This is a genomic window from Massilia sp., assembly GCF_032106685.1.
Lineage (GTDB): Bacteria > Pseudomonadota > Gammaproteobacteria > Burkholderiales > Burkholderiaceae_D > Telluria.
In genome coordinates this window covers 1-55,791 of sequence record NZ_DAMCPG010000022.1, presented here as the reverse complement: position 1 = coordinate 55,791, position 55,791 = coordinate 1, and the positions used below count along the sequence as shown (strand labels likewise).

53 protein-coding genes and 1 other RNA gene (1 of these 54 only partly in view) are annotated in these 55,791 nt (G+C 65.7%); 22 read left to right on the top strand and 32 right to left on the bottom strand.

Annotation, left to right across the window (positions count from 1 at the left end; translation table 11 throughout):
- The 5 genes from RT688_RS13745 to RT688_RS13725 form a co-directional block, all read left to right on the top strand.
- On the top strand, positions 1-701 hold the 3' portion of the coding sequence (locus tag RT688_RS13745; RefSeq protein ID WP_313705420.1) for a MoxR family ATPase. 220 nt of this gene lie to the left of the window's left edge; only the last 701 of its 921 coding nucleotides appear in the window; the start codon falls outside the window, past its left edge; the stop codon is at positions 699-701.
- Between the two features lie 8 nt (positions 702-709).
- Positions 710-1,762, top strand: coding sequence for a DUF58 domain-containing protein (locus RT688_RS13740; RefSeq protein ID WP_313705419.1), 1,053 nt, complete (start codon positions 710-712; stop codon positions 1,760-1,762).
- Positions 1,759-3,771: a DUF3488 and transglutaminase-like domain-containing protein gene (locus tag RT688_RS13735; RefSeq protein ID WP_313705418.1), complete on the top strand. Its 2,013-nt coding sequence runs from the start codon at positions 1,759-1,761 to the stop codon at positions 3,769-3,771. Before RT688_RS13740 ends, RT688_RS13735 begins: the two co-directional genes overlap by 4 nt.
- Positions 3,768-5,027 carry a lytic murein transglycosylase B gene (gene mltB, locus RT688_RS13730; RefSeq protein WP_313705417.1) on the top strand — a complete coding sequence of 420 codons (1,260 nt, stop codon included), beginning with the start codon at positions 3,768-3,770 and terminating at the stop codon, positions 5,025-5,027. The genes RT688_RS13735 and mltB overlap by 4 nt, the downstream gene beginning before the upstream one ends.
- Positions 5,028-5,478: 451 nt before the next feature.
- The gene (locus tag RT688_RS13725) at positions 5,479-5,835 is read left to right on the top strand and encodes a hypothetical protein (RefSeq protein WP_313705416.1); all 357 of its coding nucleotides are present in this window, start codon (positions 5,479-5,481) and stop codon (positions 5,833-5,835) included.
- A gap of 122 nt (positions 5,836-5,957) precedes the next feature.
- On the opposite strand, the gene cysM is transcribed toward RT688_RS13725, so the two are convergent.
- From cysM to RT688_RS13710, 3 genes are all read right to left on the bottom strand, one after another.
- Positions 5,958-6,860 carry a cysteine synthase CysM gene (cysM, locus tag RT688_RS13720; protein WP_313705415.1) on the bottom strand — a complete coding sequence of 301 codons (903 nt, stop codon included), beginning with the start codon at positions 6,858-6,860 and terminating at the stop codon, positions 5,958-5,960.
- A gap of 429 nt (positions 6,861-7,289) precedes the next feature.
- Positions 7,290-8,660, bottom strand: a complete 1,371-nt coding sequence (locus RT688_RS13715) for a M28 family peptidase (protein ID WP_313705414.1) — start codon at positions 8,658-8,660, stop codon at positions 7,290-7,292.
- 149 nt (positions 8,661-8,809) lie between these two features.
- Positions 8,810-9,178, bottom strand: a complete 369-nt coding sequence (locus RT688_RS13710; protein ID WP_313705413.1) for a helix-hairpin-helix domain-containing protein — start codon at positions 9,176-9,178, stop codon at positions 8,810-8,812.
- Positions 9,179-9,386: 208 nt separating this feature from the next.
- Here RT688_RS13710 and RT688_RS13705 point away from each other — a divergent pair, with 208 nt between their 5' ends.
- On the top strand, positions 9,387-10,112 hold the full coding sequence (locus RT688_RS13705) for a hypothetical protein (protein WP_313705412.1): 726 nt from the start codon (positions 9,387-9,389) through the stop codon (positions 10,110-10,112).
- 205 nt (positions 10,113-10,317) lie between these two features.
- On the opposite strand, the gene rfaE1 is transcribed toward RT688_RS13705, so the two are convergent.
- From rfaE1 to gyrA, 13 genes are all read right to left on the bottom strand, one after another.
- Positions 10,318-11,295 (bottom strand): D-glycero-beta-D-manno-heptose-7-phosphate kinase, encoded by a 978-nt coding sequence (gene rfaE1, locus RT688_RS13700; RefSeq protein ID WP_313705411.1) that lies wholly within the window; start codon positions 11,293-11,295, stop codon positions 10,318-10,320.
- Between the two features lie 75 nt (positions 11,296-11,370).
- Entirely contained in the window at positions 11,371-12,546 is a 1,176-nt protein-coding gene (gene lapB, locus RT688_RS13695) for a lipopolysaccharide assembly protein LapB (protein ID WP_313705410.1), read from the bottom strand.
- 41 nt (positions 12,547-12,587) lie between these two features.
- Positions 12,588-12,926: a LapA family protein gene (locus RT688_RS13690; protein ID WP_313705409.1), complete on the bottom strand. Its 339-nt coding sequence runs from the start codon at positions 12,924-12,926 to the stop codon at positions 12,588-12,590.
- A 267-nt stretch (positions 12,927-13,193) separates the two neighbouring features.
- Positions 13,194-13,499 carry an integration host factor subunit beta gene (locus RT688_RS13685; protein ID WP_056344442.1) on the bottom strand — a complete coding sequence of 102 codons (306 nt, stop codon included), beginning with the start codon at positions 13,497-13,499 and terminating at the stop codon, positions 13,194-13,196.
- Between the two features lie 28 nt (positions 13,500-13,527).
- Entirely contained in the window at positions 13,528-15,204 is a 1,677-nt protein-coding gene (gene rpsA, locus RT688_RS13680; RefSeq protein WP_312549002.1) for a 30S ribosomal protein S1, read from the bottom strand.
- A 158-nt stretch (positions 15,205-15,362) separates the two neighbouring features.
- On the bottom strand, positions 15,363-16,025 hold the full coding sequence (gene cmk, locus RT688_RS13675) for a (d)CMP kinase (protein WP_313705408.1): 663 nt from the start codon (positions 16,023-16,025) through the stop codon (positions 15,363-15,365).
- 48 nt (positions 16,026-16,073) lie between these two features.
- Entirely contained in the window at positions 16,074-17,405 is a 1,332-nt protein-coding gene (aroA, locus tag RT688_RS13670) for a 3-phosphoshikimate 1-carboxyvinyltransferase (protein ID WP_313705407.1), read from the bottom strand.
- Positions 17,406-18,308: a prephenate dehydrogenase/arogenate dehydrogenase family protein gene (locus tag RT688_RS13665; RefSeq protein ID WP_313705406.1), complete on the bottom strand. Its 903-nt coding sequence runs from the start codon at positions 18,306-18,308 to the stop codon at positions 17,406-17,408. It lies immediately after the preceding gene.
- On the bottom strand, positions 18,309-19,412 hold the full coding sequence (hisC, locus tag RT688_RS13660; RefSeq protein WP_313705405.1) for a histidinol-phosphate transaminase: 1,104 nt from the start codon (positions 19,410-19,412) through the stop codon (positions 18,309-18,311).
- A gap of 25 nt (positions 19,413-19,437) precedes the next feature.
- A complete protein-coding gene (pheA, locus tag RT688_RS13655; RefSeq protein WP_313705404.1) occupies positions 19,438-20,508 on the bottom strand; it encodes a prephenate dehydratase in 1,071 nt (356 codons plus the stop codon).
- A 246-nt stretch (positions 20,509-20,754) separates the two neighbouring features.
- Positions 20,755-21,843 (bottom strand): 3-phosphoserine/phosphohydroxythreonine transaminase, encoded by a 1,089-nt coding sequence (serC, locus tag RT688_RS13650; RefSeq protein WP_313705403.1) that lies wholly within the window; start codon positions 21,841-21,843, stop codon positions 20,755-20,757.
- Positions 21,844-21,860: 17 nt separating this feature from the next.
- Positions 21,861-22,406: a DUF2059 domain-containing protein gene (locus RT688_RS13645; protein WP_313705402.1), complete on the bottom strand. Its 546-nt coding sequence runs from the start codon at positions 22,404-22,406 to the stop codon at positions 21,861-21,863.
- A gap of 178 nt (positions 22,407-22,584) precedes the next feature.
- Positions 22,585-25,200, bottom strand: coding sequence for a DNA gyrase subunit A (gyrA, locus tag RT688_RS13640; RefSeq protein ID WP_313705401.1), 2,616 nt, complete (start codon positions 25,198-25,200; stop codon positions 22,585-22,587).
- A 397-nt stretch (positions 25,201-25,597) separates the two neighbouring features.
- On the opposite strand from gyrA, the gene ompA reads away from it, so the two are divergent.
- The 8 genes from ompA (at position 25,598) to RT688_RS13600 (ending at position 31,018) form a co-directional block, all read left to right on the top strand.
- Positions 25,598-26,308 carry an outer membrane protein OmpA gene (gene ompA, locus RT688_RS13635; RefSeq protein ID WP_313705400.1) on the top strand — a complete coding sequence of 237 codons (711 nt, stop codon included), beginning with the start codon at positions 25,598-25,600 and terminating at the stop codon, positions 26,306-26,308.
- A 117-nt stretch (positions 26,309-26,425) separates the two neighbouring features.
- Complete coding sequence (ubiG, locus tag RT688_RS13630) at positions 26,426-27,130, top strand: bifunctional 2-polyprenyl-6-hydroxyphenol methylase/3-demethylubiquinol 3-O-methyltransferase UbiG (RefSeq protein WP_313705399.1); 705 nt, start codon at positions 26,426-26,428, stop codon at positions 27,128-27,130.
- 13 nt (positions 27,131-27,143) lie between these two features.
- Positions 27,144-27,851 (top strand): HAD-IA family hydrolase, encoded by a 708-nt coding sequence (locus RT688_RS13625; RefSeq protein ID WP_313705398.1) that lies wholly within the window; start codon positions 27,144-27,146, stop codon positions 27,849-27,851.
- 279 nt (positions 27,852-28,130) lie between these two features.
- Positions 28,131-28,760 carry a glycine zipper 2TM domain-containing protein gene (locus tag RT688_RS13620; protein WP_313705397.1) on the top strand — a complete coding sequence of 210 codons (630 nt, stop codon included), beginning with the start codon at positions 28,131-28,133 and terminating at the stop codon, positions 28,758-28,760.
- A 180-nt stretch (positions 28,761-28,940) separates the two neighbouring features.
- Positions 28,941-29,299: a transfer-messenger RNA gene (gene ssrA / locus RT688_RS13615) on the top strand.
- Positions 29,300-29,718: 419 nt separating this feature from the next.
- Positions 29,719-30,210: a type VI secretion system tube protein Hcp gene (locus tag RT688_RS13610; RefSeq protein WP_313705396.1), complete on the top strand. Its 492-nt coding sequence runs from the start codon at positions 29,719-29,721 to the stop codon at positions 30,208-30,210.
- Positions 30,210-30,632 carry a Rap1a/Tai family immunity protein gene (locus RT688_RS13605; protein WP_313705395.1) on the top strand — a complete coding sequence of 141 codons (423 nt, stop codon included), beginning with the start codon at positions 30,210-30,212 and terminating at the stop codon, positions 30,630-30,632. The genes RT688_RS13610 and RT688_RS13605 overlap by 1 nt, the downstream gene beginning before the upstream one ends.
- Positions 30,629-31,018, top strand: a complete 390-nt coding sequence (locus RT688_RS13600; RefSeq protein WP_313705394.1) for a T6SS effector amidase Tae4 family protein — start codon at positions 30,629-30,631, stop codon at positions 31,016-31,018. The genes RT688_RS13605 and RT688_RS13600 overlap by 4 nt, the downstream gene beginning before the upstream one ends.
- Before the next feature lie 237 nt (positions 31,019-31,255).
- On the opposite strand, the gene RT688_RS13595 is transcribed toward RT688_RS13600, so the two are convergent.
- The 6 genes from RT688_RS13595 to RT688_RS13570 all read right to left on the bottom strand — a co-directional run bounded on the left by RT688_RS13595 (position 31,256) and on the right by RT688_RS13570 (position 35,466).
- The gene (locus RT688_RS13595) at positions 31,256-32,191 is read right to left on the bottom strand and encodes a restriction endonuclease (protein ID WP_313705393.1); all 936 of its coding nucleotides are present in this window, start codon (positions 32,189-32,191) and stop codon (positions 31,256-31,258) included.
- Positions 32,192-32,516: 325 nt separating this feature from the next.
- A complete protein-coding gene (locus RT688_RS13590; protein WP_313705392.1) occupies positions 32,517-33,026 on the bottom strand; it encodes a type II toxin-antitoxin system YhaV family toxin in 510 nt (169 codons plus the stop codon).
- Positions 33,023-33,352, bottom strand: a complete 330-nt coding sequence (locus RT688_RS13585) for a type II toxin-antitoxin system PrlF family antitoxin (protein WP_313705391.1) — start codon at positions 33,350-33,352, stop codon at positions 33,023-33,025. The genes RT688_RS13590 and RT688_RS13585 overlap by 4 nt, the downstream gene beginning before the upstream one ends.
- A gap of 173 nt (positions 33,353-33,525) precedes the next feature.
- On the bottom strand, positions 33,526-34,155 hold the full coding sequence (locus RT688_RS13580; RefSeq protein ID WP_313705390.1) for a type 1 glutamine amidotransferase domain-containing protein: 630 nt from the start codon (positions 34,153-34,155) through the stop codon (positions 33,526-33,528).
- An 82-nt stretch (positions 34,156-34,237) separates the two neighbouring features.
- Positions 34,238-34,549 (bottom strand): chaperone modulator CbpM, encoded by a 312-nt coding sequence (locus RT688_RS13575; RefSeq protein WP_313705389.1) that lies wholly within the window; start codon positions 34,547-34,549, stop codon positions 34,238-34,240.
- Between the two features lie 11 nt (positions 34,550-34,560).
- The gene (locus RT688_RS13570) at positions 34,561-35,466 is read right to left on the bottom strand and encodes a DnaJ C-terminal domain-containing protein (protein ID WP_313705388.1); all 906 of its coding nucleotides are present in this window, start codon (positions 35,464-35,466) and stop codon (positions 34,561-34,563) included.
- Positions 35,467-35,692: 226 nt separating this feature from the next.
- On the opposite strand from RT688_RS13570, the gene RT688_RS13565 reads away from it, so the two are divergent.
- From RT688_RS13565 to RT688_RS13555, 3 genes are all read left to right on the top strand, one after another.
- A complete protein-coding gene (locus tag RT688_RS13565) occupies positions 35,693-37,099 on the top strand; it encodes an MATE family efflux transporter (protein ID WP_313705387.1) in 1,407 nt (468 codons plus the stop codon).
- Between the two features lie 102 nt (positions 37,100-37,201).
- Positions 37,202-39,421, top strand: coding sequence for a S9 family peptidase (locus RT688_RS13560; protein WP_313705386.1), 2,220 nt, complete (start codon positions 37,202-37,204; stop codon positions 39,419-39,421).
- A gap of 370 nt (positions 39,422-39,791) precedes the next feature.
- Positions 39,792-40,991 (top strand): hypothetical protein, encoded by a 1,200-nt coding sequence (locus tag RT688_RS13555; RefSeq protein WP_313705385.1) that lies wholly within the window; start codon positions 39,792-39,794, stop codon positions 40,989-40,991.
- Positions 40,992-41,118: 127 nt separating this feature from the next.
- On the opposite strand, the gene RT688_RS13550 is transcribed toward RT688_RS13555, so the two are convergent.
- Entirely contained in the window at positions 41,119-41,304 is a 186-nt protein-coding gene (locus tag RT688_RS13550) for a CsbD family protein (RefSeq protein ID WP_312553585.1), read from the bottom strand.
- Between the two features lie 205 nt (positions 41,305-41,509).
- Here RT688_RS13550 and RT688_RS13545 point away from each other — a divergent pair, with 205 nt between their 5' ends.
- A complete protein-coding gene (locus RT688_RS13545) occupies positions 41,510-42,604 on the top strand; it encodes an AI-2E family transporter (protein WP_313705384.1) in 1,095 nt (364 codons plus the stop codon).
- Positions 42,605-42,806: 202 nt separating this feature from the next.
- On the opposite strand, the gene RT688_RS13540 is transcribed toward RT688_RS13545, so the two are convergent.
- Genes RT688_RS13540 through RT688_RS13525 form a run of 4 tightly spaced genes read right to left on the bottom strand, consistent with a single transcriptional unit; the run spans position 42,807 to position 48,508 of the window.
- Positions 42,807-42,983: a CsbD family protein gene (locus RT688_RS13540; RefSeq protein ID WP_313705383.1), complete on the bottom strand. Its 177-nt coding sequence runs from the start codon at positions 42,981-42,983 to the stop codon at positions 42,807-42,809.
- Between the two features lie 37 nt (positions 42,984-43,020).
- Positions 43,021-43,689: a class I SAM-dependent methyltransferase gene (locus RT688_RS13535; protein WP_313705382.1), complete on the bottom strand. Its 669-nt coding sequence runs from the start codon at positions 43,687-43,689 to the stop codon at positions 43,021-43,023.
- A gap of 56 nt (positions 43,690-43,745) precedes the next feature.
- A complete protein-coding gene (locus tag RT688_RS13530; protein WP_313705381.1) occupies positions 43,746-45,851 on the bottom strand; it encodes a M13 family metallopeptidase in 2,106 nt (701 codons plus the stop codon).
- A complete protein-coding gene (locus tag RT688_RS13525; RefSeq protein WP_313705380.1) occupies positions 45,848-48,508 on the bottom strand; it encodes a M1 family metallopeptidase in 2,661 nt (886 codons plus the stop codon). The genes RT688_RS13530 and RT688_RS13525 overlap by 4 nt, the downstream gene beginning before the upstream one ends.
- Before the next feature lie 319 nt (positions 48,509-48,827).
- On the opposite strand from RT688_RS13525, the gene RT688_RS13520 reads away from it, so the two are divergent.
- The gene (locus RT688_RS13520; RefSeq protein WP_313705379.1) at positions 48,828-49,085 is read left to right on the top strand and encodes a flagellar protein FliT; all 258 of its coding nucleotides are present in this window, start codon (positions 48,828-48,830) and stop codon (positions 49,083-49,085) included.
- Between the two features lie 515 nt (positions 49,086-49,600).
- On the opposite strand, the gene RT688_RS13515 is transcribed toward RT688_RS13520, so the two are convergent.
- Positions 49,601-50,839 carry a hypothetical protein gene (locus RT688_RS13515; protein WP_313705378.1) on the bottom strand — a complete coding sequence of 413 codons (1,239 nt, stop codon included), beginning with the start codon at positions 50,837-50,839 and terminating at the stop codon, positions 49,601-49,603.
- Between the two features lie 88 nt (positions 50,840-50,927).
- Between RT688_RS13515 and fumC the strand changes: the two genes are divergently transcribed.
- The 3 genes from fumC (at position 50,928) to RT688_RS13500 (ending at position 53,143) form a co-directional block, all read left to right on the top strand.
- Positions 50,928-52,322: a class II fumarate hydratase gene (gene fumC / locus RT688_RS13510; protein WP_313705377.1), complete on the top strand. Its 1,395-nt coding sequence runs from the start codon at positions 50,928-50,930 to the stop codon at positions 52,320-52,322.
- A 100-nt stretch (positions 52,323-52,422) separates the two neighbouring features.
- Positions 52,423-52,635, top strand: coding sequence for an RNA-binding S4 domain-containing protein (locus RT688_RS13505; protein WP_313705376.1), 213 nt, complete (start codon positions 52,423-52,425; stop codon positions 52,633-52,635).
- A 220-nt stretch (positions 52,636-52,855) separates the two neighbouring features.
- Entirely contained in the window at positions 52,856-53,143 is a 288-nt protein-coding gene (locus RT688_RS13500) for a DUF883 domain-containing protein (RefSeq protein WP_313705375.1), read from the top strand.
- A 169-nt stretch (positions 53,144-53,312) separates the two neighbouring features.
- Here the strand turns inward: RT688_RS13500 and RT688_RS13495 are convergent, their stop codons facing one another.
- The 4 genes from RT688_RS13495 to RT688_RS13480 all read right to left on the bottom strand — a co-directional run.
- Positions 53,313-53,513, bottom strand: coding sequence for a YjfB family protein (locus RT688_RS13495; protein ID WP_313705374.1), 201 nt, complete (start codon positions 53,511-53,513; stop codon positions 53,313-53,315).
- Positions 53,514-53,548: 35 nt separating this feature from the next.
- Positions 53,549-54,109: a molybdopterin-guanine dinucleotide biosynthesis protein B gene (gene mobB / locus RT688_RS13490; RefSeq protein ID WP_313705373.1), complete on the bottom strand. Its 561-nt coding sequence runs from the start codon at positions 54,107-54,109 to the stop codon at positions 53,549-53,551.
- Positions 54,096-55,025 carry a general secretion pathway protein GspB gene (locus tag RT688_RS13485; RefSeq protein ID WP_313705372.1) on the bottom strand — a complete coding sequence of 310 codons (930 nt, stop codon included), beginning with the start codon at positions 55,023-55,025 and terminating at the stop codon, positions 54,096-54,098. Before RT688_RS13485 ends, mobB begins: the two co-directional genes overlap by 14 nt.
- A 1-nt stretch (position 55,026) precedes the next feature.
- The coding region (locus RT688_RS13480) for a peptidoglycan-binding domain-containing protein (protein WP_313705371.1) at positions 55,027-55,791 on the bottom strand (765 nt) is incomplete at its 5' end.

Genomic DNA, 55,791 nt, shown 5'->3' with positions numbered 1-55,791 from the left:
ACGTGGCCGGCATTTCGGTCTACGAGCGCGAGAAGAACGGCTTCGTGTTCCACCCCGGCCCGATCTTCACCCAGGTGCTGCTGGCCGACGAGATCAACCGCGCCACGCCCAAGACCCAGTCCGGCCTGCTCGAGGCGATGGAGGAGCGCCAGGTCACGGCCGACGGCGTCACCCGGCCCCTGCCCGAGCCCTTCTTCGTGATCGCGACCCAGAATCCGGCGCACCAGATCGGCACCTTCCCGCTGCCCGAGTCCCAGCTCGACCGCTTCCTGATGTGCCTGTCGCTGGGCTACCCCGACCCGGCCGCCGAGCGCGCCCTGCTGATGGGCGAGGACCGGCGCGCCATGCTGCGCACCCTGCGGGCGGCCATGAACCCGCTCGAGTTGATGGATGCGCAGGCCTCGCTGCGCCGCATCCACGCCTCCTCCGCCCTGATCGACTACGTCCAGGCCCTGGCCCAGGCCTCGCGCCAGGGCACCCTGTTCGCCGAGGGCCTGTCGCCGCGCGCCACCCTGGCGCTGCTGCAGGCGGCGCGCGCCTGGGCTGCGCTGGAAGGGCGCGACCACGTGCTGCCCGAGGACATCCAGGCGGTGCTGGTGCCGGTCTGCGCGCACCGCCTGCGGCCGTTGAAGTCGGCCCAGGGCATGGCCCTGGCCAGCCGCGACCTGGTGCTGCAACTGCAGAAATCGGTGCCGGTATAAGGAGCGACATGGCGCAGGCGTCCGCGGGATCGAGCGCAGAGTCGGCCACGACATCGGCCACGGATTCGTCCGCCGGCTGGCTGGCGCGCAAGCTCGGCGGCCGGCGCCACGGCCGGCGCGACGCCGGCGCCCTGGTGCTCGGCCAGCGCCGCATCTACATCCTGCCCACCGGCCCGGGACTGGGCTTCGGCGCGCTGATCCTGGTGCTGCTCATCGGTTCGATCAACTACAACCTCGGCCTCGGTTACGCCCTCACCTTCATGGCGCTGTCCTGCGCGCTGGTCGACATGGTGCTCACCTGGCGCAACCTGGCTTACCTGGTGCTTTCGCCCGGCCGCGCGCCCAGCGTGTTCGCCGGCCAGGAAGCGTCGTTCGAACTGCTGCTGACCAATCCCGGGCCGCGTGCGCGCTACGCGATCCGGATCGACCTGGCCGGCGCCGGCGAAGAGCGCCACGTGGCCGACGTCCCGGCCTCGTCCAGCGCCGGCGTGCGCATCGCGGTGCCCACCAGCGCGCGCGGCTGGCTGGCGGCGCCGCGCCTGGTCCTCTCCACGCGCTTTCCGCTCGGGCTGTTCCGCGCCTGGGCCTACTGGCATCCAGAAGCGCAGGCCCTGGTCTATCCCTTTCCCGAGGAAGGCGCGCCGCCGCTGCCACGGGCCAGCGGCGCGCGCGGCGACGGCGCCGGCCACCCCGGCAGCGAAGACTTCGCCGGCGTGCGCGCCTACCAGCCGGGCGACCCGCTGCGGCGCCTGGCCTGGCGCCAGATCGCGCGCCTCGATCCAGGCGAGGGCGGACAGCTCGCGACCAAGCATTTCGAAGGCGGCGCGCGCGAAGAACTGGTGCTCGACCTGGCCGCGCTGCCGCCGCGCGACGACCTGGAACTACGCCTGTCGCGCCTGACGCGTTGGGTGCTGGAAGCCGAGGGCCGCGCCCTGCCCTATGCGTTCCGCCTCGGCGCCCAAGCCTTCGACGCCGGGCTGGGCGCGGCGCACCAGGCCGCCTGCCTGCGCGCGCTGGCGCTGTACGGAAGCGGCGCCCACGGCGGCGGGAGCGCGCAATGAAGGCCATGCTGGCCCGTATCTCGAACCTGCCGCGCGACAAGGCAGACACCCTGCTGCTGCTCGCCAGCGCGCTGCTGGTGCTCATCCCGCACACGGCGCACCTGCCGTTGTGGGTGTCGCTGCTGTGCGGCGCCACATTGGCCTGGCGCGCCGCGATCACCCTGCAGGGCAAGCGCATGCCGCCCAGCCTGCTCCTGCTGCCGCTCGCCGGCGGCGCGATGCTGGGCGTGATGCACAGCTACCAGACCCTGCTCGGGCGCGACGCCGGAGTCGCGATGCTGGTGCTGCTGGTGGCCTTCAAGATGCTCGAGATGCACGCGCGGCGCGATCTGTTCGTGGTGGTCTTCCTGTGCTTCTTCCTGGTCCTGACCAACTTCTTCTACGAGCAGGGCATCGTCACCGCGCTCCTGATGGCGCTCTCGGTGCTGCTGCTGTTCACGGCCCAGATGAGCTTCCAGTTCGCCGGCGCGGTGCCGCCGCTGCGCGAGCGCTTCCTGATGAGCGCGCGCATGCTGGGCCTGGCCGCGCCGCTGGCGCTGGCCCTGTTCTTCCTGTTCCCGCGCATCCAGGGGCCGCTGTGGGGCCTGCCGGGCGACGCCGGCGGCGCGCGCACGGGCCTGTCCGAGACCATGGCGCCGGGCATGATGGCGAACCTGGCGCAGTCGCAGGAAGTGGCCTTCCGCGTCAAGTTCGAGGGCGCGCCGCCTCCGCGCGAGCAGCTCTATTGGCGCGGCCCGGTGCTGGGCGACTACGACGGGCGCACCTGGACCCGGGTCGGTGCGGCGCGCCGCCAGGGCCTTGAGGACCGCAGGCTGGCGCTGTCGGTCGCCGGCGAGCCGCTGCGCTACGAGGTCACGCTGGAGCCGGCCAACAACCGCTGGCTGTTCGCGCTCGAGATGCCCGAGCGCCTGCCGGGCGTCGCCGGGAACGCCGCCCAGCTGAGCGCCGAAGTCGAAATGACGACCCTGTTGCCGATCGCGGTGCGGCTGCGCTACCAGGTCGCCTCGTTCGTGCACTACCGCCTGCAGGCCGATGCCCTGCCCTTCGACGCCGACCAGTGGCTGCAGCTGCCCGGCGACAGCAATCCGCGCGCGCTGATGGCGGGCATGCAGCTGCGCGCGATTCCCGACCCGGCGCGGCGCGTCGACACCGTGCTGCGCGGTTTTCGCAGCGAGCATTACGTCTACACCCTGAATCCGCCGCTGCTCGGGCGCGATGCCGTCGACGGCTTCCTGTACGGCAGCCGCGCCGGCTTTTGCGAGCACTATGCCGAAGCGTTCGTGTTCCTGATGCGCGCCGCCGGGATTCCCGCGCGCGTGGTCACCGGCTACCAGGGCGGCGAGATCAATCCCCTGGACGGCTACCTGACCGTGCGCCAGTCGGACGCCCACGCCTGGGCCGAGGTCTGGCTGGCGCGCCGCGGCTGGGTGCGCATCGACCCGACAGCGGCGGTGTCGCCCGAGCGCGTGCAGCGCGGCATGGCCGGCGCCATACCGCCGCGCCCGCCCTTCGGCATCGAAGGCCTGGGAGGCCTGATCGGTATCGACGGCGCCGCCCATCCCTGGCTGCTGGAGCTGCGCTATGCGGCCGGCGCCATGAACAACGGCTGGAACCAGTGGGTGCTGAACTACACGCCGCAGCGCCAGCGCGGCATGGTCGAGCAATTGCAGGCCTCGCTGCTGGACTGGCGCTTGCCGCTCTGGCTAGGCATCCTGGCAATTGTGTTGTTGCTGGTACGCACATTACGCCGCCGCCGGGAAGTTGATCCGGTCGATGCGCTATACTCGGCCCTATGCACGCGCCTGTCCCGCATGGGACTTGCACGCTCGGCAGACGAGGGGCCGCAGGCCTACGCCGCGCGCATCGCGGCGGCAGGCAGGCTGGCGCCGGAAGCTGCGGCCGCCGCCCAGGAGTTCCTGCACCGCTACAGCGGCTGGCGCTATGCGCCGCGCGGCGCCGACGCCCATCTTGCCACGACCTTGAAGCGCCTACTTTCGCAAGTCAGATGAAATTGTTCGTACCCGCACTCGCCGCCTTCCTCCTCGCCGCCACCCCGATTTCGCAAGCAAGCGCCGCCGACGGCGGCCAGGCCGCCAAGACGCGCCCGGCCAAGGCATCCCAGAGCGCCAAGGGCGGCAAGTCCGCCAGGAAGGCGACACCGGCCAACACGGTGAAGACGGCCAAGGCGGCGAAAGCCGGCAAGGACAAGTCCGCCAAGCCGGTCAAGAAAGCCGTGGCCGCGGCCGCGGTGGCCGCAACGGCGGTGACGGCGGCGAAAACCATCGACTACGACGGCGAGCAGGTCAATTTCGCCGAGTGGCAGGCGGTGCGCGATTTCGCCGACGAGATGGCGGCCAGGCATGGTTTCGCGCGCGCCGAACTGGACACCCTGATGCGCCAGGTGCGCTTCGTCGAATCGGCGGTGCAGCTGGTCAAGCCGGCGCCGCCGGGCAAGCCGAAGAACTGGCAAGCCTACAGCGCCCGCTTCATCGAACCGATCCGCATCAATGCGGGCGTGCGTTTCTGGAACGAGAACGCCGAAGCGCTGCAGCGCGCCGAGGCCACCTATGGGGTGCCGGCCGAGATCCTGGTCGGCATCATCGGCGTGGAAACCGTGTATGGCCGCGACACCGGCCGCTTCCGCGTGCTCGACACCCTGACCACCCTCGCCTTTGCCTATCCGGAAGCGCCGAACCAGGCCGCGCGCGCCGCCTTCTTCCGCAGCGAATTGGAAAATGCGCTGCTGCTGGCGCGTCACGAGAACATCGATCCGTTCTCGCTGCTGGGTTCGTTCGCGGGCGCGGTCGGCCTGCCGCAATTCATGCCGGGCAATATTTTGAAGTACGGCGTCGATTTCGACGGCGACGGCCACGTCGACCTGCGCGGCTCGACCTCCGACGCCATCGGCAGCGTCGCCAACTTCCTGGTCCAGCACGGCTGGAACCCGCGCGACACGGGGCCGGCCGTGATCCAGGCGTCGGTGTCGCCGAGCCGCGCCTGGGAACCGCTGCTGGAGCGCGGCCTGAGCGCCACGCTGCGTCCCGACGAACTGACCGCCGCCGGCGTCACGCCCGACATTCCGCTGCCGGAGGGACGCCTGTACGGCCTGGTCGATTTGCAGAACGGCGCCGAGCCGACCGAGTACTGGGCCGCCAGCGACAACTTCTTCGCCATCACCAAGTACAACCGCAGCTATTTCTACGCGATGTCGGTGATCGACCTGGGCCGCGCGGTACGCGAAACGCGGGACAATGCGCTGCTGTAGAGTATTGCAGAGCCGGAAACTTTGTAACAGGTTGTAACTTCATCGGCAAGGTTTTGCCGTAGTGAATTCTTTTATGCACCGGGTACTCCCCCGGTGTATCCCAGTTGTTCCCGTTTCTATACTCCATGGAAACATTCTCGGGAGCGACATACTCCCCAAAGTCTTGTCAACCGAGCATATCATTTTGAAACGTGCGGCGGGCAAAACCTGTTTCCCTTACACTTAAGTTTAACGAAAAAACAATTATTTTTTCCGTGAGTTTGTGAGAGAATTGCATTGCGGCTATTGTTGCGATTAGACAACAAAACAGAGACCTTCGCACCGAATTCTATTGCTCATAAGTACTGAACCACAAAATAGTTGTACAATTGAGTAGATTTTTTCGAAAGACCTTCCGGAATCGAAACGCCGCTAGCGACTTTCCGTAACCCACATAGGAATTATTGAAATCATGACAAACCAAGTCGGCATTGATATGAACAGCGATTCGGAATCGGATGAACTGCTGCAATACAACCCGAACCGTCTGCTGGACACCCTGATCGAGAACCTGCGCCTGAAGAACGACGCAGCCCTGTCGCGCGCACTCGAAGTGGCGCCGCCGGTCATCTCGAAGATCCGCCACCACCGCCTGCCGGTCGGCGCCTCGCTGCTGATCCGCATGCACGAAGTGAGCGACCTGTCGATCCGCGACCTGCGCTACCTGATGGGCGACCGCCGCAACAAGTTCCGCATCAGCGACAAGCAGTTCAAGCCGAAGGAAGGCGCAGCGCCTGCAGCGCCGAGCAACACCGGCGAGCAGTCGTAATCGCACGCTCCGGCCTGGCGCCGGAGAAGCGCGGGATCTTCGAGACGGTCGTGTGACCGGGATCCTGCGCCAATAAAAAAGGGGCCGTGTGGCCCCTTCGTCATTTCATTTACTGTTGGACCTTACGCCGGGAACACGCCGGTCGACAGGTAGCGGTCGCCGCGATCGCACACGATGAACACGATGGTCGCGTTCTCGACGGTCTGCGAAATGCGCAGCGCCACCTCGCAGGCGCCGGCGGCCGAGATGCCGCAGAAGATGCCCTCTTCGGCCGCCAGGCGGCGCGCCATCTGCTCGGCCGCGGCCTGGCTGACGTTTTCCACCTGGTCCACGCGCGACTTGTCGAAGATCTTCGGCAGGTAGGCTTGCGGCCACTTGCGGATGCCCGGGATCGACGAGCCCTCTTCCGGCTGGGCGCCGACGATGCGGACGTTCTCGTTCTGCTCCTTCAGGTAGCGCGAGACGCCCATGATGGTGCCGGTCGTGCCCATGGCGCTCACGAAGTGCGTGATGCGGCCTTCGGTGTCGCGCCAGATTTCCGGGCCCGTGGTCTCGTAGTGGGCGCGCGGATTGTCCTGGTTGGCGAACTGGTCGAGGATGATGCCCTTGCCGTCCTTTTGCATCTGGTCGGCCATGTCGCGCGCGTATTCCATGCCGCCGGTCTTCGGGGTCAGGATGATCTGGGCGCCGTAGGCCGCCATGCTCTGGCGGCGCTCGATCGACAGGTTGTCGGGCATCAAGAGCACCATCTTGTAGCCGCGAATCGCGGCCGCCATCGCCAGCGCGATGCCGGTATTGCCCGAGGTGGCCTCGATGATGGTGTCGCCCGGCTTGATCTGGCCGCGCGCCTCGGCGTTCTTCAGCATCGACATGGCGGCGCGGTCCTTGACCGAGCCCGCCGGATTGTTGCCTTCCAGCTTGCCGAGAATGACGTTGTTGCGGGCCGCGGCATCCGCGCCCGGCAGGCGCACCAGTTGCACCAGCGGCGTGTTACCGATCGTATCTTCGATGGTCTTGTAGGCCATGTTCGCTCTCTTGCGGTTCTTCAAACCACCATTTTAATCGGATAAGCAATTGAGCGTCGTGACGCGGTCCAGAGGACCGGCTTGTGCGGGATCGGAGAATTCGTGGATGGGGTTTTCGTAGGGTGGGCACTTGTGCCCACGCGGTCTCATCGGTGGAAATGCGGCGAACTGACTGACATCGGTGTTGTCGCATTGTCGTTCGAATGCTCGATTGACCAGTCACGCGAATCATGACCGGGGTTCGTAGGGTGGACACCTGTGTCCACGCGGTATGGTGCGTATGATCGGCCTCGCACCAGATCAGGACCGCAAACGACCCGATTCAAGCCAGGGCGCCACTTCGCCACCGGTGAGACCGCGTGGACACAGGTGTCCACCCTACGAAAACCGGCGTGGACACTGTATCCACGCCAGCCTGTCAGAACGTCATCAACGCAGCGGCAACGGATACGTCGCCGGGCTGACGTTGCCGTCCTTGTCCACCGCCTGCACGCCGAAGAAGTAGTTGTCCTTCGACAGCTTGACCGTGGCCTCGAGCACATTGCCCACGTACTTCGCGCCCTCCCACTGCGCCGCGGTGGTCTCGCGCCAGACGATGCGGTAGCCGGCCAGGTCCGGCTCGGCGTTCGCGGCCCAGACCAGGGTCGTGTCGTTGGTCAGGCCGGCGGTGCGCACCTTGACGTCCTTGGGCGCGGCCGGGGCCAGCGCCAGCGAAGCCAGGGCCGCGGCGTTGACCTTCGTCACCTTCGCCGCGTAGTCGAAGTCGACGAAGTCGATCAGGTCGCCGTAGACCTTGCCGTCCTCGGTGCGCAGGTTCTGGTGCTGGTGCGCGAAATCCTCGTTCGGTTCGGTGAAGCGCAGTGCGGCATAGCCCTGCTCCAGGAAGGGCATGTGGTCGCCGCCGCGCAGGTAGCGGTCGTGGCGCTGGATGACGTTGACCTTGAAGCCCTTCACGTAGCGCTCGCCCTGCTCCTTGACGTGGCGCGCGAGCTGGCGCGTGATCGAGTCGTTCTCGCCGCCGGTGGCGACCAGTTGGCGCACGGCCTCGCTCATCTCCTTGGTGGCCGGGATGCTTTGCGCGAACAGGCGTACCTGCTTGTTGTCGACGCGGCCGTCGTCGGCGCGCGAGCTGCCGATGATGTCGTTGTTCAGCATGCCGGCGACGTTCAGGTTGTTGGCGCGCGCCTGGCGCGCCCAGTGGCCGGCGCCCAGCAGGCCCTGTTCCTCCGCGGCGACGGTCATGAAGACCAGGGTCGCGTCGAACTGGTGCTTCGCCATCACGCAGGCCATTTCCATCACGGCGGCGGTGCCCGAGGCGTCGTCGTTGGCGCCCGGCGCCTTGCCGGTGGCGTCCATCACGTCGGTGTTGCGGCTGTCGTAGTGGCCGCTGACCACGTACAGGCGGTCTTTCGAGGCTTCCTGGGCGCCCGGCAGGGTGGCGACCACGTTGACGATCTCGGTCGGGCGCGAGATGCGCGCCGAGACCGGGGCGATATGGCTGTCGAAGGCGACCTGCAGCTTGCCGGCGCCGCAGCGCTCCAGCTCGCTCTTGATCCAGCGCCGGGCCGCGCCGATGCCGCGCGTGTCCGACTCGGTATCGGACATCGTGTGGCGGGTCTCGAAGCTGACCAGCTTGCGGATATAGGTCTCGATGCGCTTGGGCGAGATCTCGGCGACGATCTTGTCGATCTGGGCCTGGTGGCGGGTGACGTCGGGGCCGGCAGGTGCTGCCGGGGCGGCAAAGGCGCCGCCGGCAATCAGTCCGGCGACCAGGCCGGCGGTAATGCGAAAATGAGGCATGGGAATCCTTGGAATCGTTGCGCTTCAATCAAGCAACATATCTTCTCATGCACATGTCGTTTCTTGCAGTACTTACACCTCAAAAATTTGTATAGCGAAGCCGCCCACGCCGGTGGCCCGGCCGCGGGCGGCGCGCCTGCCCGCGGCGCTTACATGCTGCCCTTGGCCTCGCCCGAGGCGGTACCGGCACCCTTGGCGGCGCCCGCCTTGGCCGGCCTGGCCTCGCCCTTGGCGGCTATCGCGGCGCCCTCCTTCGCCTTGCCGTTCACCTGCAGGCCGGCTTCCGACAGCTTGGCGGCCTTCTTGTCGCCCATGCCCTTGACCCGCTTCTGCAGGTCGGCCCAGTCCTTGAACTCGCCCTTGCTGCGCTCGTCCAGGATGGCTTTCGACATGCTCGGGCCCACGCCCTTCACCCCATCGAGGGCGGCGGCATCGGCCTTGTTGACATCCACCTGGGCGAAGGCGAAGCCGGCCGAGGCGGCCAGCGCGGCAATTGCGAGCATCAGTTTCTTGATCATGTGGTCTCCATAGTCGTGACAGGTACAGGAACGGCGAATGCCGTCCAGCGCGCTTAACGTCCGGGAGTCAGTACTGTTGACCTGTTACGGTCGAGCCGGATCAAGCGCCGACTGTGCCGCGAAACCGACACTGCCAATACTGCGTGTTGAAGTTTTCGCACAGCCGTGAAAGCATCTGGTTTTCCCAGGAAGCCGTCCGGAGCTGGCCATGCCAAGACTGTTCTTGCTGCTCGTTCTCCTGTGCGCCTGCGGCGCGGCCGCCGCCTTTGACGCGCCGCGCGAGCCGCTGCAGACCGTCGAGGTCAAGGGGCCGCGCTCGCGCCTGGTGCCCTACCGCGACCTGTTCTATCCGATGGCCAAGGCGGTGCAGCAGGCCCTGGGCGGGCGCGCCGCGCTGGCCGTGCAGTTGCGCCCGACGCACCAGGCCGTGCGCATCGAGGACCTCCAGGTCTGGCTCGAAGGCGAACACGAAACGATGCCGGTCGCGCGCCGCGCCGACGGCCTGTTCATGGTGCCCGTGAACGAGCGCCTGGCCGAGGACCATGGCCACTTCCTGATCAACCGGCGCAGCGAGGACCTGTCGGTCAACCTGGTGCTGGTGCCGACGCTGCCGCGCGAGGCCTGGACCATCGGCGCGATGCGCCACCTGCTCGAAGACGCGCGCGGCGCGGTCGGCAAGTTGCTGCCCTGGTACCAGAAGCCGATGGTGTGGGCGGTGACGCGCAAGCTGGGCGTCTCGGTCTGCAGCCGCCTGCGCGACGTGCCGGTCGCGCTGCTCGATGGCGATCGGGTCGTCGCGACGCTGCATACGAGCAAGGAATTGCGCAACCATGCGCAGGAGACGGTGTTTTGCCACCGCTTCGACGGCAGGGAGAATTATCCGGAAAGTACGCGGGTGGTGATTCCGGAGGATGGGGAGGTGTTGTTGATGTGACGGATTTCGCGTCGGGCGGCGTTCGTTGCCGGTGTTTCGATATGCCGGCGTTGTACGCGTGGGTTCGAGAACCCACCCTACGAAAACCGGTTTTGCGCGGCGGCGCCTGAGAATCGCCGTTGTAGGGTGGGTTCTCGAACCCACGCGTTTCGACTGATGCTCAGCCGAAACGCCATTCAGGTGCCGGCGCCGATACGTCCGCGCTTCACGCCCCGAACAACTCCTCGCGCGTGACGGTCGCCGTCCCCAGCTTGCCGACCACGATCCCGCCCGCCCGGTTCGCGGTCGCCAGCGCCACGTCCAGCGGCGCGCCGGCGCCCAGCATGGCCGCCATGGTCGCGATCACGGTGTCGCCGGCGCCGGAGACGTCGAACACCTCTCGCGCATCCGCATGCACGTGCAGCACTTCGTGGTCCGTGTACAGGCTCATGCCCTCTTCCGAGCGCGTCAGCAGCAGCGCTTCCAGGCCGAGTTCGGTGCGCAGCGCCTGCGCCTTGGCAGTGAGCTGGTCCTCGCTCTTCCAGTTGCCGACGATGCGGCGCAGTTCCGACTTGTTCGGGGTCAGGATGGTCGCGCCGGCGTACATCGAGAAATCGTCGCCCTTCGGGTCGACCATCACGATCTTGCCGGCCGCGCGCGCCTCGCGGATCATCTCGGCCACGTTCACCAGGCTGCCCTTGTTGTAGTCCGAGAAGATCAGGACGTCGTAGTCCGGCAGCAGGGCCCGGAACTGGGTCAGCTTGTCGCGCAGCACGGTCTCGGTCGGCGCATCCTCGAAGTCGATGCGCACCATCTGCTGCTGGCGGCCGATGACGCGCAGCTTGATGATGGTGGAGATCGCCTCGTCGCGCTTGAGGTAGCTGTGGATGCTGGAGTCGCGCAGCAGCGCGTCGACCTGCTCGCCCGCCTCGTCCTTGCCGACCACGCCCAGGAGGCCGCTGTGCGCGCCCAGCGCGGCGGCGTTGCGCGCGACGTTGGCGGCGCCGCCCAGGCGTTCCTCGCGGCGCTCGATGCGCACCACCGGCACCGGCGCTTCCGGCGAGATGCGCGAGACGTCGCCGAACCAGTAGCGGTCGAGCATGACGTCGCCGACCACCAGCATGCGCACGTGGTCGAGCCGGGGGGCGGGGTTGGCGAGGTAGTCTCCTGCGGCCAGCAGGCGGGATGGGATGGCAGTGCTCATGGCGTGTGGGTGCGATGCGAAGTGGAGCGATACGAAACGAGACCGGGCCGCCCTGCTGTGGCGGCCCGGCGGGCGTCAGTTCATGACGTTGAGTTCTTCGGTGCGGCGCGGCGGGTAGGTTTCCCACTGGCTGCATCCCGGGCACTGCCAGTAATACTGGCGCGCCTTGAAGCCGCAGTGGCCGCACTGGTAGCGCGCCAGCTTGGCGGTGTAGCCGTGGATCAGGTTCTTCACCATCGAGAGCTCTTCCCAGACATGGGCCGGGGCATCCATCAGGCGCGCCTCGAGCAGCTTGTCCAGGCCCAGCAGGGTCGGGTTGCGGCGCAGCTCGTCCACCACCAGCTGGTGCGCGGCATCGACGCCGTCGAGCTCGATCACGGCCTTGAAGATCACCTCGATCAGGTCGATCGACGAGGCTTCCGTCAGGTAGGAACGCAGCAGCTTGACGCCTTCCTGCGGACGGCCGACGCGGCGGTAGCCGTCCATCAGGCGGCCGGCGACCAGGGCCACGTGCGGCACGCTCTGGTGCTCGACACGCTTCCAGACCGTCAGCGCGCCCTCGACGTCGCCCTGGGCCAGCAGCGCGTCGCCCAGCAGCATGGTGGCGCGCACGCTGTTGCGGTCGGCGTGCAGGGCCTTGTCCAGCAGCGCCAGGGCATCGGCGTTATCGTTGCGCACCAGCGCGTCCTGGGCCAGCTCGCAGTAGAACTGGGCGATTTCCTTCTGGCGCGCGCCGGCGCCCGAGGACTGCAGGCCGGTGGCGGCATCGATCGCGCGGCTCCATTCCTTTTCGCGCTGGTAAATCTCGAGCAACGCGCGCCGTGCCTGCACCGAATACGAGCTTTCGACCAGGCCGTTGAAGGTTTCCTCGGCGCGGTCGAGCAGGCCGGCCTTCAGGTAGTCCATGCCCAGCTCGTACTGGGCCTGGGTGCGCTGTTCCAGCGGCAGGTCGGGACGCGCCAGCAGGTTCTGGTGGACGCGGATGGCGCGCTCGATCTCGCCGCGGCGGCGGAACAGGTTGCCCAGCGCAAAGTGCATGTCGGCCGTTTCCGGATCGAGCGTGACGATCTCGATGAAGGCGTCGATGGCCTTGTCCGGCTTGTCGTTGAGCAGGTGGTTCAGGCCGCGGAAATAGGCGCGCGGCAGGGTGCGCGACTCGGACAGGAGTTGGCGGATGTCAACCCGGGCGGCGATCCAGCCCAGGCCAAAGAAGAAAGGAATGGCCAGCAGCCACCAGAGTTCAGCTTCCATGGTTTCTTTTTATGTTCGTTAGCGCCGTATGGCGCATGGTATCAACGCGGCGCGGCCGGGCGTGGCGCCGGCTGGGTACGGCCAGGCGCGACGGCATCCGCGGCCGGCTGGGCAGCGCCGGTGCCGGCGGCGCTCTGCAGGGCCTGGATGGTGTTCTTGTGCTGCGAGGCTTCGCGGCGGTGACGGAACACGGTCGGCGTCACGGCCAGGATCCCGAGCGCGGCGCCGGCAATGAAAAACGCCAGCAGCATCAGCACCAGGGGACCACGCAGCTCGTAGTTCAGGAAAAAGTGCAGGTCGACCGCCTGCGTGTTCTTCAGCGCGAAGCCGAAAAACAGCACGAACAGGATAAATCCCGCAATGGTGGAGACGAATTTCATCGGGTGATGTTGCCGGTGTGTGCAAAGGCGCAGTGTCGCATATCTGCAATTTTATTTCAAAGCGTAGGGTGGGCACCCCGTGCCCACGCGTAACGTTCACATGGTGTTGGCGCATCAAACCGCATGGTGTTGGCGTATAAACATGGGCCAACAATGTTCATCGTTCACGCGTGGGCACGGGGCGCCCACCCTACGGTTCTCACACCGCTGGACGAAAAAAAACGGCATCCTCGCGGATGCCGTTTTGTCTGCGCGCCGGCAGACGACTCAGTCTTCGATGATCGGTTGCCCGACCATCGCATCCACCCGCTCGCGCAACTGCTTGCCGGGCTTGAAGTGGGGCACCCGTTTTTCAGGCACCATCACCTTGTCGCCGGACTTCGGGTTGCGTCCGATGCGGGGCGGACGGCTGTTGAGCGCGAAACTGCCGAAACCACGGATCTCGATGCGCTGGCCGGTAGCCAAAGCGTTGGTCATCGCATCGAGGATGGTCTTGACAGCGTACTCCGCATCCTTGGCGACCAGCTGAGAATAACGCTCAGCCAGTCGTGCAATCAGCTCGGACTTGGTCATCTGGTCGCCTCGTCAGGATAGACCTTGCTTAGTTCTTGTTGTCGAACTTGGCTTTCAGCAGGGCGCCCAGGCTGGTGGTGCCCGATGCGGCGCTGCTGTCCGAAGCCAGCTTCTGCATTGCTTCCTGGGTCTCGACATTGTCTTTCGCCTTGATCGACAGCTGGATGCTGCGAGCCTTGCGATCGATGTTGATGACCAGCGCTTCGACCTTGTCGCCAACCTTCAGGTGGGTGCCGGCATCTTCCACGCGGTCGCGCGAGATTTCCGAAGCACGCAGGTAGCCTTCGACTTCTTCGTTCAGCTGGATTACGGCGCCCTTCGGCTCGACCGACTTGACGGTACCGGTGACCAGCGAACCCTTGTCGTTCAGGGCTGCGAAGTTGTTGAACGGGTCGCCTTCCAGCTGCTTCACGCCCAGCGAAACACGCTCGCGCTCGACGTCGATGGCCAGAACAACGGCTTCCAACTCGTCGCCCTTCTTGAAGCGGCGCACGGCCTCTTCGCCCGGCTCGGTCCACGACAGGTCCGACAGGTGCACCAGGCCGTCGATGTTGCCCGGCAGGCCGATGAACACGCCGAAGTCGGTGATCGACTTGATCGAACCCTTGACCTTGTCGCCCTTCTTGTGGGTCATGCCGAAGTCGTCCCAAGGATTGGCCTTGCACTGCTTCATGCCCAGCGAGATACGACGACGCTCTTCGTCGATTTCCAGGACCATGACTTCGACTTCGTCGCCCAGCTGGACAACCTTGTTCGGAGCCACGTTCTTGTTGGTCCAGTCCATTTCCGACACGTGCACCAGGCCTTCGATGCCCTGCTCGACTTCGACGAATGCGCCGTAGTCGGTCAGGTTGGTGACTTTACCGAACAGGCGGGTGCCTTGCGGGTAACGACGCGACAGGCCGGTCCAAGGATCGTCGCCCAGCTGCTTGACGCCCAGCGAGACGCGGTTCTTTTCCTGATCGTACTTGAGGACCTTGGCGGTGATTTCCTGGCCAACCGACAGCACTTCCGACGGGTGACGCACGCGACGCCATGCCAGGTCGGTGATGTGCAGCAGGCCGTCGATGCCGCCCAGGTCGACGAACGCACCGTAGTCGGTGATGTTCTTGACGACGCCGGTGACGACGGTGCCTTCCTTCAGCGTTTCCATCAGCTTCGCACGCTCTTCGCCCATCGATGCTTCGATGACGGCGCGACGCGACAGCACGACGTTGTTACGCTTGCGGTCCAGCTTGATGACCTTGAATTCGAGGGTCTTGCCTTCGAACGGGGTGGTGTCCTTGACCGGACGGGTGTCGACCAGCGAACCCGGCAGGAATGCGCGGATGCCGTTGGTCAGGACGGTCAGGCCGCCCTTGACCTTGCCGTTGACGGTGCCGGTGACGATCTCGCCCGACTCCATTGCTTTTTCCAGAGCCAGCCACGATGCCAGGCGCTTGGCCTTGTCGCGCGACAGGATGGTATCGCCGAAACCGTTTTCCAGCGATTCGATGGCCACGGAAACGAAGTCGCCAACTTGGACTTCCAGTTCGCCCTGGTCATTCTTGAATTCTTCGATAGGAATGAAAGCTTCCGACTTCAGGCCGGCGTTGACGATCACGAAGTTGTGATCCAGGCGCACGACTTCAGCGGAAATGACTTCGCCCGAGCGCATGTCTTGACGCGACAGCGATTCCTCGAAGAGGGCGGCAAAGCTTTCCATACCGGATGCTTGGGTGGTTGCAGTAGACATAGGTTATTTACAGGTTAGCCAGCAGGACGGCAATACGCGGCCTGAACTGGGTCAAGTTGAACATCACCGGCGCGGCAACATTGCCAACACCGGCACCACAAAATTACAGCTGCGACGACAACGTCGCCTTACAACAGTGCGTTCCAATGCAGCACTTGTTCTACTGCCTCATCGACCGTCATCTCGGACGTGTCGAGGATGTACGCACCCTCCGCCGGCACCAGCGGGGCGACGCTGCGATGGGTATCGCGTGCATCGCGCGCCTGCAAATCCGCCAGCAGATCGTCCATATTAGCAGAAAATCCTTTGCCAATCAATTGCTTATACCGGCGTTCCGCACGTGCCTCAACGCTTGCCGTCAGAAACACTTTTAGGCGGGCATTCGGGAAGATGACGGTGCCCATGTCGCGCCCGTCGGCCACCAGGCCGGGCGCCGTGCGAAAGCCCAGTTGCAGGGCGTAGAGCGCCTGGCGCACGCCGGGCAGCGCCGCGATCTTCGATGCGTTGTTGCCCACTTCCTCGGCGCGGATCAGGGCGCCGACCTCCTCGCCATCGAGGAAGATGCCGTCGCCCGTGAAGCGCACGGGCAACTGCGCCGCCAGGTTCGCCACGCCGTGCTCGTCAGCCAGGTCGACGCCGGCGCGCATGGCGGACAAGGCGGTCAGGCGGTACAGCGCGCCCGAATCGAGCAGGTGATAACCGAGCCGGTCGGCGACGCGGGCGGCCACGGTGCCCTTGCCGGAAGCGGTCGGGCCATCGATCGTGATGACGGGAATGTGGGAATTTGGCATTTTTCTTTTTACCTGGCTACGCGCTGGACGCGCGGTTGATTCATTTTTCTAAAACAGTTCGTTGCGAGCAATGCCCGCGAAAGCCTCGAAATAATCGGGGAAGGTCTTGGCCACGCATTTCGGATCGTTGATGCGCATCGCGTTGCCGCGCCGCGCCTTGCCGTCCAGCGAGGCGAGCGAGAAGCACATCGCCATGCGGTGGTCGTCGTAGGTATCGATCGTTGCCGGCAGCAGTTCGTGCGGCGGCGTGATGCGGATGTAGTCCGCGCCCTCCTCCACGATCGCGCCGAGCTTGCGCAGTTCGAGCGCCATCGCCGCGAGGCGGTCGGTTTCCTTCACGCGCCAGCTGGCGATGTTGCGCAGCGTGCTGGTGCCGTCGGCGTACAGCGCGGCCACCGCGATCGTCATGGCGGCATCGGGAATATGGTTGAAGTCGGCGTCGATGGCTTTCAATACGCCGTTCGAGCGCGCCTCGATCCAGTTCTCGCCGCGCGTGATGGTCGCGCCCATGCGCTCGAGGGCGTCGGCAAAGCGCACGTCGCCCTGGATGCTGTTCTCCCCCACCCCTTCGACCCGCACCGGACCGCCGGCAATCGCGCCGGCCGCCAGGAAGTAGGAAGCCGAGGATGCGTCGCCCTCGACATGGATGCTGCCCGGCGAGGCATAGCGCTGGCCCGGCTGCACGGTGAACGATGCCCAGCCGTTCTGGTCTACCTGGACGCCAAAGCGCCGCATCAGGTTCAGGGTGATCTCGATGTAGGGCTTGGAGATCAGCTCGCCGACCACGTCGATGGTCACCGCATGGCCGCGCGCCATCAGCGGGGCGGACATCAACAGCGCGGTCAGGAACTGGCTCGACACGTTGCCGCGCACCGCGATGCGGCTGGCGTGAATGTGGCCGCGCCGGATGCGCAGCGGCGGAAAGCCCTGCTCGCCCGTGTACTCGATCTGGGCGCCGACCTCGTTCAGGGCGTCGACCAGGTCGCCGATCGGGCGCTCGTGCATGCGCGAGACGCCATGCAGCGTGTAGTCGCCGCCGATCACGGCCAGGGCCGCGGTCAGCGGACGGATCGCGGTGCCGGCGTTGCCCATGAAAAGGTCGGCCTCATGGTTCGGCAATACCCCACCGTTGCCATGCACCAGGATGGTGCGTTCGTCGATTTCTTCCCACTTGATGCCGAGCGCGCGCAGCGCGCCCAGCATGACCATGGTGTCGTCCGAGGCCAGCAGGTCGTGGATCGTGGTGTCGCCCTCGGCCAGCGCGGCCAGCAGCAGCGTGCGGTTCGAGATGCTTTTCGAGCCCGGCAGGCGCACCGTGCCCTCGACGTGCATGACGGGTTCGAGGTCGATGTGCTGCGGGTAGTGTTTTTGCTGCGTCATTTACTTTCCTGATTCGGGGCCCGGCGGCGGCTCGTTCGCCTCAATGGCATTGCCCCAGGCGCGGCGGGCGTGCTGGGCGTTGTCGAAGACCGCCTCCAGGCCGGCACTGTCGCCGGCCGCGAGCAGCCCGCGCAATGCGGTCAATTGTGCCAGATATGCATCGAGCTCGGTGAGCAGTGCGTCGCGGTTGGCCAGGCTGATGTCGCGCCACATCTCGGGCGACGAGCCGGCGATGCGGGTGAAGTCGCGGAAGCCGCTGGCGGCGTACTGGAACAGCAGGTCCGCGTGCGGCTTCTTCGCGATGTCGTCGACCAGCGCATAGGCCAGCAGGTGCGGCAGGTGGCTGACGGCGGCGAACACGGCGTCGTGCTGTCCGGGCGTGAGCGTGTGGATGACGGCGCCGCACAGGCGCCAGGCGGCGGCCACCAGCCCGACGTCGCCCGCGGAATTTTCCGGCAGCGGCGTGATCACGGTCTTCTTGCCGCGATACAGCCCGGCCAGCGCGGCGTCCGGTCCGTTCGATTCGCGCCCGGCGATCGGGTGGCCCGGCACGAACTGCCTGACGCGCTCGCCCAGCACGGCGCGCGCCGCCGCCACCACGTCGCCCTTGGTACTGCCGGCGTCCGTGATCACGGTGCCCGGCTCCAGGTGTGGCAGCAGCGCGGCCAGGATGGGCCCGGTCTGGGCCACGGGCGCGGCCAGCAGCACCAGGTCGGCGCCGGCCATGGCCTGTTGCGGCGAGTCGGCGACGGCGTCGACGATGCCCAGTTCCAGCGCGCGCGCCATCGCTTCAGGCGAGCGGCCCATGCCGACGACTTCGCGCACCGCGCCCGCCTCCTTCAGGGCAAGCGCGAACGAGCCGCCGATCAGGCCGACGCCGACGATGACGACCTTGCCCAGCATTTAGCCCAGGGCTTTCTTCAACGCCTCGATGAAGGTTGCGTTCTCTTGCGGCAGGCCGATCGAGATGCGCAGCCACTGCGGCAAGCCGTAGGCCGCCACCGGGCGCACGATCACGCCCTGCTTCAAGAGCGCCAGGTTGACGCGGGCGCCGGCGCCGTCGTCGTCGCCCACGCGCACCAGCACGAAGTTGCCGAACGAGGGCACGTACTCCAGGCCCAGCTCATCAAATGCGGCAGTCAGCTGCTGGTAGCCGGCGAAGTTGTTTTCCGCGCCACGGGCCAAAAATTCCTTGTCGTTCAGCGCGGCGATTGCGGCGGCCTGGGCCAGCGAGTTGACGTTGAAAGGCTGGCGGATACGGTTCATCAGGTCGGTCACCGCCGGCTGGGCGATGGCGAAGCCCACGCGCAGGCCGGCCAGGCCGTAGGCCTTGGAGAAGGTGCGCGAGACGATCAGGTTCGGGTACTTGCGCACCCAGGCGCTCGATTCGAACTGGTGCTCGGGCGCCAGGTATTCGTTGTAGGCCTCGTCCAGCACGACGACGACGTTGGCCGGCACCTTGTTCAGGAAGGCTTCGATCTGCTCGGCGCCAATGAAGGTGCCGGTCGGGTTGTTCGGGTTGGCGACGTAGACCAGGCGCGTGTCCGGTTCGATGGCGGCGGCCATGGCGTCGAGGTCGTGGCCGTAGTTCACGGCCGGCACCACGATGGCGCGGCCGCCCACGCCTTGCGTGGCCAGCGCGTACACCGCGAACGAGTACTGCGAGAACACCACCGACTCGCCCTTCTGGACGAAGGCGTGGGCGGCGATTTCCAGGATGTCGTTGCTGCCGTTGCCGAGAGTGATCCAGTCGCTCGGGACGTCGTAGCGCGTCGACAGCGCGGCCTTCAATTCGAAGCCGTTCGCGTCCGGATAGCGCCCCAGCTCGGCCGCGGCCTGGGCCATCGCGGCCTTGCTCGATTCGGGCACGCCGAAGGGGTTCTCGTTGGAGGCGAGCTTGACGATGGTGGCTTCGTCGAGACCGAACTCGCGGGCGACTTCAGCGATGGGTTTGCCGGCCTGGTAAGGGGCGATGGCACGAACGTAGTCTGGACCGAATTGCGTCATTGGTTTCGTCTCACAAAAATAGAAATTAAAGGCCGACCGGGTAGGAACCGAGCAGCTTGAAGAAGGCGGCGTTGTGCTGGAGCTCGGCCAGCGCGCTGGCGACGGCAGGATCCTGGCGGTGGCCTTCGATGTCGACGTAGAAGTAATACTCCCAGGCGCCGGTGCGCGCCGGGCGCGACTCGAAGCGCGACATCGACACGCCGTGCTTCGCCAGCGGCGCCAGCAGATTGTAGACCGCGCCGGCGCGGTTCGGCACCGCCAGCACCAGCGAGGTGCGGTCCTTGCCCGACGGGGTGGTCGCGTGCTGGCCGATCACGACAAAACGCGTGCGGTTGTGCGGGTCATCCTGGATGTGGGCCTGGACCACGCCCAGGTCGTACTGCTCGCCCGCCATCTCGCTGGCAATCGCCGCGATCGCCGGGTCGCGGCTGGCCTGCAGGGCCGCTTCGGCGTTCGAGGCGACCGCGCGCCGCTCGATGTTCGGATAATGCAGGTTGAGCCAGACCTGGCACTGGGCCAGCGCCTGCGAGTGGGCGCAGATCAGCTTGACGCCGTCCATGCCGCCGCTCTTGCTCATCAGGCTGTGGTGGACCGGGATCGAGACCTCGCCGCTGATCACGGTCGTGGTGGCGAGCATCAGGTCGAGCGTGCGGTTGACCGCGCCTTCGGACGAATTCTCGACCGGAACCACGCCGAAGTCGGCGCTGCCGGCCTCGGTGGCGCGGAACACCTCGTCGATCGAGGCGCATGGCAGGCCTTCGACGGCGCGCCCGAACTGCTGGTAGACGGCCTGCTCGCTGAAGGTGCCGGCCGGGCCGAGGTAGGCGACGGTGACGCGCTTCTCTAACGCGCGGCAGGCCGACATGACCTCGCGGAAGATGGTCTGCAGGTCGTGGCTGTTGAGCGGCCCGCCGTTGCGCTCGGCAACGCCGCGCAGCACCTGGGCTTCGCGCTCGGGGCGGAACACGGGGGCGTCGGTCTCGGCCTTCACGTGGCCGACTTCCTGGGCCAGGCGGCCTCGCCGGCTCAAGAGGTCGAGGATTTGCGCGTCGATCGCATCGATCTGTTCGCGCAGGGGTTTGAGTTTGTCGTTCATTGTTGTGCTAACTAAATGGCTATATCCGTCATCGTTTGCGTGGTCGGGCGGCGGCAATCACCGACAACTTCGCCCCGTAGGGTGGGCACTCGTGCCCACGCGGTCTCATCGGTCGATATGCGGCGGCTTCGTCGATGGCGTCCGGTCGATGCGATGACGGACAGTGGGCATGCGCCGAACACGATATCCAGACGCAACCGCCGCACCGCGTGGGCTCAAGAGCCCACCCTACGAAAGGCAATCGCCTTAACGCCCCGCAAACTCGTTCAAATAATCGACCAGTGCCTGCACACCTTCGATCGGCATCGCGTTGTAGATCGATGCCCGCATTCCGCCGACGGACTTGTGGCCCTTCAGTTGCAGCAGCCCGCGCGCCTTGGCGCCGGCCAGAAATTGTTCGTTCAGCGATTCGTCGCGCAGGTAGAACGGTACGTTCATGCGCGAGCGGTTTTCGGGCGCCACCCGGTTCCGGTAGAAATCGTCGGCGTCCAGCGCCGCATACAACAGGCGCGCCTTCTCGATATTACGCTGTTCCATGGCCGCGACGCCACCCTGGGCCTTCAGGTGGGCAAATACCAGGCCGGCGATATAGATCGCATAGGTCGGCGGCGTGTTGAACATCGACTCGTGCTCGGCCACGGTCTTCCAGTGGAAGGCCGAGGGGCAGATGGCCAGCGCGTGCTCGAGCAGGTCTTCGCGCACGATCACCAGGGTCAGGCCCGCCGGGCCGATGTTCTTCTGGGCGCCGGCGAAGATCACGCCGTACTTCGAGACGTCGATCCGGCGCGACAGGATGTGCGAGGACATGTCGGCCACCAGCGGCACGCCGTCCGCCGGTTCCGGCACGAAGTCGTACTCGACGCCGTCGATGGTTTCGTTGGTGCAGACGTGCAGGTAGGCGGCGCCGTCGGTCAGCTTCCATTCGCCCTGCGGCGGCACGCGGGTGAAGCCCTCGGCCTGGCTGGAAGCGGCGACGTTGACGTTGGCGTAGCGCGCCGCTTCCTTGATCGACTTGCCGGACCAGGAGCCGGTGTGGACGAAGTCGATCGTCGCCGGTTCCCGCACGCGGCCGAGCAGGTTCAGGGGAACGATGGCGTTCTGGCCCAGGCCGCCGCCCTGCATGAACAGGATCTTGTAGTTGGCCGGCACCGCGAGCAGCTCGCGCAGGTCGGCCTCGGCCTGTTTATAGATCGAGATGAACTCGGGACCACGGTGACTCATCTCCATGACCGACATGCCGCTGCCGTGCCAGTCGAGCATGTCGGCGGCCGCCTGCCGCAGCACTTCCTTCGGCAGTACCGCCGGGCCGGCGGAGAAGTTGAAGATCTGGGTCATCGTGGTCCTTTCGTTCTTTATTTCTTGGCGCTGTCCTGCGTCAGCGATTGCATGAGCTTGTTGATGCGCGGGGCGACGATCTGGTTGCTGATCGCCATGCTCTCGCCCATCAGCTTCGGCGTCGTCGCCAGCATCTTCTGGCCGATCGGGCTCTGGTAGAAGGCATTCATCTGGCGCACCTCCTCCAGCGTATAGGTGTTGGCGTACAGCGGCACCATGGCGTCGAGCATTTCCTCTATCAGGGCCGGGTCGGCAAACACCGAGCGGATGGCCGCGCTGATCCGCGGGATCGCCTTTTCCAGCTCGGCCAGCTTGGCCTGCTTCGCCGCGGCGTCGAGCTTTGGATCGTTGTCGATGGCGGCGGCGGCGCCGGTGCGGATGTTCTGCGGCAGGCTCGCTTCCATCTGGGCGACGGTGGCCGTCATCAGCTCGCGGTACTTCATCGACTCGAACATCGAACGCACCGCGGCGCCGACCTGCGGATCGACCGCCGGAGCGGCGACGGCGGGCGCAACGCCCGAGATGGCGATCACGGTAGCGAAAGCGGCAAGGAATTTCTTCATGTTGTAGTCTCTTTCAAGTGCCGGCTCTGGCGGCCGGTTGGTCATGCAGGAATAAAAAAACCGCCTGCCGCGCGTCCCCATCGAGGTGCGCCCGGCAAGCGGCCTTCACGACAACAACGAATACGGCCGGGACAGATCGAATCAAGTATCGTGGTTCGCATCATGCCCGGCCCTACCCTCATTGCGGCGGTTGTTCGAGCTCGACTTCCTCGAGATCGGTCTCGACGATGCGCTGCAGGCCCGACAGCTTGGTGCCGTCCTCGACCGCGATCAGGGTCACGCCCTGGGTCGCGCGGCCCATCTCGCGGATCTCCGACACGCGGGTGCGGATCAGCACGCCGCCGGTGGTGATCAGCATGATCTCATCGTTGGCGTCGACCAGGGTCGCTGCCACGACTTTACCGTTGCGCTCGGACTGCTGGATCGCGATCATGCCCTTGGTGCCGCGGCCGTGGCGGGTGTATTCAAGGATCGGGGTACGCTTGCCGAAGCCGTTCTCGGTGGCGGTGAGCACCGACTGCTGCTCGTTCTCGGCCACCAGCAGCGCGATCACGTTCTGGCCCTCTTCCAGGTTCATGCCGCGCACACCGCGCGCGGTACGGCCCATCGGGCGCACGTCGTTCTCGTCGAAACGCACGGCCTTGCCGCCGTCCGAGAACAGCATCACGTCGTGCTCGCCGTCGGTCAGGGCGGCGCCCACCAGCACGTCGCCCTCGTCCAGGTCGACCGCGATGATGCCGGCCTTGCGCGGGTTGCTGAAGTCCTTCAGCGGGGTCTTCTTGACCGTGCCCAGCGAGGTCGCCATGAACACGTAATGGTCTTCCGGGAAGGTGCGGTTTTCGCCCGACAGCGGCAGCACCACGGTGATCTTCTCGCCGTCCTGCAGCGGGAACATGTTCACGATCGGCTTGCCGCGCGAGTTGCGCGAGCCCTGCGGCACTTCCCACACCTTCAGCCAGTACAGGCGGCCGCGGTTCGAGAAGCACAGGATGTAGTCGTGGGTGTTGGCGATGAACAGCTGGTCGATCCAGTCCTCGTCCTTGGTCGCCATCGCCTGCTTGCCGCGGCCGCCGCGCTTCTGGGCGCGGTACTCGGAAATCGGCTGCGACTTCATGTAGCCGGTGTGCGAGAGCGTGACCACCATGTCCTGCGGCGTGATCAGGTCTTCGGTTTCGAGGTCGCTGGCGTTGTGCTCGATGGCCGAGCGGCGCGCGTCCTTGCCGTTCTCGGTGTAGTCGCTCTTGATCTGCGCCATCTCGTCGCTGATGATGGTCGTGACGCGCTCGGGCTTGGCCAGGATGTCGAGCAGGTCGGCGATGTGGGCCATCACTTCCTTGTACTCGTTGACGATCTTGTCCTGCTCCAGGCCGGTCAGGCGCTGCAGGCGCATCTGCAGGATTTCCTGGGCCTGCTCGTCGGACAGCTTGTACATGCCGTCCTGCTGCATGCCGTAGTGCTTCGGCAGGTGCTCGGGGCGGAAGGCCTCGATGCCGCCGGCGGCGCCGGTCTCGGTGCGGTTCAGCATTTCGCGCACCAGCGACGAATCCCAGGCGCGCCCCATCAGCTCGACCTTCGCCACCGGCGGCGTCGGCGCGGCCTTGATGATGGCGATGAAATCGTCGATGTTGGCCAGCGCGACCGCCAGGCCTTCCAGCATGTGGCCGCGCTCGCGCGCCTTGCGCAGCTCGAACACGGTGCGGCGGGTGACCACTTCGCGGCGGTGCGACAGGAAGCACTCGAGCATCTGCTTGAGGTTCAGCAGCTTCGGCTGGCCGTTGACCAGGGCCACCATGTTCATGCCGAAGGTGTCCTGCAGCTGGGTCTGCTTGTACAGGTTGTTCAGCACCACTTCCGGCACTTCGCCGCGCTTGAGTTCGATGACGACGCGCATGCCCGATTTATCCGACTCGTCGCGGATGTCGGAGATGCCTTCCAGCTTCTTCTCGCGCACGTTCTCGGCGATGCGCTCGAGCAGCGACTTCTTGTTCACCTGGTACGGCAGCTCGTCGATGATGATGGCCACGCGGCCGCCATCCTTGCCGTATTCCTCGAAGTGGGTCTTGGCGCGCATCACGACGCGGCCGCGGCCGGTGCGGTAGCCGTCGCGCACGCCCGAGACGCCGTAGATGATGCCGGCGGTCGGGAAGTCCGGCGCCGGGATCAGCTCGATCAGCTCGTCGATGGTGCAGTCCGGGTTGCGCAGCAGGTGCTGGGCGCCGTTGATGACTTCCGATAAATTGTGCGGCGGGATGTTGGTCGCCATGCCGACCGCGATGCCGGAGGAACCGTTGATCAAGAGATTGGGGATCTTGGTCGGCAGGACCGTCGGTTCCTTTTCCTTGCCGTCGTAGTTCGGCTGGTAGTCGACCGTGTCCTTGTCGATGTCGGCCAGCAGCTCGCTCGAGATGCGGTCCAGGCGGCATTCCGTGTAACGCATCGCCGCGGCGCTGTCGCCGTCGATCGAACCGAAGTTACCCTGGCCGTCGACCAGCGTGTAGCGCAGCGAGAAATCCTGCGCCATGCGCACCAGCGTGTCGTAGATCGACGAGTCGCCGTGCGGGTGGTACTTACCCATGGTGTCGCCGACCACGCGCGCGCACTTGACGTACGGGCGGTTGTGCGCGTAGTTACTTTCGTGCATCGAATACAGGACGCGGCGGTGCACCGGCTTCAGGCCATCGCGCACATCCGGCAGCGCACGGCCCACGATCACGCTCATCGCGTAATCGAGATAGCTCTTGCGCATCTCTTCTTCGAGGGAAATTGGGACTGTTTCTTTTGCGAATTGATCCATTGGGCGGGTCGACTGCTTTCAGGCTGTGGTTATGAGTTACAAGCGAAGGATTTTACCATGGGCGCCCCGCCGCAGCGTAAATCGTAGGCAATAGCAGCTGCCTGCCGACCGCGCACAATTGACGCTTTGACACATGCTTGTCATAAACATTCGTCAAGCTTGCGTGCGCTGCCAATAGATTGTTGCGCGGAAACAACGAGAGAAATTATGATGCACCGCAATTGGGCGCCCCGCATTCGTGCGTCTCTAGCGTATGTGGCAAAATGGACGAGAAGTTAATTGCTTGTTTCACAATGCGAAACGGACGCAACCGTACGAATGTTAATATTCTGCTTACGTCGCTGCGAATAGCTCATGTTTCGCAACGGGAAGATATAAAACCGAAAGGAAGAAAAATATGAAGAAGATTGCAACCCTCATGCTCGCAGCTTCGGCGGCGATCGCCGGCAGCGCCCTGGCCCAGAGCGCGCCGCCGTACGCTCCGCTGACGACCGACATCCAGGCGAACAAGCCGTACAGCGCCTACGTCCAGGACAGCCGCGGCGTGATCGCGCGCGATCCTTTCGGCCTGTGCTGGCGTACCGGCTACTGGACCCCGGCCGACGCGGTCCCGGGCTGCGACGCGCCGCTGTGCGTCCCGCCTGAGAAACTGGAAAACGGCAAGTGCGTCGCTCCGCCGCCGCCGCCGGTCGCCGCGCCTGCTCCGGCACCTGCCCCGGCTCCGGCCCCGGCACCGGTTCCGACCTCGGAAAAAGTGAGCTACTCGGCTGATGCATTCTTCGACTTCGACAAGGCCGTCCTGAAGCCGGAAGGCAAGGCTGCGCTCGACGAGCTGACCTCGAAGCTGGGCGACATGAACCTGGAAGTCATCATCGCCGTCGGCCACACCGACTCGATCGGCACCGATGCCTACAACGACAAGCTGTCGATCCGCCGCGCCGAAGCCGTCAAGGCCTACCTGCAAGGCAAGGGCGTCGATGCAAACCGCATCTACACCGAAGGCAAGGGCGAGAAGCAGCCGGTCGCCGACAACAAGAGCTCGGCTGGCCGCGCGAAGAACCGCCGCGTCGAGATCGAAGTGGTCGGTACTCGTACCCGCCAGCAGTAATCTCCAGCCCCGCCAGCCTCGCTGGATGCTGTGACCGAACCCCGCTGCGGCGGGGTTTTTTTCGTCCTGTGTATTTTGTACCTCGCAGCGGAGTATTTCCCGCTATTATTCCGACCTATGACTACGAACGCCGACCCTCTTGAAATCTCGAAATTCAGCGAACTGGCCCACCGCTGGTGGGACCCGACTTCCGAATTTCGCCCACTCCACGAAATCAACCCGCTGCGCCTGGAATGGATCAACGCGCGCGCGCCGCTGGCCGGCAAGAACGTGATCGACATCGGTTGCGGCGGCGGCGTGCTGTCCGAGTCGATGGCGCGCAAGGGCGCGAAAGTAACCGGCATCGACCTGTCGAAGAAGGCCCTGAAGGTGGCCGACCTGCACAGCCTGGAATCGGGCGTCGAAGTCCGCTACAAGCACATCGCGGCCGAAGAGATGGCCGAGGCCGAGCCGGGCCAGTTCGACGTCGTGACCTGCATGGAAATGCTCGAGCACGTGCCGGACCCGGCCTCGATCGTGCGCGCCGCCACTACCCTGGTGAAGCCGGGCGGCAAGGTCTTCTTCTCGACCATCAACCGCAACCCGAAGGCCTACCTGCTGGCCGTGATCGGCGCCGAGTACGTGTTGCGCATGCTGCCGCGCGGCACCCACGACTACGGCAAGTTCATCACGCCGGCCGAGCTGTCGCAGTTCGCCCGCGCCGCCGGCCTGCAGGTCGACGGCATGAAGGGCCTGAGCTACAACCCGCTCACCAAGATCTATTCGCTCAACAACGACACCGACGTGAACTACATGGTGGCGTGCACCCGACCGCTCGACTGAACGATTCCCGACCATGAGTTCCCTTGCTGTGATGCCGGCCCCGCGCGCCGTCCTGTTCGACCTCGACGGCACCCTGGCCGACACCGCGCCCGACCTGGCCGCGGCCGTCAACTGGCTGCGCACCGAGCGCGGCCTCGAACCGACCCCGTACACTATCCTGCGCCCGACCGCCTCGGCCGGCGCGCGCGGCATGATCGGCGCCGCCTTCGGCCTCGCCCCCGGCGACGAGGGCTACGAGGAATTGCGCCTGCAATGGTTCGACCGCTACCAGGACAACATGGCGGTCGAGAGCACCCTGTTCGAGGGCGTCGACGCACTGTTGCAGGGCATCCTGGACGCCGGCATGGCCTGGGGCGTGGTCACCAACAAGCCGGCGCGCTTCACCGACCCCTTGATTCCGCAAATCCGGCTCGACCACGCGGGCTGCATCGTGTCGGGCGACACCATGCCCTTCGCCAAGCCCCATCCGGCCCCGCTGCTCGAAGGCGCCCGCCGTCTCGGCATCGCCCCCGAGCACTGCTGGTACGCCGGCGACGACCTGCGCGACATCGAAGCCGGCCGCGCCGCCGGCATGGTGACCGTCGCCTGCGCCTGGGGCTACTGCGGCGCCGTCGAACCCTCGACGTGGGGCGCCGACTTCCTCTGCGCCACCCCGCTCGAGCTGCTCGACCTGCTACTCTCGCTGGCCCCCGCCAACGTGCGCACCGCCTCGGTCGCCTGACCGCAGGGTGGGCGGGTTCCCCGCCCACGCGTCCAACCGGCGGACGCGCATCCGCGCCGCCTCCTGCTCACAATCTCGCTATAGCCCCGTAGGGTGGGGTCGTTGACGCGGCCGACCTCAATGACGAATGTGCCCACCGCTCGCCCGCACCGCCATCGCATGGCCACGCCTTACGCTTACATCTGATTACGACTGATACAGCCCAGTGTCTACCATGTAACAGTGCCTTTCGTTAATCTGCATCCATCGAACAACGCAACATCACGAGGAGCAGAGAACATGACCACCACCAACCGCATTCACCCCCTGATGGCCGCCGCAGCCGCTTCGGTAGTCATTGTCAGCCTGACCGGCGCCGCCGCCATCGCAGGCCTGCTGCCAAGCTCGCGCAGCGCCCCGGAAGCCCAGCCCGCGCTGACCCCGACCGCCGCCCTGCCGCTGGCCGCCGGCCAGGGCCTCGCCCCGGCCGCCCAGCTGCAGCAAGCCGCCCTGCCGGTCCAGCCGGTGGTGGTGAGCGCAGCGCCAGGCACGACGACCTACGTGCAGGCAGCGAATCTCCCGGCCGGCAGCGCCGCCCCGATGGTGGTGGTGAAGCAGGAACCGGCGCCGGTGGTGAAGCAGACCGTGATCAAGGAAACAGTGGTGCAGAAACCGCGCGTGGCCGAGCACCGCCCTGCCCCGCAACCGGTCCGCTACGCCGAGCCTGCCTACCGCGCCGCGCCGCCGGCCCCGACGCCCGCACCGGTGCAGCAAGGCCCGAACTACGTCGGCGTCGCCACCGGCGCCGTCATCGGCGGCCTGATCGGCAACCAGGTCGGCGGCGGCAACGGCAAGAAACTGGCGACCCTGGCCGGCGTCATCGGCGGCGGCTACGTCGGCAACGAGATCGCCAAGCGCAACGGCCAATAAGCTGGCCAGCCGTGAGGAACCGGGGTTGAAAAACCGCGGTTCCACCCCAGATAGGTGGTGTCGCACCGATGGCACGAAGGTTTGAAACAGATCTTCACGCCACGGAGCGAAGGGTGCATCCGACCGTACTCCCGGGTGCACTTGACACGAGTTTGGAGTACAATGAAGTTTCTTTCGTTGGGGGGCGACCTGGTTTCGACGTGGGTTGCAAAGCAGCGCAGGGCATACCGAGGGCTGGTTACCTCGTAAATACACCCAGAAATCAATAACTGCAAACGATAACTCGTACGCACTCGCAGCCTAATCGCTGCTAGCTCTACACTACCTCGCCTCTGGGGTGGGCCGCAAGGCAAGTAGAGTCATTTACAGAGGCTAGGAATCACTTGGGTCACTTGGGTGCTTCCGAAATTTAAGGTGACTCGCTTGTACAAAGGGTGCACATCCCCGTTGTCCAGGTTAAATTAATTGATAGTGCTAAGTATGTAGAACTGTCTGTAGAGTGCTTGCGGACGAGGGTTCGATTCCCTCCGCCTCCACCAGTATTCAAAAACAAAGCCCCGCCGGCGCAAGCCGGTGGGGCTTTGTTTTTGAATACTTGCTTTTGAGTCGAGGGAGTCGAATCCTCGTCCGGTACGGACGAGTGGGGTGAGCAGGGAATTCGAACTGCGTAGCAGTGAGCCTGCGAACGCCTTTGCGCATGCAGGCGCAAAGGCGAGCAGGGGTTTCGAGCTGCGCAGCAGCGAGCCTGCGAGCGACCGTGCGCCTCCGGGCGCGCGGGCTCTCCGATTCGGCTGACTAAAGGGAAATCGCGCAGCGATTTCTTGCCTTTCGCCTCCACAAGCGCCAACACATTACCGGGGCGCTCAGCGCTTGACCTACCGCCCCCAAACGATTGACCCCACCCAACTTGAAGTAACACAACAAAGCCAGAATGCCCCCTCACCACGACGGAGGCACCATGGCAACGGACTACTACCTGCAGCTGGATGGCAATAAAGGCGAGTCGACGGACTCAAAGCACACCGCTTGGATCGAGTGCACCTCGGTCAACTGGTCCATCACCCAGCCCAAAAGCGCAACGGCATCGACCGGCGGTGGCCACACTGCGGAGCGTGCCGAGCTCAGCGAAATCAGTATTACCAAGCTGGTTGACTTGGCCTCGCCAATCCTGGCGCAGGTCTGCGCCTGCGGGAAGACGATCCCCAAAGCCAAGCTGGAAATGCAGCGCGCCGACGGCGCCGGCGAGCCGGTCAAGTATTTCGAGGTTGAGCTGGAAAACGTCCTGATCGCGCACATCGCACCGAGCTTCGGAGGCGGCGATTTCCCCGGCGAGAGCCTGGGCCTGAAATTCTCAAAGGTCCGCTGGAAGTACACGCAGCAGAAGATCGGCGGCGGCAGCAACGGCAATACCGCCGGCGGCTGGGACCTGGCCACAAACAGGATTGCGTGATGCGCGCGCCGATCCTGTTCGGGCTCCTGGTGGTCGCGCCCTGCATCGCCCAGCCGGGTGCGCCGGCGCCACAGATGACCGGCGAGGCTCTGGTCAAGCTGATGGGTAATGTGGACCCAGCGGACGTGTCGTGGTCACCTGAAAGCCCGTTCCGCACGCGTGCGATCGCCGCTGACTACATCGACATGTCGAACGGCGAGCTGGTGCGCGGCTTCATCCAGGGCGTGCATGACGCAACCCGGGGCAAGGAGTGGTGCCCTGGCGCGCAGGTCTCCCCATTGCCACACGAAATGGATGCGGACGCCCGGCACACGCTGCAGCGCCTGCCGGCCGCCGAGCTCCGCCGCGGCGCCGCAGAGCTCATCGTCGCAGTCTGGCGCAAGACCTGGCCCTGCCCGGCAAACCAGCGGAGACCACGATGAAGGTACCGTATGCCAAGTTGCGGATGCACTTCCCGGATACCGACAGCGTCGGCCGAGAGGAGCTCTATCACTGGATCGGGTATCCGGAGAATATCACCGACCCAAACTTCTACAACACATGCGCGATCCGCATGAGCCTCGCACTCCTCGGCGCCGGCTACCCCAACTCCGGCAGATGGCCGATCAAGGCCGGGAAATACAAAGGCCGGTCCATCGAGACGCGGCAACGCGCCCTGAGCGCATGGCTGGTGCGCAAAGTCGGGCAGCCCGTTAAATTCAAGAGCGGCCAGGAGGCCGAGCGCGCGATCGGAAGCCAGCAGGGCATCGTTTCCTTCTTCAGCATCTATGGCGACCAGAATCCTCAGGGCCACATCGCCATCGTGTGAAGGGATCGTTGGGGCCGGTATCTCCGCTGCGGAAATGAGATCGACGGCACGGCAACTGGCTGCTACTGGTCATCGCGCGAGGTATGGTTCTGGCCGCTGAAGTGACATCCCTTAGGTGCTCTGGCTATATGCTGATCAACGATTACTACATCGTCCTGCGATTCTGTGGAGGCGAGGCGGAGTTAGAGGACAATGACCCGTCGCATTGACGTTGCATCTCTCGCTAGTGCCGCTTGCTCAAGCATTTCCCCGCACCGCCATCGTCGTCTTACACCTCGGATAAGCCACACACCCCCAGAAATCCCCCCGCTTACCCTGCCGCCGAACCAGCTTGACCCCGCAAGACGCACATGTCGGCGTCGTGTAATCCCCTTCGAAGGCAAACTGCAACAGCTTGATCTGCTGCGCCGGAGGCAACCCGCGCAACTTCTCCACGAACTGCGGCCCATCGAGCAACTGCAGGGGGTTATCGGCGCCAAATTCGAGTGCCTGCGGCGTATAACTCGAGGTCGTGATGAACACACCCCGTCGGATCTTCTCGTGCGCCATTACGCCCAAAAGCTCCCGGATTTCCTTCACGCCAACAGAAACGTTCGTCCAAGCCTTGCACTGAACTACCGCCAACGGCTTCTCCGGGTCAACACGGTAGAGTTTCACGTCGATGCCGCCGTCCGGCCCGCATCGGAGGGTTTCTGAAAAAAAGCCCATTGCTTCGTAGTACTTTGCGCACAGCAATTCGAAGCGCTTCCATTCCAGCAAGCGCAGAGCGTCCAGTGTCCATGCACGCGGCTTGGCGGCTTCGGCACCGCTCGCCTGCGCTTGCGGTTGTGCGCTGTCTCCATTTAAAACGCTCTCCCGCGACCACGCGGCCGTATAGGTGACATTCGGTTGCAGTGCTTCGCGGCGCGGTGGCGATTTTCCGGCTGATGCGGCGTCCTTCATCTTCGCGCGCAGGTACGAAAGCAAACCGATAAAACAAAAGCCACACAACGCGATACCCGAGAAGGACACGGCCAGCCCTGCCAAAGCACTCAATACTGGATTCGCCACGAAGAACACGGGCACCATCCAGCGCAGCACAACAAAAGCCGCCACGCCGCAAATTATGCTCGCTTGCCACGGTAGTGCGAGCAAATCTTCTACCGCACTTGTCTTTCTCTTTCGACGCCCCATCGTTCCCACTCCGGCAATAGATATCCGTACAGCATCCCGATGTTATTGCCGTATGGAAATTAAAAACATGAGATTGTAGGCGAGCCAAACAACGCCAAAGCTAACGCTTTGTAACGTCGGACAAATTAAGCGCAGAGGGAAAGAACAAAAACGCGTTGGCAATTCAGGAATCGAATCCTCGTCCAGTACGGACGAGTGGAGCGAACAGGGATTTCGAGCGGCGCAGCAGCGAGCCTGCGAGCGCGCGGCGCAAGGGCTCTCCAATTGGGCTGACGAAAGGGACATCACACAGCGATTTCTTGCCCTCCGCCTCCACCGTCAAACCTTAGTGGAGAGCAATGCCCGCAGCGAACTCCTGCAGTCGCTGCCCTTCGGAGCATGCCTCGGCCAGCAACTGGTCCCAGTCATCAGGTGGATGGCCGCTATCGAGCATCTTGCGGAACACCCGATAGGCGTCATCGCTGCTCTCGTAGGCGCGTTTGGTGTCCTCGTCATTGACCCACGCGAATACGATCATCTTGCCGGGAGCGTGGTAACGGAAGAACAACCGGTACTGCTGGAAAAACTTGGTGCGGAACCAATGCTTGTGATCTTCACCGAGGGTGTTACCTTGCCGATATTCTGGTCGTGCCGGGTCTTGCGGGATAATGTCGAACGCCAGCCTGATGATCGCCGCCAGTCGTTTGCTGGCGTTTTTCTTCACGTACCCGATCGGGTCCTTCTGTTTAAGAGAGTCGACCTGTTGAGCGAGCGTTTCAAGCTGAGCCAGGAACAGCGGATGAGCAAAAATCGTCCAGCCATGAATGACCAAAGGCGCGGGTTTGTCCGCGCTCATTCATCGTCCGCCGACAGGGCAGCATCAAGATCGATCTCAACGCCACTGGTCAGCGACTGGAGCCGCTGCACGAAACTGGCGTTGACGGCCTGCAGACGCTCTGGATGACTGGCGATGTCGCGGGCGAGAAAACCAAGGAAAGACCGCAGCACCGGGTCATCCTCTTCGGCGGGCTCGACGCGCGTCAGCACGACCTCGCCGCTGGGGCGAATGGTGTACTGGATCTTGTCGCGCTTGCCAAGCTGGAGCGCGCGGCGTACGGTTTCCGGCACCGTGGTCTGGTAACGGTCGGTTAACGTGGATTCGACTTCGACGGTGGCAGCCATGTCGCTCTCCGGTCAAAATGGGTAGATGCGTGCATGGTAATGCAATCGCCTTACCAAGTCAATGCAAGTGCATTACCAGCAGTGACGACCATCAGTATCCGGCTCTGCAGCTATCCTGTACCAAAGATAATGGAAGCGGGCAGAAAAACGCGCCCGATCGGGCGCGCCGTAACTTACGAACTCGGCCCCATATCCGCCCCCTGCGCATCCACCCGCAGCGCCTTGAACAAGGCATCATTGAACGCCGGAATATCATCCGGCTTGCGGCTAGTGATCAGCTTCTCGTCAATGACCACTTCCTGGTCCACCCACTCTGCCCCGGCCGCACGCATGTCGTCCTGGATCTCCGGATAGCTGGTCAGGTTCTTCGATTCGGCAATCCCGGCATCGATCAGCACCCACGGCCCATGGCAGATCGCGGCGATCGGCTTGTCCGCCTCATAGAAATTACGCACGAAAGCCACCGAGTCGGCATCCTTGCGCAGCAGCTTCGGATTCTCTTCCCCGCCCGGCAGCACCAGCGCGTCGAAGTCGGCCGGCTGCGCGTCCTTCACGTTCATCTCGACCTTGAACTTGTCGCCCGGCTTGTCGTGGTTCATGCCCTGCACTTCCTCGCCCACGGCTTTCGGCGAGATCAGGATCACCTGCGCGCCCTGCTGTTCGAGGAAGCCGCGCGGCCCGGTGTATTCGACCTGTTCCACCCCATCCGTCATCAGCACGGCGACGCGCTTGCCCTGCAGCGTGTGCGAGATATCGACGCCTTCGACGGGCAGATCGACGCCCCCATGAATGTTCTGCTCCATACGACCTCCATATCAAGGAAATGTGAATCATTTGCTATCGATTGTAGGAGGACGCATGCGCCCACGGCGCGCGCTTCGGTCTTCACTCCAGGCCGAGGATGCGCAGCCGGGCGCGCAGGCGCCTGACTTCGTCGGCAAGGTCGATGACGAGCGCGGCCAGCTCCTGGTCGGCGTCGAAATGACGCTCCAGGTCGAGCAGGCGGCGCGCCCGCGCCAGGTCGCCGCCGCGAAAGCGCCACTGCGTCGTTTCCAGCGCGGGCGCCGTGCCCAGCACGCCCGCCTGCACGTGGCGCACCACCCAGTCGGGCTCGACGCTGCAGGCGCGCGCGAGCTCGTCCAGGCTGAGTGCCACCTCGTCGATCAACACCCCGGTCAGCGTGTCGTTCGCAAACATCGTTCACCTCCTCAAGCGGATCGCGGATTGAAAGCCAGGTCGCGCGCCATCGCCTGGTAGAGCGCGCGCGCCTTGTCGTCGTTCGCCGGCGGCAGCACGACGTCGAGGATGAGATAGAGGTCGCCCGGCGGATTACCGGGGATGCCCCTGCCCTTCAGGCGCAGCTTGCGCCCGCTCTGCGAGCCCGCCGGCACCGATACCTCGACCGTGCCCGAGGGCGTCGGCACCGCGACCTTCTCGCCGAGCGCGGCTTCCCAGGGCGTCACCGGCACGTTCTCGTAGACGTGGGTGCCCTCGACGCGGTAGCGCGGGTCGGGCGCGAACTGGATCTCCAAATAGAGGTCGCCCGGCGGCCCGCCGCCGTGCCCCTCGTGGCCCTGGCCTGCGAGGCGCAATTGCTGGCCGGGCGTGACGCCGCGCGGGATGGTGACGTTGAGCTTTTTCTCCTGCATGCTGGCGCGCCCCGGCCCCTCCTGGCGCGGCACGCGCAGGCTCACCGTGCGCGTCGTGCCCTGGTAGGCGTCAAGCAGGTCGATCGTGATCGCCGCGTGGATGTCGTCGCCGCGCATCTGGAAGCTGCCGCCGCGGCGCGTACGGCCGACGTGCGCGAACAGGTCGGCGAAGAAATCGTCCGCCCCGGCACCGGCAAAATCGTATTGCTCGCCCCAGTCCGGCGGCGGACGGAACTGCTCGCCGGCATGGTGGCCACGGCCGAGTCCATCGTAGGCCGCGCGCTTTTCCGCGTCGCCGAGCACGTCGTAGGCCTCGTTGATTTCCTTCGTTTTGGCGTCCGCGTCCTTGTGCTTGCTGACATCGGGGTGGTACTTGCGCACCAGCTTCCGGTACGCCTTCTTGATGTCGTCCGCGGACGCATTCCTGTCGACGCCAAGGGTCTGGTAATAGTCCTTGTATTCCACAATGCACTCCCGCAATTGGCGCAATGGCTATTCATGGATGCAACGCAGCCGTGTCGAACGATGCCCACGGCGTACGCTGCCGTCTGCCTGCCAGATGGGGGCGCACGGCGGAAATTTAAAGCTGAACACAGCGCACGCGCGATTGCGGCGCACGTCAGACAGCGCCAGCCACCGTACGCCTGCTTAACCGGTAAAATCGCGGGTTTCAAGAACAAAAATACTGCCCATGACCACCAGCACCACGCTCAGCACCACGTCTTCTCCCGTCCGCACCGAAATCGCCACGCTCTGGAAGCTGTCGTGGCCGATGCTGGTCGGGCAGCTGGCGACGGTGGGCATGGGCGTGGCCGACGTGGCGATGACGGGCCACGTCAGCGCGGACGAGCTGGCCGCGGTCTCGCTCGGCACCTCGGTGTGGTCGATCGTGCTGGTCACCGTGATGGGCACGATGATGTCGATCAACACCGTCGTCGCGCATGAACTCGGCGGCGGACGCTACGACAAGATCCCGCATTCGGTGCGCCAGTCGCTGTGGAAAGGCCTGATCGTCGGCCTGGTCGCCTGCCTGCTGGCCAACCTGTGCACCCTGCTGTTCGACCACATCGGGCTGGGCCAGGCCGTGGCCGACCGGGCCTCCCTGTTCCTGCACGTGATCAGCATCGGCATGCCTGCCTTCGCCTGCTACCGCGCGCTGTACGGCTATACGACGAGCATCAACCAGACCAAGCCGATCATGATCATTGCGATCTTCGGCCTGCTGTTCAACATCGCCAGCAACTGGCTGCTGGTGTTCGGCAACTGGGGCTTCCCGAAGCTGGGCGCGGTCGGCTGCGCGGTCTCGACCGCGGTCGGGATGTGGCTGATGCTGTTCGCCATGGTCGCCTGGACAAAACTGTCCAGTGCCTACCGCATGACCTATCCGTTCACGCAGTGGGAAGGCCCGGACTGGGCCGAATTGAAGAACATGTTCCGCCTCGGCCTGCCGATCGGCGTCACCTATTTCGCCGAGGTCAGCGCTTTTGGCCTGATCAGCCTGCTGGTGGCGCGCTTCGGCGTGGTCCAGGTGTCGGCGCACCAGATCGCGCTGAACTTCGCGTCCCTGGTGTTCATGGTCCCGCTCAGCTTCGGCATCGGCCTGCTCACCCGCGTCGGCCAGGCCATGGGCGAAGGCAATCCGCAGCGCGCGCGCTTCGTCGCCTGGGTCGGCGTAGGCATGTCGGTGGCCTTCGGCGTGCTGTCGGCCGCCTGCATCGCGATCTTCCGCTGGGAAATCGCGCGCGCCTATACCTCGGACCCGGCGGTGCAGGAAGCGTGCGCACACCTGCTGCTGTTCGCGGCCCTGTTCCAGTTGTCGGATGCGACCCAGGTCGCCACCGCCTCGGCGATCCGCGGCTACCAGGTGACGCGTCCGCCGATGATCATCCAGCTGGTCGCCTTCTGGGGCTTCTCGCTGCCGCTCGGCTATATCCTGGGCATCGCACCATCCTGGTTCGGCCTGGCCCCAAGCGCGCCGATGGAAACCACGGGCTTCTGGATCGGCCTGGTGCTGGGCTTGACGATTGCCGCGGTGCTGCTGACCTGGTCCTTCGACCGCCTGTCGCGGCAGAAGGTAGGCGCCGCTGCTGTGCATTAACCACAGAGCGTTGGCCATCGGCCCTCGGTAAGTACTGCTTTTGGGGGCCCACTCTGGTATTGTCTCGTCCGTTGCATTTAGCCAAAACTAACGAGACAATCAATGCGCCTTCTCCTCTGCCTCCTGGCCGCGCTCGCGGCCGCGCCCGCGTCCGCCGAACGCCTCACGCTCGACCGTATTCATGGCGAAACCTCGCTCGCCGGCCCCGGCGTGAAAAACCTGACCGTCTCGCCCGACGGCGAGCGCGTCACCTTCCTGCGCGGCCGCGACGACGACCAGTTCCAGCAGGACCTGTGGGAATACAACATGAAGGACAAGACCACGCGCCGCCTGGTCGACTCCAAGAAGCTGGTCCCCAACGAGGAACTCTCGCTCGAGGAAAAGGCGCGCCGCGAACGCGCGCGCACCGCCAGCCTGTCCGGCATCATCAGCTATAGCTGGTCGCCCGATGGCAAAAAGCTGCTGGTGCCGATCGCCGGCGACCTCTACCTGGTCGACGTGGCGAAGCCGGATGCCGCGCGCAAAGTGGCGTCGGGCAACGTGCTCGATCCGAAGATTTCGCCGAAGGGCCGCTACGTCTCCTTCGTGCGCAACCAGAACCTGGTCGTGATCGACCTGAAGACCGGCGCCGAGCGCCAGCTCACTACGGATGGCAAGGGCACCGTGCACAACGGCGAGGCCGAGTTCATTGCGCAGGAAGAGATGAGCCAGACCACCGGCTACTACTGGGCGCCTGACGACTCCGCGATCGCCTACAAACGCTACGACGAAGCGCCGGTGCCGGTCGCGCGCCGCTTCGAGATCTTCGCCGACCGCACCGAGGTGATCGACCAGCACTACCCCGCCGCCGGCGATCCGAACGTATTGGTCGACCTGTTCATCGTGTCGCCGGAAACCGGCGTCTCGCGCAAAGTCGACCTGGGTCCGGAGAAGGACATCTACCTGGTGCGCGCCGACTGGAGCGCGGACGGCAAGACCCTGGCCTACCAGCGCCAGACGCGCGACCAGAAGCGCCTGGACCTGGTCGCGGTCGATGCCGCCACCCTGCAGCAGCGTCCCCTGCTCACCGAAACCTCGCCGACCTGGGTCAGCATCCACAACGACCTGCGCTTCCTGAAGAACCGCCCGGCCTTTATCTGGGCTTCGGAACGGAGCGGGCGCAACCACCTCTACCTGTACGACCTGAACGGCAAGCTGCTGCACCCGATCTCGCGCGGCGAATGGGGCATCGACAACGTGCTGGCCGTGGACGAAAAGGCCGGCAAGGTCTACGTCTCGTCGAACCGCGACGCCGTGATCGACAAGCAGACCTATGCGCTGGCCCTGGACGGCAGCACGGCCGACAAGCCGGCCCGCATCACCAAGGGCGACGGCTGGCACGAAGCCAGTTTTGCCAGCAACGGCAAGATTTTCGTGGACACCTATTCCGATCCGCGCACCCCGCCGCAAGTGTCGATCCGCCGCGCCGACGGCGCCATGGTCGAGTGGCTCGCGCATAACGAGCTGAACGCGAACCACCCGTACGCGAAATACCTGCCGGACCACCTGCCGACCGAATACGGCACCATCAAGGCCAAGGATGGCCAGACCCTGCACTATTCGATGATCAAGCCGGCCAACTTCGACCCGACGAAGCGCTATCCGGTCTTCCTGTTCACCTACGGCGGCCCGCACTCGCAGCGCGTGACCCGCACCTGGGGCAACTATTTTGACCAGTACATGGCCCAGCAAGGCTTCGTGGCTTTCCGCCTGGATAACCGCGGTTCGGGCCGCCGCGAGCGCGCCTTCACCGACGTCATCTACAAGGACCTGGGCAAGAACGAAGTCGAAGACCAGGTCACCGGCATCGAGTGGCTGGCCCAGCAGAGCTTCGTCGATCCGAAGCGCGTCGGCGTGTTCGGCTGGAGCTATGGCGGTTTCATGACGCTGCGCCTGCTGGCGGCTGCCTCGGACAAGATTGCGATGGGCGTGTCGGTGGCGCCGGTGACCGACTGGGCGCTGTACGACACCCACTACACCGAGCAGTTCGTCGGCGCCACGCCGAAGTCCGATCCGGCGGCCTATGAGCGCAGTGGCGTATTCGCCCACCTGGACGGCCTGAAGTCGCCGCTGCTGCTGATCCACGGCATGGCCGACGACAACGTGCTGTTCACCAACAGCACCCGCCTGATCGACGAGCTCGTCAAGCGCAACGTGCAGTTCGACCTGATGACCTACCCGGGCGCCAAGCACGGCATCTCGGGCCGCACCAGCCAGCGTCACGTATATAGCCTGATCGAAGCCTTCTTCAAGAAGAACCTGGGCGGCACCGCGCCGAACTGATCTTCCGGAACCTCGGCAAGCGCTTCCGCTCCCTGCCAAAAGGGCCTGAAAGCCGCTCTCCCAGCGGTTTTCAGGCCCTTAAATTTTTCCTCGTGGAAAAAAAGTCTTTCCGAGTTGGAATTAAATATTCCGTCATTACGCAAAAAGTCAACAATTTCTGTCTCACAAAAACAACGCTATACAAATTTTTTTTACCCGATTTACATGCCCAAAATCAGTTTTTTTCCTATAGGAATGTGTCTTTTAAGAACTCGGCCGTTCAGTTTCCAGTAACAAATTATGTCCCCACGGAATTAATTCCTCGCGGTATTCTGCGTATTCCTGATCTCACAGACGCTCTTCAACAAGCGCGCAATACACGAGGAATACCATGCAATCGATTCGCAGCAACGCCACCAACCGCATCGCTTTCGCCGTCTCCGCCCTGGTCGTTGGCGCCGCTTTTGCAGCACCCGCCTCGGCCGCCACGCTCAGCGTCGGCTCGGGCAAGACTTACGCTACCCCATGCAAGGCCTTTGCCGCCGCCAAGACCGGCGACGTGGTCGAAATCCAGGCCGCCACCTATTCCGGCGACGTCTGCGCCGTCAAGGCCAGCAACCTGACCATCCGCGGCGTGAACGGCCGCCCGAAGATCAACGCCAACGGCAAGGCCGCCCTGTCGAAAGGCACCTGGGTCATCCAGGGCAACAACGTCACCATCGACAACGTCGAGATGTATGGCGCCAAGGTGGCCGACAAGAACGGCGCCGCCCTGCGCCTGGAAGGCACCAACTTCACGCTGCGTAACTCGTTCCTGCACGATAACGAGAACGGCATCCTGAGCGGCGCCAACACCGCCAGCACCGTCACCATCGAATACACCGAGTTCGGCCGCAACGGCTACGGCGACGGCTACAGCCACAACCTGTATATCGGCAAGGTCGCCAAGCTCTACTTCCGCTACAACTTCTCGCACGACGCCAACGTCGGCCACAACCTGAAGTCGCGCGCCCTGTACAACATGATCGCGTACAACCGCTTCTCTAGCCTGCGTTCGGGCGAGACCGGCAGCACCGCCGCCGGCAAGCCGAGCTACGAGATCAACGTGCCGAACGGCGGCACCACTTACATCATCGGCAACGTGATCATGCAGCCGGCCTCGAACAACAACCCGGCCATGGTGTCCTACGGCGAAGAAGGCGTGGGCGACCGCAAGACCGACCTGTACGTGATCAACAATACCTTCGTGAACGACGAGAGCTCGCGCGGCACCTTCGTCACGGTCCGCAACGCGGCAACGCCGGCCAAGCTGATCAACAACATCTTCAGCGGCGGCGGCACGGTCACCACCCAGTCCTCCGCCGTGCAAAAGACCAACTACCGCTCGCTCGCCGGCGATTTCGTCAACAAGGCCGCCTACGACCTGCGTCCGGCTTCCGGCACCCAGATCGTCAATGCCGGTTCGAACCCGGGCACCTCGTCCGGCGGCCTGTCGCTGAAAGCCACCGCGAGCTACAAGCACACCGCGTCCTACGCCTCGCGTTCGACCCTGGGCGGCGCGATCGACATCGGCGCCTACGAAATCCAGTAAGCGGCGTTCGTCCGCTCCGGGCCGCAAGCGCGAGGGCGGGATGAAAGAAAGGTAAAAGAAAACGGGCCCCGGCGCGCTGAACGCCGGGGCCCGTTTTTCCATGGGGGCCGCTGGCGGCCCCGGCGCATCATGCGCGGTCGATGCCGTCCTTCAGCACTTCCTTGGCATCGCCATATTTTTCCTGGGTCTTGCCCTCGACCTGGTTCTTCAGGCCCTTGGCTTCCTGTTCGCGGTTGCCGACCAGCTTGCCGGCTTCTTCCTGGATCTTGCCACCGATGTCTTGCAGTTTGCCTTCGACTTGGTCCTTGTTCATGATGGTTCTCCTTACAGGTTAGTCAAGTAAAGCGCGGACGACATGCCGCGCGATGGGTCCAGAATACGCCCGCGCACCCTGCCCATCTGTACGGCCACGCACATAGCTCGTCCATACCTTGGCGCCGTCGCGCGCCGCTCATCCATGCGCCGGCCGCTTCGCCGCAGTGGTAGTGTTGAATTATCCTTTTGATAATCAATACACCATGAGCGAACAATCCCCTTCCCTACAGCACACCGTTGAGGCGGACGCCACGCCCAAGCGCGGGCTGATGCGGCGCACGGCCATCATCAACGGCGTTGCCGCTCTCTTCATCCTGGGACTGGCCGCGGTCTGGTTCGCCGCCGACGCCCTGCTGCTGGTCTTCGCCTGCATTCTGTTCGCGGTGCTGCTCTATAAACTGAGCGACATGCTGGCACAGCGGACCAACATGAAGCGCCAGGTCGCGCTGGCGCTCGTGGTGCTGCTGCTGTTTGCCGTCGTCGGCCTGGGTGGCTGGGCCATGGCGCCGCAGATTGCCGAGCAGTCGAGCAAGCTGGCCGAGACGGTGCCGCAATCGATCGAGAAACTGCAGGAGTTCGTCAAGCAACATCCCGTGCTGCAACGCGTGGCGGCCGAACTGCCGCCGCCGGAGCAGGCGCTCAAGCAGATGTCCTCGCTGGTGCCGAACGCCGGCCTGTTCTTCGGCGGCGTCATCGGCGCGCTGGGCAACGTGGTGATCATCCTCTTCGTCGGCATTTATTTCGCCGCCTCGCCGCACCTGTACACGAACGGTTTCATCAAGCTGGTGCCGCAGGCGAAGCGTCCGCGTGCGCGCCAGGTGATGAAGAAAATGGGCGACACGCTGGGCAGCTGGCTGCTCGGCAAATCGATTTCGATGCTGATCGTCGGTGTCGCCACCTCGGTCGGCCTGGGTTTGCTGGGCGTGCCGCTCGGCCTGCTGCTCGGGATCATCGCCGGGCTGCTGGATTTCGTTCCCTATCTCGGCCCGATCCTGGCCGGCATCCCGGCGGTGCTGATCGCATTCTCCATCAGCCCCGACCTGGCGCTGTACACCATCCTGCTGTTCACCGGCGTGCAGCTGGTCGAGGGTTACCTGCTGCAGCCGCTGATCGAATCGCGCGCCGTCGACCTGCCGCCGGCACTGACCATCGTCATGCAGCTGGTGTTCGGCACCCTGTTCGGCTTTGCCGGCGTGGCGCTGGCGACACCGCTGGCGGCGGCGCTCAAGGTGCTGGTGCAGATGTTGTATGTGGAGGATGTGCTGGGGGATAAGGTGGAGGAGTCGGAGACGGAGTAGTGGACAGCGGTGCGTTTCGGGGCCGTGCGAGCGTCACCTATCGCCGCGTGGGCACAGGTGCCCACCCTACGTAGGGTGGGCGGCGAAGCCGCCCACGCGGTGATCGTTGTCATTCGATCGATCGCGCATGCACCGGCGCCAGGCGCCAAAAAACAAAACAGCCGCGACGCATCGCGGCTGCTGCGCTACAAGAGGAATCGGATCAGCGGTTGCCCTTGACGATGTCCTTCGCGTCGCCCACTTTTTCCTGGACCTTGCCTTCCGCCTGGTTCGACAGGCCTTCCGACTGCTGCTGGCGGCTGCCGACGGCTTCGCCGACCTTCTCCTGGATCTTGCCGCCGATGTCCTTGGCCTTGCCTTTGATTTGGTCCTCGTTCATGTCATGCCCCTTCGGTTGAGTGAAACGAGGTCCTACCTTAGGCCGTATCGCCGGCGCCCTCTGTACGTTCGTTAACATTGGGTTTGCGCCACAAGCTGGCCAGCCAGGGTTGCTGTTCGCGCGGCAAGCCCTCGGGGCGGTAGTAATGGTAGAGCGGCGCGAAGCCCGCGCCGGCCAGGTGACGCTCCCAGGTCGGGTAGTCGTACCAGCTGCCGTAGCGCGGCCCGCTCCAGCCTTCCTCGTTGTGCCCGCGCGGATTCGAGCTGAACAGCACTCCGCCCGGTTTCAGCGTGCCGTGCAGCGCCGCCAGCACGGCGGGCAGCGCCCGGCTGGGCACGTGGAACAGCGACGCGTTGGCGAACACGCCGTCGAACAGTTCCGGCGGCAAGTCCAAGTGCAGGAAGTCCTGGTGCCAGACCTCGCAGCCGCTGTAGTCGCGCGCCATCGTCACGAATTCGCGGGAACCGTCCAGGCCGATGGCGCGGTGGCCAAGCGTGGCGAAGGTCTTCAGGTCGCGCCCCGGTCCGCAGCCCAGGTCGAGCAGCGTGAACGGGCTCGGCGCTTCGATGGCGCCGAGCAGGGCCGCGATGTTCTGGCTGACGTCGTGGCCGATGGTGCCGGCGAAGAATTGCCGGGCGTTGCGCTCGTAATGCGCGAGCGTGCGGCGCGAGATGTCGTCCAAAGGGTCGTCGGGGCTGTCGTTCATGGCTATCCGGAAAAGCGGCGGCGCAGGCGTGATGCCGGCGCCGCCTTCCCGTGAGCTTACCAGATGCGCACGCGCTCCTGCGGCGCCAGGTAGAGCGCCTGGCCCGGCTTGACGTCGAAGGCCTGGTACCAGGCGTCCAGGTTGCGCACGATGTAGGTGCGGTACTGGGCCGGGGCGTGGCCGTCGGTCAGCACGATGCGGCGCAGCGAGGCTTCGCGCATCTTGGTGCGCCAGCCCTGGGCGAAGCCGGTGAAGAAGCGGCGTTCGCCCTCGACGCCCGCGCTCTTGCCTTCCGCCGAGGCTTTATAGGCGTCGAAGGCCGCTTCCAGGCCGGCCAGGTCGGCCAGGTTCTCGCTCAGGGTCAGCTGGCCGTTGACCGCCAGGTCGGGGAAAGGTTTATAGGTGTTGTACTGCGCCACCAGCTTGCCCGACGCCGCCTTGAAATGGGCCAGGTCCTCTTTCGTCCACCAGTCGCGCAGGCGGCCCTGGGCGTCGAACTGGGCGCCCTGGTCGTCGAAGCTGTGGCTGATCTCGTGGCCGATGATGGAGCCGATCGCGCCGTAGTTCTGGGCGTCCGGCGCCTTCGGGTCGAAGAACGGCGGCTGCAGGATCGCGGCCGGGAAGTTCAGCGCGTTCTGCAGCGGCAGGTTGACCGCGTTCACCAGTTGCGGCGGCATGGCCCACTCGGTGCGCTCGGGCTTGCGTCCCAGCTTGGCCAGCTCCTGCTGGTAGTGGAAGTTTTCGGCGCGCACGGCGTTGCCGAAGGCGTCGTCGCGCCTGACCGCGAGACCGTCATAGGATTTCCAGCGGTCCGGGTAGCCCACGCCCACGTACAGCGACTTCACCTTGGCCTGGGCCTGGGCGCGGGTGGCCGGCGCCATCCACTCGAGCTTGTCGATGCGGTGGCTGAAGGCGTCGATGATGTTGGCGACCATCTTCTGCACGCGCGCCTTGTCCTCGGCCGGGAAATAGCGGCCGACGTAGATCTTGCCGACCGCCTCGTCCATCGCCTCGTTGGTGGCGGCCAGCGCGCGCTTCCAGCGCACCGACTGCTGCGGGGTGCCGGTCAGGGCCTTGCCGTTGAACTCGAAGCGCTGGTCGGCAAAGGCCTTCGGCAGCAGGCTGGCGTACTGGTTCAGCTTGTGGAAGGCGAGGTAGTCGCGCCAGGCGGGCAGGTCCGCGTCGGCCAGCAGGCGCGCCGCGCCCGTCACCGCGCTCGGATGGTAGACCTGGAAGCGCTCCTGGCCGGACAGTTGCGCGGCCTTGAAGAAGGTGTTCCAGTCCACGCCCGGCGCGCGGCTGGCGAAGTCCTTCAGGGTCCAGACATTGTTCGACTTCTGGATGTCGGCCGATTCCTCGCGCGTCGCATGGGTCTGCGCCAGCGCCAGTTCGAGCTCGAACACGCGCGCGGCGCGCTCCTCGGCCTTGTCGAAGCCGGCCAGTTTCAGCATGGCCGCGATGTGCTGCTGGTACTTGGTGCGCAGCTCGGCCATGCGCGCATTGTTCTCGAGGTAGTAGGCGCGGTCGGGCATGCCCAGGCCGCCCTGCAGCAGGTAAGGCAGGTTGCGCGTCGGGTCGGTCAAGCCCTGGGCGATCCAGACGCCGAACAAATTCTCGGTGAAGAAGTCGGTGGCGTTAAGCGGGTCGACGTCGGCGCGCACCGAGGCGCCCAGCACCCGCACCAGGGCCGCCTTGTCCTTGATCGCGGCGATCTGCGCCAGCATCGGCTTGACCGGCGCCAGGCCGCGCTTCTCGATCGCCGCCTCGTCCATGTAGGCGGCGTAGAAATCGGCCACCTTGCGCGCTTCGCCGCTCGTCTCCCTGGACGCGCCCAGCTCCTCGATCATCTTCGCGATGCGGGTGTTGGTGTCCTCGGCCAGCGCACCCATCGCGCTCCAGGAGCCGCGGTCGGCCGGGATCTCGGTCTTCGCCAGCCAGTCGCCGTTGGTGTAGGCGAAGAAGTCGTCGCCCGGCAGCACTGTCATGCCTGCGGGCTTGTCGGCGGGCTTGCCAGCTTGTTTTTCGGCTGGTTTTTCGGCTTGCTTGTCGGTTTGCGCCGCCGGCTGCGCGGCCGCCTGGCCGGCGGCGAACACCGGCGCGGCCAGGGCGCCGCACAGGGCGAAGGCGATACTGGTCTGGATCAGGGTCGGACGTGTCTTCATGGTTTCCTCGTTATCGTTTCCGGTGACTGTTGCGGCGCCAGCGCGGCGCGTACCTGGGGCAGGAGGCGCGCCTTCTGCGCGGCGCGGACGCGGATGCCGTCGCCCACGCGCCGGGCTTCGACCTGCGCATCCTGGCCGAAGTTCTTGGCCACGTAATTTTCCATCATATCCGCATGGCGCACCTGGACGGAGCCGCCGACGATGTCGGCGAACATCCGGTTGCGCTCGACGGCGTCGGCATTGCCCAACAGCGCCTCGCGGTTGGCCACGGCAAAGGCCCAGACCTGGTCCGGATGCACGCGCGCCACGCCGTTGATCATCAGGTAGGCGATGGTGGGCGGCAACCGCGGCGACAGGGCGATTCGCAGCACGCCGGCCGCCAGCGACGGGTCCTCGACCGCGGCCAGGGCGCGCGCCAGGCGGTTGCGCTCCTCGTCGTTCCCGGCCTCGGCGAGCGCCTGCGCCAGCGCCTCGACGGTGGCAGCGTCGGCATGCATGCCGGCGCCGCCGAGCACGAAGTCGAGCATTTCCGGGCTGGTCGACGCCGGGTCTTCCAGGTAGCGGGCAAAGCGCGTGCGCGCCTCCTTGACCGCGGCTTCGTCGCCGCTGCGGACCAGGGCGCCGGCCAGGAGCGCGCGCAACTGGCGCTGCTCGACGGCTTCGCCGGGCTTGTCGCTCCAGCCGAGCCGGGCGAACTTCGGCTGCACGAACGCGCGCGTGAACTGGCGCACCAGCGCCTGCTCCGGTTCGCCCTGGGCCAGCTGGTCGAGGGTGTCGAGCCTGGCCAGGGCCGCGGCCCACACCGCCACGCGCGGCTCGTTGCCGAGTTTCGGGAGCAGTTCCAGGTAGTCGCGCAACGGACTGCGGCTGGCCGCCACCAGGCTCCAGGTGTCGGCCAGGAATTTAAGACGGGTGGTGTCGGGCAGGCGCGCCAGGTCCTTGGCCAGGGCGTCGAAACTGGCGCGGTCGTACTGGATGCGGTAATAGCCCACGCTGTGCGGATCGACCACCAGCGTGCCTTCGCAACTGCCCTGGGTCAGGGTGCTGTCGCGGCTAGACAGCAAGGTGGTCCAGCCGCGGCCGTCGACCGTGCCGACCTGCAGCGGCACGCGCCACAGGCGCTGTTCGAGCGCCGGTTCGTCGAGGCGGAACTGCTCCTGCGACACAGTCACCTTGCGCCTGCCGTTCTCGCACACCTGGCTCACCGAGATCAGCGGATAGCCCGGCTGCAAGGTCCAGTCCGAGGCGACCTTGCCGACCGGCTTGCCCGAGGCCTTCTCGAGCGCCGCCCACAGGTCGCTCGACGTGGTGTTCGAATACTTGTGCGCCGCCATGTAGGCGCGCAGGCCTTTGCGGAAATGGTCTTCGCCGACGTATGCCTCGAGCATGCGCAGGAAGGCCTTGCTCTTGATGTAGGTGATGGCGTCGAACGCGTTGGCGGCCTGCTCCTCGTTCTCGATCGGGGCCTGGATCGGATGGGTGCTCTTGCGCGCGTCCAGGTCCAGCACCTTTTCGCGCTGGGCGATCTCGTCCAGGTAGGGCCGCCACTCCGGGTGGAAGCGTTCGGTGGCCTTGGCCGCCATCCACGAGGCGAAACCCTCGTTCAGCCAGAGATTGTCCCACCAGGCCATCGTCACCAGGTTGCCGAACCACTGGTGCGCCAGTTCGTGGGCATTCGCGCCGAACGACAGTTTCTTCGTGCCTTCCGGGCTCTTCTTCGGATCGACCAGCAGCAGCGCCTCGTTGTAGACGATGCCGCCCCAGCTTTCCATCGCGCCGTAGAAGCCGCCGGGAATGGCGATCTGGTCCAGCTTGGGCAGCGGATAGGGAATGCCGAAGTAATTGTTGTAGTAGCGCAGCAAGTCGCCGGTGGCCGCCAGCGGGAAGGCGGTGGAGCCGAGCTTGCCTTCGGTGGTGACCACGCCGATCTCGACGCCGCCGCGGCGCACCTGCGCGCGTTCCAGTTCTCCCGCGACCAGCGCCAGGAGGTAGCTCGGCATGTTCGGCGTGGGCGCGAACGAAATGCGCTGGCGGCCGTCGGCCAGGGTCTCGCGCTTTTCGACCGGGGTGTTGGAATAGGCCTGGAAGCTGGCCGGGACGTCCACCGTCAGCCTGAAGCGGGCGCGGAAGGCGGGCTCGTCCCAGGTCGGCAGCAGGCGCCGGGCGTCCGCCGGCGCCAGCAGGGTAGCGACCAGCTTGCGGTCGGCGCCGCCGGCCTTGTAGGAGACCCCGAACAGGCCCCTGCCCTCGCGGTTGATCTGGCCGCGAAAGCCCAGCGCCAGTGCATAGCGCCCGGGCGCAAGCGGCGCGGCCAGCAGGAAACTCACCGTCTGGCTGGCCTCGTCGACCTGGGGCTGCAGGCTTTGCCTCGCCAGGCCCTGGCCTTCGATCGCGGCGCGCTCGATGGCCAGGTTGGCGGCGTTCAGCACGATGCGCGCGGTCGGGCGCAGCACCTCGAGCTCGACGGTCTGGGAACCTTTGAAGCTGTCGTTGCCGAAGTCGGGCACCAGGTGGGCGTCGTACAGCAGGGGGATGACGTCCTTCGGCAGCTTGCCGGGTGTGGCGGCGAAGGAAAACGGGGCTTCGGCCTGCGCCGTGCCCGCGGCCAGCGCCAGGGCGACGGCGGCCGCGCCGCCCGCTACTCGGTGGTGTCTCATTCTTCCTCTCTTATTATTCGCGGGTGCGCTCTTGGCGGCGCAAGGACCCAGCACGCACTCTACGAGACCGCGGCACCTTGTATGGACGAAATGCGACAGGCCGCAAAAAACGGGGCTGGACTGCAAGAACGCGGCAATGCGCGCGCCTCTGCCTGGACCACGAAAAGCCGGGCGCGTCGCCTTGCCAATCTATTTTTCAAATTTTTTTAGCAAAAAGGCTAAAGTTCCCGAAACCGCTGCCGTAAAAGGAGGACAAGCGGTCATCCGACCGAAAAAATATTGTCGTGGTGCCAATATGACCCAGAACGAAGTCCTCGCTATGTACGAAAATATTGCCGGCCTGACCGGCAAGATGGCCGCTGCGGCGACATCGGGAGATTGGAACGGCTTCGACAGCCTGCAAGGCCAGTGCGCCGTCCAGGCCGGCGCCGCCGTGGCCGGCGTCCCGGCGCTGAACGGCGAGCGCCGCCTGCGCAAGATCGACCTGCTCAAGCAGATCATGGCCAACGACCGCGCCATCCGCGACGTGACCGAACCGTGGATGGGCCAGCTCGACCGCGCGATGTGCGCGCACTGAGCACGCCTGCTCCAGAATAAAAAAGCGCCTGCGGGCGCTTTTTTGTTGCAGGGTGGGCGGCGTTCCGCCCACGCGGCGATGGTTGGCGCCAGGCAGGTCGTTCGCGAGGAGCGTGCCGCCGCGTATCCCCGCGTGGGCGGGACCTGCAGTCCCGCCCACCCTACGGGACGCGATCATCGGCGAAGCGGCGCCCACGGCGATTCAACCACCAAACAAAAAAGCGCCCGCAGGCGCTTGTTTGCTGCGACAGGACACCTCCCATCGCATGAATTCGGAGAGCGAACACCAGGCTAGTCCCGGTGATCGCCTCTTTGCCGGTTGCATCCGGCGTCTCCTGCCGCTGTTGACAGCGAGACCGCTTCCGGCGCCAGGCGTCTTGCGACGTACATCCGTTTTCCGCGCCACGCTATCGGTGGTGGCTGCGGCGGACCCTGGGCCGTTTTTTGTGGTTTTGTTAACCAACGAGGCCAGTATAACCGAATTAATCAGCTTGTGTAGACGATTTGTGCGCACCCCTATTCCGGCTGAATAATTATCTTTTCATCCACGCTTTCCGGCGCCTCCGCCGCGGCCCGCGGCGCCTGCCTGCTGCCGCGAACCGCCATCAGGCGCGCCTTGACGGCCGCCATGAAACTCGGCTTGTCCTGCGCCGCACCGTCCTGCGGAAGGACCACGACTTCCGGCTCGCGCGCCGTGTTCAAGGCCTGGCCGCCCCGCGTACGGCGGCGGCGCAGCAGCACGGCCGCGCCCAGCAGCGCCAGCACGACCGCGACGCCGCCGGCGATCGCCAGCCAGGGCGTCGGCTCCTCGGGCGGCGGCGCCGGCTTCGGCTTGCGCTGGATGCGTGGCGCCGGCTTCGGCTGGGCGTCCGGCTTCGGCCCATCCTGGGCCGCGGCTTCGGCGGCCGACTTCACGCCGGTCGCGACTTGCAGCACCTTGACCTTTTCCTCGAGCTGGCCGAGTTCCTGGCGCAGGGCGTCGTTCTTCGCGCCGAGCACGGCGCAGGCCTGGGCCTGGGCCTGGGGCTCGCTCGGTTGCGGGGCGCAGGCGGCAGGCGCAGCGGCTGCGGGCGCGGGTGCGGCAGCCGTGGCGTCGGCCTGCGCTGGCGCCCTGGCGGCAGCTTGCGGCGCATGCACGGCGTCCGTTGGCGCCCCTGCATCCTGCGCCTGCGCCGGCGCGGCGCGGCGTTTCGGCGGCGCCGGCTTGCGCACGGCCTTCGCCGGCGCCGCATCCGTCGGCGCTTTCGCCGGCGCTTTCGTTGGCGCCGCCGGCGGCGCTGCCGTCACGACCGGCGCCGGAAGCGGCACGGGCACAGGCGCAGGTGCGGGTGGGGGCACAGGCGCGGGTGCAGGTGCCGGATGCGGATCCGGCGTGAACCACAGCGTCACCAGGCGCACGTTGCGCTGGCCGCCGTCGACCAGCTCCAGGTAGACGTGCAGGTGGCGGCTTTCGACCGGCTTGCCCGAGCTCAGGTGCAAGTATTGTTTGCCGCCCTGCCGTATCACGGCGATGTCGAGGCTGGACAGCACCGCCGGCAGCGCGATGTTCGCGCCACGGTAGACGTCCGGATGCGCGAGGCGCGCCTCGACCGGCCTGGACGTGTCTTCGACCAGGGTCAGCTCGACGTCGGCGGCGAGCGCCTGCCCGACATGGGAACGCACCCGCGCCTCGCCCAGTTCGGCGGCATGGACGGAACCGGACGCGGCGCAGGCGAGCAGGACGGCGGGAACGATGTGGGAAGGGCGGATCGCCATAGCAGGAGTGAATTTGTAGCCTCAGCGTAATTAACGGGCGTTGGGATACACTCTTTAGCGCCTTCGACATAAATAACAGGACAAGCCAATGGACAACCGCATCGAAAAAGACAGCTTTGGCCCGATCGACGTGCCGGCCGGCCAGCTCTGGGGCGCCCAGACCCAGCGTTCCCTGCACCACTTCCACATCTCGACCGAGAAGATGGCGCCGGAACTGATTGCCGCGCTGGCCCAGGTCAAGCGCGCCGCGGCCGCCGTCAACCGCTCGCTCGGCAAGCTGCCGAAGGACAAGGCCGATGCCATCATGGCGGCGGCCGACGAGGTGCTCGACGGCCGCCATTCTGCGGAGTTCCCGCTGGCCGTCTGGCAGACCGGCTCCGGCACCCAGAGCAACATGAACATGAACGAGGTGCTGGCCAACCGCGCCTCGGAGCTGATGGGCGGCGAGCGCGGCGAGGCGCGCCTGCTGCACCCGAACGACCACGTCAACATGGGCCAGTCCTCGAACGACATCTTCCCCACCGCGATGCACGTGGCGGCGGCGGTCGCGGTGTCGAAGGAAGTGCTGCCGGCGCTGGCGCGCCTGCGCGGCACGCTGCAGGTGAAGTCGCGCGATTTCGCCGACGTCGTCAAGATCGGCCGCACCCACCTGCAGGACGCGACGCCGCTGACGCTCGGCCAGGAATTCTCCGGCTACGTCGCCCAGCTCGAGTTCGCCGAACAGGCGATCCGCGCCGCCCTGCCCGGCCTGCTCGCGCTGGCGGCCGGCGGCACGGCGGTCGGCACCGGCCTGAACGCCCACCCCGAATTCGCCGCCCGCATCGCCGCCGAAATCGGTTCGCGCACCGGGCTCGCGTTCAAGAGCGCACCCAACAAGTTCGCGGCCCTGGCCGGCCACGACGCCATGATCGCCGCCCACGGCGCCTTCAAGACGCTGGCCACCGCCCTCATGAAGATCGCCAACGACGTGCGCTGGATGGCGTCCGGCCCGCGCTCGGGCCTGGGCGAGATCACGATTCCCGAGAACGAGCCGGGCAGCTCGATCATGCCGGGCAAGGTCAATCCGACCCAGTGCGAAGCGCTGACGATGCTGTGCTGCCAGGTGTTCGGCAACGACGTCGCGATCACGGTCGGCGGCTCGCAGGGCAACTTTGAGCTGAACGTGTACAAGCCCATGATCGCGCACAACTTCCTGCAGAGCGCGCGCCTGCTGGCCGACGGCATGCGCTCCTTCGACGAGCACTGCGCCAAGGGGATCGAGCCGAACCGCAAGCGCATCGGCGAACTGATGGAGCAGTCGCTGATGCTGGTGACCGCACTGGCGCCCCACATCGGGTATGATCGCGCCGCGCAGATCGCCAAGCACGCGCAGCACGAAGGCATCACGCTGCGCGAGGCGGCCCTGCAATCGGGCCACGTCAGCGCGGAACAGTTCAACCAGTGGATCGTTCCGATCGAGATGACGCGGCCGGACCCGGCGTGAGCGATCGACAAGGCAGGTCCTTGCGGGCCTGTCCGGTCCGCCCCGGCTTTTCGCCGGCGCGGACCCAAGCGTACGCCCCACAATTTTTCCCGAGGATAGAATGCAACAAACAACTTTCGAACTGACATCCGAGTTCGTCGAACTCAACCAGCTGCTGAAACTGGTGGGCCTGTGCGACAGCGGTGGCGCCGGCAAGAACATCGTGGCCAGCGGCGCGGTGTCGGTCGATGGCAAGCAGGAACTGCGCAAGACCGCAAAAATTCGTGCCGGCCAGACCGTGACCGTGGGCGACGTGCGGATTTCAGTGCAGTAAGGGCTGCCGGGCTGAGCGGCACACGTTTGCGATCAGACAAACGCGACCGGTAGTCCTTGTTTATATTTTAAGAGCGCCTATCAAAACCTTCAGGGCAAGGGATGCGGCCTCCCGACGTATCGTCGACGACAGTACGAAGGCACGGCGAGACGATGCAACGCTGCCATGGGGGTTTTGAGAGGTGCTCCAAGATGTGATCAACCGGCTAAAGGTGAACGCAATGGAGACTCCGGAAGAAAACCACCCTCAAACGCAGGAACGTTTGATCGGCGATCTGCGCCTGGTCATTGAAAACGCAGAAGAGCTGCTGAAGAACACCGATCACTACACCAGCGTGCTGTACCAGAACGCGCGCGCCAAGCTGTCCATGGCGCTCAACGCCGCCAACGAAGAGCTCGCACGCTTCGAAGATGCGCAACTGACCCGCATGATGGAAGCTACCCGCCTGGCCAACGAGCGCTATGCCGACAAGACGGGCGAAGAGCGCATCCTGCGCGCTTTCCATTAAGCCGCCACCCACGGCGCCGTTCCGGCGCCGTGTTACGTACGTCACATTGCCGGCAACACATTGATTGCCGGGATTAGTCCAGCGTCCCTCCCTGATCGCACCGCGGCTGCCGCGCTACCGGCAGCCGTCCCGCGCCGCCGGCCCCGGCATGGTGCGGGCCGCTGGCGTATCAGGCGGTGGTATTGACGTTGTTGCCCAGGTGAGCAGGCAGGTTCTGTGCCGGCTGGGGCGGCGCGATGCCGTCGAGGAGCTGGGTCGCCATCGATTTCTGCATGTCCTGCTGCTTCTTGAGCACTGCGATGGCAACTTCCTGCTTGTTACCGGTTTCTGCAATGGTGGTGGACAACTTGGCGATGCTGAGGACGTCCATGACGGTCTCCTGTTGGGTGATGCCCGGTTCGCGGGCTATCCGTCATTAACGGATTGATTTCGAGAAACTTTAGGGTTTGCCATCATCCAGTCGCTGAGCCAGGCCAATACGTCCGCCGGCGTGTTCAGGTCAAGCCAGCGCAGTCCGGGGCGCAGGCCGGCGGGCGCCGGCGCATCCGACGCCACCGCCGCCACCAGCGGATCGTCCTGGTACAGCGAAGGCCGTCCCAGCGCCGGGCGGAACACCTCGAGTTTCGGCAGCGGTTCCCACTTGTAGCCTTCGATCAGGGTCAGGTCGGCCGGCGCCAGGCGCGCCAGCTGCTCGCGCAGCGACGGTTCCTGCTCGCCGCGCAGTTCGCGCATGATGGCGTAGCGGTAAGGCGAAGCGATCATCACCTCGGCCGCTCCCGCCATGCGCAGGCGCGCGCTGTCCTTGTGCGGCGGTTCGAGCACGATGTCGTGGTGGCTGTGCTTGAGGACGTTCACGCGCAGGCCGCGCGCCGCCAGGCGCCCGACCAGGAATTCGAGCAGGGTCGTCTTGCCGCTGCCGGACCAGCCGACGACGGCCAGCGCCAGGCCGGGATCAGTAACCGACACGGTAGCGGTTGCCCCGGTAGTTCATCACCGCGTACTTCGGCATCAGGCGCTCCAGCACCAGGCCGGGCGCTAGCTCCTCGCCTTCGCGGCGCAGCATCTTGTCGACCAGCAGCAGGCGGTCGGCCGGATTCGGCGAATAGATGTAGCCGCCGACGCTTACCCGGGGGATCTCGCGCTGCAGGGCCTCGGGCAGTTGCTGGAAGGTGCGCAGGTTTTCCTCGGCCGGCTCGGGCGCGCGCGCGACGGGCGCGGGGTCGGGGGCACGGCTGGGCGCGGGCAAGTAGACCGCGCCGGGGAGCTCGCGCGCGGCGGGAGCCACAGCGGCGGCGGCGGCGGGCACCGCAGCATCGCGGGCAGCCAGTGTGGTGCCGCCTGCCGGCACAGGTCTGCCGGCCGGTGCGGCGGCCGCGGCAGGCGCAACCGGCGCAGGCGCCGCCCGGGACGCGACAGCCGGCGCCGGCGCGGAAGGCGCCGCGGGAAGCGGCGCGCCGGCGGATGCCGGGTTCGCTGCGCTGGACCGTGCGCTGGCCGTGCGGGCTGGCGCAGTCTCGGCCACCGCCGCCGGTGCGGGAAGCGGTGCAGGAAGCGGCGCCGAAGCCGGCGGGACCGGTTCTGGCGCCGGCACCGGCTCCGCCACGGGCGCGGCGGCCGGCGCTTGGGCCAGCACCGGCGCCTGCGCCCGCGCCTGGACCTGCCCCTCCTGCCCCGGCTGGCCTGCCGGCGCCTGCGCACGCCAGGCCAGCGCCCCGGCCACGCCGGCGATCACGATGCCGGCCGACAATCCGAGCAGAAGCGGCTTGCGGCTGCCGGCGGCCGGTTGCGCGGCATGCACCGGGGCCGGTGCATGGATGTCCGGGGCGCTGCCCAGCTGGCGTTCGGCCTGCGCCTTCTTGAGTGCTTCGAGAATGTACGACATCTTATTGTCCCGTTCCGGTGGCAGCGAGCAGGCGCGGCTCGGCCAGGCCGGTGAGCTGGTTGAGGCGCATCCAGGTGCGCGGTCCGGCCACGCCGTCGGCCTTGAGGTCCTGCTTGGCTTGGAAGGCGCGCAGCAGCTGGTGGGTGTGGGCGCTGAACGGCTGGCGCGAGGGCGGCGGGGGCGCGCCGTTCAGCCGGGCCAGCCGGGCGGCCAGCCAGTCGACGTCCGGCCCCTGGTCGCCGACCGCGAGCTGGTCGCGGAAGCTGCGCGCGATTTTCCAGAAGGTCGTGAATTCGCCCGTGAAGCGCGGCGCCAGCGCGGCCAGGTCGACCCGCTCGCGCTTGCCGTCGACGGCCAGCGTCACCGTGCGCTCGTCCATGCCGGCCAGGACCGCATAGCGGGTGACCGCGCCCTCGCGCAGCGTGATGACGGCCGGCCGGTCCAGCTGGCGCAGTTCATAAATGCCGCCGCGGCCCTGGTGGCAGCGCAGGTCCGCGCGCAGCGCAGCCTGGCAGGGCTCGCCCGCCGCCAGGCTGGCGCCCCAGAGGCCGGCCAACGCGCGCAGGGCCGTGGCCTCGTCGGCATGGCCGCGCGGCAGCGCGGCGGCGGATTCGGGCCTGGCCGCCGGCGTCGCCGCGGCGGCGGCTTTCGCCTGGGCCGGCAGGGCCTTGGCGCCCGCGTCGACGCGCGCGGCGTTGGCGGATGCTGTCGCGGCGGATGGCGCGCCATGCGGCAGCACCTGCCAGGCCGCGGCGGCGCTCAGCGC

Excerpts from the sequence above, each read along its gene's own strand:
- RT688_RS13545 (WP_313705384.1), top strand. The coding sequence starts at position 41,510 with ATGAGCGAACAATCCCCTTCCCTACAGCACACCGTTGAGGCGGACGCC.
- RT688_RS13550 (WP_312553585.1), bottom strand. The coding sequence starts at position 41,304 with ATGAACAAGGACCAAGTCGAAGGCAAACTGCAAGACATCGGTGGCAAG.
- ompA (WP_313705400.1), top strand. The coding sequence starts at position 25,598 with ATGAAGAAGATTGCAACCCTCATGCTCGCAGCTTCGGCGGCGATCGCC.
- fumC (WP_313705377.1), top strand. The coding sequence starts at position 50,928 with ATGGACAACCGCATCGAAAAAGACAGCTTTGGCCCGATCGACGTGCCG.
- RT688_RS13555 (WP_313705385.1), top strand. The coding sequence starts at position 39,792 with ATGCAATCGATTCGCAGCAACGCCACCAACCGCATCGCTTTCGCCGTC.
- RT688_RS13735 (WP_313705418.1), top strand. The coding sequence starts at position 1,759 with ATGAAGGCCATGCTGGCCCGTATCTCGAACCTGCCGCGCGACAAGGCA.
- RT688_RS13600 (WP_313705394.1), top strand. The coding sequence starts at position 30,629 with ATGAAGGTACCGTATGCCAAGTTGCGGATGCACTTCCCGGATACCGAC.
- RT688_RS13605 (WP_313705395.1), top strand. The coding sequence starts at position 30,210 with ATGCGCGCGCCGATCCTGTTCGGGCTCCTGGTGGTCGCGCCCTGCATC.
- RT688_RS13725 (WP_313705416.1), top strand. The coding sequence starts at position 5,479 with ATGACAAACCAAGTCGGCATTGATATGAACAGCGATTCGGAATCGGAT.
- pheA (WP_313705404.1), bottom strand. The coding sequence starts at position 20,508 with ATGAACGACAAACTCAAACCCCTGCGCGAACAGATCGATGCGATCGAC.
- rfaE1 (WP_313705411.1), bottom strand. The coding sequence starts at position 11,295 with ATGAGCACTGCCATCCCATCCCGCCTGCTGGCCGCAGGAGACTACCTC.
- cysM (WP_313705415.1), bottom strand. The coding sequence starts at position 6,860 with ATGGCCTACAAGACCATCGAAGATACGATCGGTAACACGCCGCTGGTG.
- RT688_RS13525 (WP_313705380.1), bottom strand. The coding sequence starts at position 48,508 with ATGAGACACCACCGAGTAGCGGGCGGCGCGGCCGCCGTCGCCCTGGCG.
- RT688_RS13560 (WP_313705386.1), top strand. The coding sequence starts at position 37,202 with ATGCGCCTTCTCCTCTGCCTCCTGGCCGCGCTCGCGGCCGCGCCCGCG.
- RT688_RS13500 (WP_313705375.1), top strand. The coding sequence starts at position 52,856 with ATGGAGACTCCGGAAGAAAACCACCCTCAAACGCAGGAACGTTTGATC.
- RT688_RS13715 (WP_313705414.1), bottom strand. The coding sequence starts at position 8,660 with ATGCCTCATTTTCGCATTACCGCCGGCCTGGTCGCCGGACTGATTGCC.
- RT688_RS13690 (WP_313705409.1), bottom strand. The coding sequence starts at position 12,926 with ATGAAATTCGTCTCCACCATTGCGGGATTTATCCTGTTCGTGCTGTTT.
- RT688_RS13485 (WP_313705372.1), bottom strand. The coding sequence starts at position 55,025 with ATGTCGTACATTCTCGAAGCACTCAAGAAGGCGCAGGCCGAACGCCAG.
- RT688_RS13610 (WP_313705396.1), top strand. The coding sequence starts at position 29,719 with ATGGCAACGGACTACTACCTGCAGCTGGATGGCAATAAAGGCGAGTCG.
- RT688_RS13740 (WP_313705419.1), top strand. The coding sequence starts at position 710 with ATGGCGCAGGCGTCCGCGGGATCGAGCGCAGAGTCGGCCACGACATCG.
- RT688_RS13580 (WP_313705390.1), bottom strand. The coding sequence starts at position 34,155 with ATGGAGCAGAACATTCATGGGGGCGTCGATCTGCCCGTCGAAGGCGTC.
- RT688_RS13575 (WP_313705389.1), bottom strand. The coding sequence starts at position 34,549 with ATGTTTGCGAACGACACGCTGACCGGGGTGTTGATCGACGAGGTGGCA.
- RT688_RS13595 (WP_313705393.1), bottom strand. The coding sequence starts at position 32,191 with ATGGGGCGTCGAAAGAGAAAGACAAGTGCGGTAGAAGATTTGCTCGCA.
- serC (WP_313705403.1), bottom strand. The coding sequence starts at position 21,843 with ATGACCCAGATCTTCAACTTCTCCGCCGGCCCGGCGGTACTGCCGAAG.
- RT688_RS13520 (WP_313705379.1), top strand. The coding sequence starts at position 48,828 with ATGTACGAAAATATTGCCGGCCTGACCGGCAAGATGGCCGCTGCGGCG.
- mltB (WP_313705417.1), top strand. The coding sequence starts at position 3,768 with ATGAAATTGTTCGTACCCGCACTCGCCGCCTTCCTCCTCGCCGCCACC.
- RT688_RS13710 (WP_313705413.1), bottom strand. The coding sequence starts at position 9,178 with ATGATCAAGAAACTGATGCTCGCAATTGCCGCGCTGGCCGCCTCGGCC.
- RT688_RS13625 (WP_313705398.1), top strand. The coding sequence starts at position 27,144 with ATGAGTTCCCTTGCTGTGATGCCGGCCCCGCGCGCCGTCCTGTTCGAC.
- RT688_RS13645 (WP_313705402.1), bottom strand. The coding sequence starts at position 22,406 with ATGAAGAAATTCCTTGCCGCTTTCGCTACCGTGATCGCCATCTCGGGC.
- RT688_RS13495 (WP_313705374.1), bottom strand. The coding sequence starts at position 53,513 with ATGGACGTCCTCAGCATCGCCAAGTTGTCCACCACCATTGCAGAAACC.
- RT688_RS13530 (WP_313705381.1), bottom strand. The coding sequence starts at position 45,851 with ATGAAGACACGTCCGACCCTGATCCAGACCAGTATCGCCTTCGCCCTG.
- gyrA (WP_313705401.1), bottom strand. The coding sequence starts at position 25,200 with ATGGATCAATTCGCAAAAGAAACAGTCCCAATTTCCCTCGAAGAAGAG.
- hisC (WP_313705405.1), bottom strand. The coding sequence starts at position 19,412 with ATGACGCAATTCGGTCCAGACTACGTTCGTGCCATCGCCCCTTACCAG.
- cmk (WP_313705408.1), bottom strand. The coding sequence starts at position 16,025 with ATGCCAAATTCCCACATTCCCGTCATCACGATCGATGGCCCGACCGCT.
- RT688_RS13620 (WP_313705397.1), top strand. The coding sequence starts at position 28,131 with ATGACCACCACCAACCGCATTCACCCCCTGATGGCCGCCGCAGCCGCT.
- RT688_RS13705 (WP_313705412.1), top strand. The coding sequence starts at position 9,387 with ATGCCAAGACTGTTCTTGCTGCTCGTTCTCCTGTGCGCCTGCGGCGCG.
- RT688_RS13665 (WP_313705406.1), bottom strand. The coding sequence starts at position 18,308 with ATGCTGGGCAAGGTCGTCATCGTCGGCGTCGGCCTGATCGGCGGCTCG.
- aroA (WP_313705407.1), bottom strand. The coding sequence starts at position 17,405 with ATGACGCAGCAAAAACACTACCCGCAGCACATCGACCTCGAACCCGTC.
- RT688_RS13515 (WP_313705378.1), bottom strand. The coding sequence starts at position 50,839 with ATGGCGATCCGCCCTTCCCACATCGTTCCCGCCGTCCTGCTCGCCTGC.
- RT688_RS13535 (WP_313705382.1), bottom strand. The coding sequence starts at position 43,689 with ATGAACGACAGCCCCGACGACCCTTTGGACGACATCTCGCGCCGCACG.
- rpsA (WP_312549002.1), bottom strand. The coding sequence starts at position 15,204 with ATGGAAAGCTTTGCCGCCCTCTTCGAGGAATCGCTGTCGCGTCAAGAC.
- RT688_RS13540 (WP_313705383.1), bottom strand. The coding sequence starts at position 42,983 with ATGAACGAGGACCAAATCAAAGGCAAGGCCAAGGACATCGGCGGCAAG.
- lapB (WP_313705410.1), bottom strand. The coding sequence starts at position 12,546 with ATGGAAGCTGAACTCTGGTGGCTGCTGGCCATTCCTTTCTTCTTTGGC.
- RT688_RS13590 (WP_313705392.1), bottom strand. The coding sequence starts at position 33,026 with ATGAGCGCGGACAAACCCGCGCCTTTGGTCATTCATGGCTGGACGATT.
- RT688_RS13685 (WP_056344442.1), bottom strand. The coding sequence starts at position 13,499 with ATGACCAAGTCCGAGCTGATTGCACGACTGGCTGAGCGTTATTCTCAG.
- RT688_RS13505 (WP_313705376.1), top strand. The coding sequence starts at position 52,423 with ATGCAACAAACAACTTTCGAACTGACATCCGAGTTCGTCGAACTCAAC.
- RT688_RS13565 (WP_313705387.1), top strand. The coding sequence starts at position 35,693 with ATGACCACCAGCACCACGCTCAGCACCACGTCTTCTCCCGTCCGCACC.
- RT688_RS13585 (WP_313705391.1), bottom strand. The coding sequence starts at position 33,352 with ATGGCTGCCACCGTCGAAGTCGAATCCACGTTAACCGACCGTTACCAG.
- ubiG (WP_313705399.1), top strand. The coding sequence starts at position 26,426 with ATGACTACGAACGCCGACCCTCTTGAAATCTCGAAATTCAGCGAACTG.